Source organism: Janthinobacterium sp. 1_2014MBL_MicDiv (genome assembly GCF_001865675.1).
Taxonomy (GTDB): Bacteria; Pseudomonadota; Gammaproteobacteria; order Burkholderiales; family Burkholderiaceae_D; genus Janthinobacterium.
Window position 1 is genome coordinate 4,672,082 of the sequence record NZ_CP011319.1, and the last position, 56,408, is coordinate 4,728,489.

The 56,408-nt window shown below is 64.5% G+C and carries 53 protein-coding genes and 1 other RNA gene (2 of these 54 running past the window's edge); 25 read left to right on the forward strand and 29 right to left on the reverse strand.

Annotated elements, in window-relative coordinates; genetic code table 11:
• The 4 genes from YQ44_RS20100 to YQ44_RS20115 form a co-directional block, all read right to left on the reverse strand.
• Positions 1–231 carry the start of an SDR family oxidoreductase gene (locus YQ44_RS20100; RefSeq protein ID WP_071324891.1) on the reverse strand. The gene continues 516 nt to the left of window position 1, outside the view, so the window shows 231 of its 747 coding nt (coding positions 1–231); it begins with the start codon at positions 229–231; its stop codon lies off the left edge, out of view.
• Positions 232–313: 82 nt separating this feature from the next.
• Entirely contained in the window at positions 314–538 is a 225-nt protein-coding gene (locus tag YQ44_RS20105) for a hypothetical protein (protein WP_071324892.1), read from the reverse strand.
• A gap of 13 nt (positions 539–551) precedes the next feature.
• A complete protein-coding gene (locus YQ44_RS20110) occupies positions 552–1,223 on the reverse strand; it encodes a thiol:disulfide interchange protein DsbA/DsbL (protein ID WP_071324893.1) in 672 nt (223 codons plus the stop codon).
• 157 nt (positions 1,224–1,380) lie between these two features.
• The gene (locus YQ44_RS20115) at positions 1,381–2,937 is read right to left on the reverse strand and encodes a TonB-dependent receptor domain-containing protein (protein ID WP_198043776.1); all 1,557 of its coding nucleotides are present in this window, start codon (positions 2,935–2,937) and stop codon (positions 1,381–1,383) included.
• Between the two features lie 246 nt (positions 2,938–3,183).
• Here YQ44_RS20115 and YQ44_RS20120 point away from each other — a divergent pair, with 246 nt between their 5' ends.
• Both YQ44_RS20120 and YQ44_RS20125 read left to right on the forward strand, forming a co-directional pair.
• Entirely contained in the window at positions 3,184–5,466 is a 2,283-nt protein-coding gene (locus tag YQ44_RS20120; RefSeq protein ID WP_156894923.1) for a M1 family metallopeptidase, read from the forward strand.
• Positions 5,463–6,347, forward strand: a complete 885-nt coding sequence (locus tag YQ44_RS20125) for a hypothetical protein (RefSeq protein WP_071324895.1) — start codon at positions 5,463–5,465, stop codon at positions 6,345–6,347. The genes YQ44_RS20120 and YQ44_RS20125 overlap by 4 nt, the downstream gene beginning before the upstream one ends.
• On the opposite strand, the gene YQ44_RS20130 is transcribed toward YQ44_RS20125, so the two are convergent.
• Positions 6,348–7,238 carry a LysR family transcriptional regulator gene (locus YQ44_RS20130; RefSeq protein WP_071324896.1) on the reverse strand — a complete coding sequence of 297 codons (891 nt, stop codon included), beginning with the start codon at positions 7,236–7,238 and terminating at the stop codon, positions 6,348–6,350.
• A gap of 114 nt (positions 7,239–7,352) precedes the next feature.
• On the opposite strand from YQ44_RS20130, the gene YQ44_RS20135 reads away from it, so the two are divergent.
• Complete coding sequence (locus YQ44_RS20135) at positions 7,353–8,171, forward strand: DODA-type extradiol aromatic ring-opening family dioxygenase (protein ID WP_071324897.1); 819 nt, start codon at positions 7,353–7,355, stop codon at positions 8,169–8,171.
• Positions 8,172–8,225: 54 nt separating this feature from the next.
• On the opposite strand, the gene ylqF is transcribed toward YQ44_RS20135, so the two are convergent.
• Positions 8,226–9,146, reverse strand: coding sequence for a ribosome biogenesis GTPase YlqF (gene ylqF / locus YQ44_RS20140; RefSeq protein ID WP_071324898.1), 921 nt, complete (start codon positions 9,144–9,146; stop codon positions 8,226–8,228).
• 155 nt (positions 9,147–9,301) lie between these two features.
• Here ylqF and YQ44_RS20145 point away from each other — a divergent pair, with 155 nt between their 5' ends.
• Together YQ44_RS20145 and YQ44_RS20150 are read left to right on the forward strand one after the other, a co-directional pair.
• Entirely contained in the window at positions 9,302–10,165 is an 864-nt protein-coding gene (locus YQ44_RS20145; protein ID WP_071324899.1) for a hypothetical protein, read from the forward strand.
• Positions 10,166–10,348: 183 nt separating this feature from the next.
• Positions 10,349–10,744: a hypothetical protein gene (locus YQ44_RS20150; RefSeq protein ID WP_071324900.1), complete on the forward strand. Its 396-nt coding sequence runs from the start codon at positions 10,349–10,351 to the stop codon at positions 10,742–10,744.
• Here the strand turns inward: YQ44_RS20150 and YQ44_RS20155 are convergent, their stop codons facing one another.
• A complete protein-coding gene (locus tag YQ44_RS20155) occupies positions 10,745–11,671 on the reverse strand; it encodes a histone deacetylase family protein (protein ID WP_071324901.1) in 927 nt (308 codons plus the stop codon).
• A gap of 235 nt (positions 11,672–11,906) precedes the next feature.
• Between YQ44_RS20155 and YQ44_RS20160 the strand changes: the two genes are divergently transcribed.
• The 5 genes from YQ44_RS20160 (at position 11,907) to YQ44_RS20180 (ending at position 17,795) form a co-directional block, all read left to right on the forward strand.
• Positions 11,907–12,815, forward strand: a complete 909-nt coding sequence (locus YQ44_RS20160; protein WP_071324902.1) for an AAA family ATPase — start codon at positions 11,907–11,909, stop codon at positions 12,813–12,815.
• Positions 12,816–12,820: 5 nt separating this feature from the next.
• A complete protein-coding gene (locus tag YQ44_RS20165; RefSeq protein ID WP_071324903.1) occupies positions 12,821–13,813 on the forward strand; it encodes a DUF58 domain-containing protein in 993 nt (330 codons plus the stop codon).
• On the forward strand, positions 13,810–15,852 hold the full coding sequence (locus YQ44_RS20170) for a transglutaminase TgpA family protein (RefSeq protein ID WP_071324904.1): 2,043 nt from the start codon (positions 13,810–13,812) through the stop codon (positions 15,850–15,852). The genes YQ44_RS20165 and YQ44_RS20170 overlap by 4 nt, the downstream gene beginning before the upstream one ends.
• Positions 15,849–17,021, forward strand: a complete 1,173-nt coding sequence (gene mltB / locus YQ44_RS20175; protein WP_071324905.1) for a lytic murein transglycosylase B — start codon at positions 15,849–15,851, stop codon at positions 17,019–17,021. Before YQ44_RS20170 ends, mltB begins: the two co-directional genes overlap by 4 nt.
• A gap of 441 nt (positions 17,022–17,462) precedes the next feature.
• Complete coding sequence (locus YQ44_RS20180) at positions 17,463–17,795, forward strand: hypothetical protein (RefSeq protein WP_034751784.1); 333 nt, start codon at positions 17,463–17,465, stop codon at positions 17,793–17,795.
• Positions 17,796–18,032: 237 nt separating this feature from the next.
• On the opposite strand, the gene cysM is transcribed toward YQ44_RS20180, so the two are convergent.
• Positions 18,033–18,935: a cysteine synthase CysM gene (cysM, locus tag YQ44_RS20185; RefSeq protein ID WP_071324906.1), complete on the reverse strand. Its 903-nt coding sequence runs from the start codon at positions 18,933–18,935 to the stop codon at positions 18,033–18,035.
• Between the two features lie 248 nt (positions 18,936–19,183).
• Between cysM and YQ44_RS20190 the strand changes: the two genes are divergently transcribed.
• The 4 genes from YQ44_RS20190 to YQ44_RS20205 all read left to right on the forward strand — a co-directional run bounded on the left by YQ44_RS20190 (position 19,184) and on the right by YQ44_RS20205 (position 24,635).
• Complete coding sequence (locus tag YQ44_RS20190) at positions 19,184–20,953, forward strand: FAD-dependent oxidoreductase (RefSeq protein WP_071324907.1); 1,770 nt, start codon at positions 19,184–19,186, stop codon at positions 20,951–20,953.
• 125 nt (positions 20,954–21,078) lie between these two features.
• Entirely contained in the window at positions 21,079–22,644 is a 1,566-nt protein-coding gene (locus YQ44_RS20195; RefSeq protein ID WP_071324908.1) for a phospholipase D family protein, read from the forward strand.
• Positions 22,645–22,884: 240 nt separating this feature from the next.
• Positions 22,885–23,631 (forward strand): PEPxxWA-CTERM sorting domain-containing protein, encoded by a 747-nt coding sequence (locus YQ44_RS20200; RefSeq protein WP_071326645.1) that lies wholly within the window; start codon positions 22,885–22,887, stop codon positions 23,629–23,631.
• Between the two features lie 173 nt (positions 23,632–23,804).
• Positions 23,805–24,635 (forward strand): sterol desaturase family protein, encoded by an 831-nt coding sequence (locus tag YQ44_RS20205; protein ID WP_083411976.1) that lies wholly within the window; start codon positions 23,805–23,807, stop codon positions 24,633–24,635.
• A gap of 85 nt (positions 24,636–24,720) precedes the next feature.
• On the opposite strand, the gene YQ44_RS20210 is transcribed toward YQ44_RS20205, so the two are convergent.
• The 15 genes from YQ44_RS20210 to gyrA form a co-directional block, all read right to left on the reverse strand.
• Positions 24,721–25,425, reverse strand: coding sequence for a ComEA family DNA-binding protein (locus YQ44_RS20210; RefSeq protein WP_071324909.1), 705 nt, complete (start codon positions 25,423–25,425; stop codon positions 24,721–24,723).
• Positions 25,426–25,599: 174 nt separating this feature from the next.
• Positions 25,600–26,544 carry a D-glycero-beta-D-manno-heptose-7-phosphate kinase gene (gene rfaE1 / locus YQ44_RS20215; protein ID WP_071324910.1) on the reverse strand — a complete coding sequence of 315 codons (945 nt, stop codon included), beginning with the start codon at positions 26,542–26,544 and terminating at the stop codon, positions 25,600–25,602.
• Complete coding sequence (locus tag YQ44_RS20220) at positions 26,541–27,908, reverse strand: UDP-glucose dehydrogenase family protein (protein WP_071324911.1); 1,368 nt, start codon at positions 27,906–27,908, stop codon at positions 26,541–26,543. The genes rfaE1 and YQ44_RS20220 overlap by 4 nt, the downstream gene beginning before the upstream one ends.
• A 78-nt stretch (positions 27,909–27,986) precedes the next feature.
• Positions 27,987–29,162: a lipopolysaccharide assembly protein LapB gene (gene lapB / locus YQ44_RS20225; RefSeq protein WP_071324912.1), complete on the reverse strand. Its 1,176-nt coding sequence runs from the start codon at positions 29,160–29,162 to the stop codon at positions 27,987–27,989.
• A 43-nt stretch (positions 29,163–29,205) separates the two neighbouring features.
• Entirely contained in the window at positions 29,206–29,511 is a 306-nt protein-coding gene (locus YQ44_RS20230) for a LapA family protein (protein ID WP_071326647.1), read from the reverse strand.
• A 235-nt stretch (positions 29,512–29,746) separates the two neighbouring features.
• A complete protein-coding gene (locus YQ44_RS20235) occupies positions 29,747–30,052 on the reverse strand; it encodes an integration host factor subunit beta (RefSeq protein ID WP_008446215.1) in 306 nt (101 codons plus the stop codon).
• Between the two features lie 17 nt (positions 30,053–30,069).
• A complete protein-coding gene (gene rpsA / locus YQ44_RS20240) occupies positions 30,070–31,749 on the reverse strand; it encodes a 30S ribosomal protein S1 (RefSeq protein ID WP_034751798.1) in 1,680 nt (559 codons plus the stop codon).
• 177 nt (positions 31,750–31,926) lie between these two features.
• Positions 31,927–32,595, reverse strand: coding sequence for a (d)CMP kinase (cmk, locus tag YQ44_RS20245; RefSeq protein WP_071324913.1), 669 nt, complete (start codon positions 32,593–32,595; stop codon positions 31,927–31,929).
• Between the two features lie 91 nt (positions 32,596–32,686).
• Entirely contained in the window at positions 32,687–34,042 is a 1,356-nt protein-coding gene (aroA, locus tag YQ44_RS20250) for a 3-phosphoshikimate 1-carboxyvinyltransferase (RefSeq protein ID WP_071324914.1), read from the reverse strand.
• 18 nt (positions 34,043–34,060) lie between these two features.
• Positions 34,061–34,969: a prephenate dehydrogenase gene (locus tag YQ44_RS20255; RefSeq protein ID WP_071324915.1), complete on the reverse strand. Its 909-nt coding sequence runs from the start codon at positions 34,967–34,969 to the stop codon at positions 34,061–34,063.
• 4 nt (positions 34,970–34,973) lie between these two features.
• Positions 34,974–36,080: a histidinol-phosphate transaminase gene (gene hisC / locus YQ44_RS20260; protein ID WP_071324916.1), complete on the reverse strand. Its 1,107-nt coding sequence runs from the start codon at positions 36,078–36,080 to the stop codon at positions 34,974–34,976.
• Between the two features lie 128 nt (positions 36,081–36,208).
• Positions 36,209–37,279 (reverse strand): prephenate dehydratase, encoded by a 1,071-nt coding sequence (gene pheA / locus YQ44_RS20265; RefSeq protein ID WP_071324917.1) that lies wholly within the window; start codon positions 37,277–37,279, stop codon positions 36,209–36,211.
• A gap of 83 nt (positions 37,280–37,362) precedes the next feature.
• Positions 37,363–38,454, reverse strand: a complete 1,092-nt coding sequence (gene serC / locus YQ44_RS20270; protein ID WP_071324918.1) for a 3-phosphoserine/phosphohydroxythreonine transaminase — start codon at positions 38,452–38,454, stop codon at positions 37,363–37,365.
• 23 nt (positions 38,455–38,477) lie between these two features.
• On the reverse strand, positions 38,478–39,062 hold the full coding sequence (locus tag YQ44_RS20275) for a DUF2059 domain-containing protein (protein WP_071324919.1): 585 nt from the start codon (positions 39,060–39,062) through the stop codon (positions 38,478–38,480).
• A 105-nt stretch (positions 39,063–39,167) separates the two neighbouring features.
• The gene (gyrA, locus tag YQ44_RS20280; RefSeq protein ID WP_071324920.1) at positions 39,168–41,840 is read right to left on the reverse strand and encodes a DNA gyrase subunit A; all 2,673 of its coding nucleotides are present in this window, start codon (positions 41,838–41,840) and stop codon (positions 39,168–39,170) included.
• Positions 41,841–42,487: 647 nt separating this feature from the next.
• Here gyrA and ompA point away from each other — a divergent pair.
• The 4 genes from ompA (at position 42,488) to ssrA (ending at position 45,248) form a co-directional block, all read left to right on the forward strand.
• Entirely contained in the window at positions 42,488–43,198 is a 711-nt protein-coding gene (gene ompA, locus YQ44_RS20285) for an outer membrane protein OmpA (protein WP_034782001.1), read from the forward strand.
• Between the two features lie 134 nt (positions 43,199–43,332).
• Entirely contained in the window at positions 43,333–44,028 is a 696-nt protein-coding gene (ubiG, locus tag YQ44_RS20290) for a bifunctional 2-polyprenyl-6-hydroxyphenol methylase/3-demethylubiquinol 3-O-methyltransferase UbiG (RefSeq protein WP_071324921.1), read from the forward strand.
• Positions 44,029–44,099: 71 nt separating this feature from the next.
• Positions 44,100–44,804, forward strand: coding sequence for an HAD family hydrolase (locus YQ44_RS20295; RefSeq protein WP_071324922.1), 705 nt, complete (start codon positions 44,100–44,102; stop codon positions 44,802–44,804).
• 83 nt (positions 44,805–44,887) lie between these two features.
• Positions 44,888–45,248: a transfer-messenger RNA gene (ssrA, locus tag YQ44_RS20300) on the forward strand.
• Between the two features lie 271 nt (positions 45,249–45,519).
• Here ssrA and YQ44_RS20305 read toward each other — a convergent pair.
• Positions 45,520–45,762 carry a hypothetical protein gene (locus YQ44_RS20305; protein WP_071324923.1) on the reverse strand — a complete coding sequence of 81 codons (243 nt, stop codon included), beginning with the start codon at positions 45,760–45,762 and terminating at the stop codon, positions 45,520–45,522.
• Positions 45,763–45,971: 209 nt separating this feature from the next.
• Between YQ44_RS20305 and YQ44_RS20310 the strand changes: the two genes are divergently transcribed.
• From YQ44_RS20310 to YQ44_RS20320, 3 genes are all read left to right on the forward strand, one after another.
• Positions 45,972–46,730 carry a hypothetical protein gene (locus tag YQ44_RS20310; protein WP_071324924.1) on the forward strand — a complete coding sequence of 253 codons (759 nt, stop codon included), beginning with the start codon at positions 45,972–45,974 and terminating at the stop codon, positions 46,728–46,730.
• The gene (locus YQ44_RS20315; protein WP_071324925.1) at positions 46,727–46,969 is read left to right on the forward strand and encodes an Imm32 family immunity protein; all 243 of its coding nucleotides are present in this window, start codon (positions 46,727–46,729) and stop codon (positions 46,967–46,969) included. Before YQ44_RS20310 ends, YQ44_RS20315 begins: the two co-directional genes overlap by 4 nt.
• A gap of 76 nt (positions 46,970–47,045) precedes the next feature.
• Complete coding sequence (locus tag YQ44_RS20320) at positions 47,046–48,044, forward strand: SMP-30/gluconolactonase/LRE family protein (RefSeq protein ID WP_232251319.1); 999 nt, start codon at positions 47,046–47,048, stop codon at positions 48,042–48,044.
• On the opposite strand, the gene YQ44_RS20325 is transcribed toward YQ44_RS20320, so the two are convergent.
• A complete protein-coding gene (locus YQ44_RS20325) occupies positions 48,031–49,098 on the reverse strand; it encodes an SDR family oxidoreductase (RefSeq protein WP_071324926.1) in 1,068 nt (355 codons plus the stop codon). The two genes, YQ44_RS20320 and YQ44_RS20325, sit on opposite strands and share 14 nt — an antisense overlap.
• A 97-nt stretch (positions 49,099–49,195) precedes the next feature.
• On the opposite strand from YQ44_RS20325, the gene YQ44_RS20330 reads away from it, so the two are divergent.
• The 3 genes from YQ44_RS20330 to YQ44_RS20340 all read left to right on the forward strand — a co-directional run bounded on the left by YQ44_RS20330 (position 49,196) and on the right by YQ44_RS20340 (position 52,357).
• Positions 49,196–50,107 carry a LysR family transcriptional regulator gene (locus tag YQ44_RS20330; protein WP_071324927.1) on the forward strand — a complete coding sequence of 304 codons (912 nt, stop codon included), beginning with the start codon at positions 49,196–49,198 and terminating at the stop codon, positions 50,105–50,107.
• A 69-nt stretch (positions 50,108–50,176) separates the two neighbouring features.
• Positions 50,177–51,208, forward strand: a complete 1,032-nt coding sequence (locus YQ44_RS20335; RefSeq protein ID WP_071324928.1) for a MerR family transcriptional regulator — start codon at positions 50,177–50,179, stop codon at positions 51,206–51,208.
• 69 nt (positions 51,209–51,277) lie between these two features.
• A complete protein-coding gene (locus YQ44_RS20340; protein ID WP_071324929.1) occupies positions 51,278–52,357 on the forward strand; it encodes a hypothetical protein in 1,080 nt (359 codons plus the stop codon).
• Positions 52,358–52,365: 8 nt separating this feature from the next.
• Here YQ44_RS20340 and YQ44_RS20345 read toward each other — a convergent pair whose 3' ends face one another.
• The 4 genes from YQ44_RS20345 to YQ44_RS20360 all read right to left on the reverse strand — a co-directional run bounded on the left by YQ44_RS20345 (position 52,366) and on the right by YQ44_RS20360 (position 55,846).
• Entirely contained in the window at positions 52,366–53,067 is a 702-nt protein-coding gene (locus YQ44_RS20345) for a M24 family metallopeptidase (RefSeq protein WP_156894925.1), read from the reverse strand.
• Between the two features lie 134 nt (positions 53,068–53,201).
• Positions 53,202–54,170 (reverse strand): GlxA family transcriptional regulator, encoded by a 969-nt coding sequence (locus YQ44_RS20350; protein WP_071324930.1) that lies wholly within the window; start codon positions 54,168–54,170, stop codon positions 53,202–53,204.
• A gap of 3 nt (positions 54,171–54,173) precedes the next feature.
• Complete coding sequence (locus tag YQ44_RS20355; protein ID WP_071324931.1) at positions 54,174–55,382, reverse strand: D-amino acid dehydrogenase; 1,209 nt, start codon at positions 55,380–55,382, stop codon at positions 54,174–54,176.
• Positions 55,379–55,846, reverse strand: a complete 468-nt coding sequence (locus tag YQ44_RS20360; protein WP_071324932.1) for a winged helix-turn-helix transcriptional regulator — start codon at positions 55,844–55,846, stop codon at positions 55,379–55,381. The genes YQ44_RS20355 and YQ44_RS20360 overlap by 4 nt, the downstream gene beginning before the upstream one ends.
• A gap of 92 nt (positions 55,847–55,938) precedes the next feature.
• Between YQ44_RS20360 and YQ44_RS20365 the strand changes: the two genes are divergently transcribed.
• A protein-coding gene (locus tag YQ44_RS20365; RefSeq protein WP_071324933.1) for an MFS transporter crosses the window boundary here: on the forward strand, positions 55,939–56,408 show its beginning. The gene runs 721 nt beyond the window's last position; only the first 470 of its 1,191 coding nucleotides appear in the window; it begins with the start codon at positions 55,939–55,941; its stop codon lies off the right edge, out of view.

Sequence of the window (56,408 nt, forward strand, 5' to 3'; positions counted from 1 at the left end):
CCGCGCATCGACTTCGGCAAACAGGCGCTCCACGTCGGCCTCGTCGCTGACGTCGGCCTGCACGGCGATGGCCTCGCCCCCGTCAGCGGCGATGCGCGCGCACAGCGCCTCGGCCGCCTGCGCATCGCGCACATAGTTGACGCACACGGCGTAGCCCTGGCGCGCCGCCAGCAAGGCCGTCGCCGCGCCGATGCCGCGGCTGCTGCCCGTAATCAGTATCACTTCCTTCATCGTCCCTCCCGGATGGTTGTATCCCCATCATACGCGGACGAAAAAAAACCCGCGCGTGGCGGGTTTTTCGACGAGGCTGCGGTCAAGGGCGGAAATGCGTCATGGCGTAGGACAGGTGCTGCCACCAATGCTCGCGCGTCTGCACGCTGGCCAGGCACTTCGCATCGACCTCGTTCTTGAACGCCGGGTCCACGCACGCCTTGCTGGCCAGCGCATTGCGCTGGTTTTCCACGTTGACGACGGCCAGCGCCAGCCAGGCCACGAGGGCGACGGCCAGCACGCAAAGAGTCCATGGCAGCTGTTTCATGACGATCTCCGGTTTACTTCTTCGCTGGCGCGGGAGCGCGCTCTTTCAGGGTGCGCGCCACCAGCTCATCCATCACGCGCAGGGTCGCCGCCTGGGTCTGCGGCTCGGACTGGCCCGGACGCGACAGCAGCGATGGCGACGTCACGAAGCGGCCATCGATGACGATGGTCGGCGCGCTGTCGATCTTGCTGGCGGCGATCAGCTGCTCGTTGCGTTTCAGCTTGGTCTGCACGCCGAACGAATTGAACATTTCCAGGTACTTGGCCTTGTCGATGCCGTTCTTCACCAGCAGGTCGAGGATGGCGTCATCGCGATTCAGGCGATTGCGCTCGACGTGGATGGCGCGGAAGATCTTGTCGTGGAACTGGTCCAGCTGGCCCATCGCCTCCAGGGTGGCGTAGGCATGCGCCTGCGGATCCTTCGGGCCGGAGAAGGCCAGGTGGATGCGGCGGAAGGCGATCTTGTCGCCCTGCTTCTTGACCCAGTCGTGCATCAGCGGGTCGAGCGCGTAGCAATGCGGGCACGAGTACATGAAATACTCGACCACTTCCACCTTCTTGCCCGTGTCCGTACGCACCGGCGTGGACAGCGTGGTGAAGCCGGTATCGGCCGCCATGGCGCCGCCGGTGGCCGCCACCAGGGTGACAGCGGCGAGCAGGGGACGCAAGAAACGCAGAAAACGCATAATAATCCTTCATGATAGTGGTCGAGAACGAGGCGAGATTACCACTTTTTGCGCCATCCATTGAACATCGGGCATAAAAAAGGCGCGTTTCCCCGCCCTGTTTGCGCCCGATTAAGCCTGCCTTAAGCGCTGGCGCCGCCCCATCCCCGCATGCGCTTCAAAAATGGTAGCGCGCCGACACGCGCAGCTGGCGCGCATCGTTCTGGTAAATGCTCGAGCGGCAGCCGGGCGCATCGCCGTAATGGCGGCGGTTGGCCAGGTTGCTGCCGGCCAGCTCCAGCTCCCAGGCACCCAGCTTGCGCGCATAGCGGGCGTCCAGCGTGGCGAAGGCGGGCACGCGCGCCAGGCAGCTGTTGTCGAAGTCGTGGCCATAGCGCAGCGCGCGCAGCCACTGCACGCCCGCGTCGGCGCTGGCGCCGCCCTGCCCCGTCCAGTACAGGCGCAAGGTGGCCAGGGTCTTGGGCACGAGCGCGATATCCGGCCCCGTATAGGCGTAGTCGTCATAGCGCGCGTGCACCTGCCGCACCTGCCCGTCGAGGCGCCAGTCGCGCGCCAGGGCCACGCTGGCTTCGATGGCGATGCCGTCGCGCCGCGAAGGATCGAGGTTGCCGGCAAAGCCCAGCTGGCCCAGGCTCTGGTCGAAGACGATCTGGTTGTTCAGGCGTTCGCTGAAAACGCGCACGGAGGCACTGCGCGCCGCGTCGCCAAAGGTGGCGCCCACTTCCACCTCGCGTCGCAACTGGCCCGCCAGCGGGCGGTAGCCGGCGCTTGTGTAGCCATCGTCATCGATGCGGTAGCTGCGCGCGGCCTTGGCGTAGACGCTGATCTGGGGGCGCAGCAGGAAACTGCCCTGCAAATCCCACGCGTTCTGGTTTTCCCAGTCGCTGCCGCCGGCCGGCATATCGGCCGGGTCGAGCTGGAACTGTTCGTGCCGCAGCCCCAACAGCAGGCGCGGCGCATGCGGACCGCCAAAGGCCAGCTCCTCGCGCAGCAGCAGCGCGCGCGAATGCTGGCGCCGCCGCGCATCGCCGTCGCGGCCCAGCAGCGCGCTGCCCGAGCGCCGCTCCCACTGCATCAGGTCCAGGCCCAGTTCCGTATCCGTGCCGATGCCGCCCACCTTGCCGTAATGGCGCATGCGGGGCGACAACTGGCGCCGGCGGCTGCTGTACGACGACTCGCTGCTGCCGTCCTCGCCCGCATACACGGCCGTGGCGCGCTTTTCCCGCTGCGACAGCTCCACGCCCAGTTCGACATTGCCCACATAGCGCTGCACGAAGGCGCTGGCGCGCCGCACGTCGTAGCGGTAGCGGTCTTCGGGACGCGCCGCCAGCAGGGCCAGGTAGGGCGCATCGGGCGCCGGATAGCGCGTTTCCTGGTCCTGCCGGTCGGCGCTGAAGCCGAAGCGCCCGTGCCGCACCTTCCATTCCGCGCCGCCGCTGAAGCCGCGCTGGTGAAACACGCTGCCGTCGCGGTAATTGCCGTTGCGCTGCTCGTCGAGCGTCGCGTCGAGCGACATGCCGCCCTGGTCGCGCGACAGCGCGCCGCGCACGCTGTGCTGGCCGCCCTGCGCCAGCTCGGCGGAAAAGTCGCCATGCGTGACGCCGGCCGCGCCGCCATCCAGCGGCAGGCCTTCCTGCGCGCACGCCGGCATGGCCAGGGCGCACAGCAGCAGGCTGCGCGTGGCGATGGTCAGGGCGAAGGAGACAGGCATCATGGCGAAAGGCTTGAAGGCGTCACTGCGGCGCGGGCGCACGCTAGTAGGGCGGAAGGGACGGCAAAAGCGAATCATTATACGCACGGTATGCATCGTCGCAAGCGGCGGCCCGGCGGTGCTTTCCTCCAGTCAATATTTTATTGGTAATTTGGCATTTTTGTGGGTATATTAAGGTGCGCCCGCCATCCTGGGCGCAACCGACTGCATTTGAAAATCAACAATAAGAAGTCATTGTAGGAGTTACGCATGGAAAGTCGTAGCATCACGCGCCGGGGGCCGCCAAGTCCCCGCGGCACGCGCCGCAGCATTGGTTTTTTCCCCATCTCGGGCAAGCTCAAGGCCCTCTCCATCACCGCCCTGCTGCTGGCCGGCATGGCCCTGCAGGCGGACCTGTTCGCCCAGCCGGGCAAGGGCGGTCCGGCCGCCGTGCCGCTGGCGCCGCCGGCCGACGGCATCGCGCTCGCCTCGCCGCACGCGGCCGCTGTCGCCACGCCCAGCGCCAGCAACGCCTGGGGCGGCGCGCGCACCGGCGCGCAAGCGACCCTGTCGGACCGCGTCGTCGACTACCAGATCGAAGCGACGCTCGATCCCGTCAAGCACACGATCGACGGCCAGCAGAAACTGCGCTGGCGCAACCGCAGCGCGCAAGCCGTCAGCAGCGTCTACCTGCACCTGTACCTGAACGCCTTCGAGGGCGAGCATTCGACCTTCTTCACCGAGAAGCGCAAGCTCGACACGGGCTTCCGCTCGGGCGTCGACACGCGCGACGGCGAGTGGGGCTATATCGAACTGCGCAGCATGACGCAGAACGGCGCCAAGGCGCCCTGGCATTTCGTCCAGCCCGACAACGGCCCCGCCACCGACCGCACCGTGGTGCGCGTCGACTTGCCGCAGGCCGTCGCGCCGGGCGCCGAGACGACGCTCGACATCCGCTTCTTCGACCAGCTGCCGCGCGTCATCGCGCGCACCGGCTATTTCGACAGCTTCCACCTGGTGGGCCAGTGGTTCCCCAAGATCGCCGTGCTGGAACTGCCCGGCGAGCGGGGCGCCACCGCGCCGCGCTGGAACGCGCATGAATTCCACCTGAACTCGGAGTTCTACGCCGATTTCGGCCACTACGACGTGAAGCTGACGGTGCCCAAGGAATACACGGTGGGCGCCACGGGCGAACTGCAAGGCGCGCCGCAGGAAAAGAACGGCATGCTCACGCACCACTATGTGCAGGGCGACGTGCACGATTTCGCCTGGACGGCCGACAAGCGCAGCGCGCAGCCCCTGCTGGGCAGCTGGAGCGGCCCGGGCAGCCCGCCGGTGGCCATCAAGGTGCTGTACCCGCCCGAGTACGCGTCCAACGCGGCGCCCGCGCTGCAGGCGGCCAAGGATTCGCTCACCTACTTCTCGCGCACCCTGGGCCCGTATCCGTACAAGACCCTGACGGTGGTGATTCCGCCGTTTAACGCGGCCGAAGCGGGCGGCATGGAGTACCCGACCTTCATCACGGCCTCGAGCTACGCCAACCTGCAGCCGAAGACCATTCCCGAATTCGGCCTCGATTTCGTCACCATCCATGAATTCGGCCATGGCTATTTCTATGGCATCCTGGCCTCGAACGAATTCGAGGAACCGATTCTCGACGAAGGCTTGAACGAGTACTGGGACCAGCGCATGCTGCGCGCGCGCGGCCAGGACATCCACGCCACCACGCCCCTGCTCAAGCGCCTGGGCTTCGATCCCGTCTTCAAGGTCTTCGAATTCGAGCGCCTCGCCGCACCGCGCCAGGATGCGGCCGACCCGCTGGGCCAGAACGCCTGGGATCGCCTGCAGGGCGTCGGCCCCGTCTACAGCCGCACGGCCGTCACCATGCGCGACCTCGAAGCGCGCATCGGCAGCGAAGCCATGGAACGGGGCTTCAAAGCCTATTACGAACAGTGGAAATTCCGCCACCCCAGCGTGGCCGACCTGCGCGAGGCGCTGGCCGAAGCGACGGGCCAGCGGCGCATCGTGGAGCAGGTCTTCGCGCAGCAAGTCTATGCCAGCGCGAACATCGACGACCGCATCGGCAGCTTCACCAGCGAGGAGCAGACGCCGCTGGCCGGCCTGGCGCTGGTGAACGGCAAGCGCGTGGAACGCACGCCCGAGGCGCTGGAAAAGGAAGAGGAAAAAGTGCGCGAGGCGTGGGACAAGGCGCATCCTGACGCCAAGCCCGGCACGGGACCCTATCCCTACCTGACCAGCGTGGTCGTGCGCCGCCGTGGCGCGCCCGTGCCGCAGGTGCTGCTGGTGAAATTCGCCGACGGCACTTCCGAACGCGTGGTCTGGGATAACGACCAGCTGTGGCAGCGCTACACCTGGACCAAGCCCGTGAAGGCCGTCTCGGCCGAGCTGGACCCCGACCGCGTGCACTACCTCGACGTCAACAAGCTCGATGACAGCCGCACCTTGAAGGCCGACAAGTCCGCCGCGCGGCGCTGGAGCTTCGACATCGCTGCCGCCTTCCAATACCTCCTTTCCCTGATTGCCATCGTATGAGCGCCACTTCCACGACCCGGGCCAGCGGCCTGACCCTGACCACGCGCGCCAGCCGCGCCGCCCTGCAATGGCGCTTGCTGCTGCTGTGGGCCGGACTGCTGCTGATCCCCGCCATCGTCGCCGTCATTCCCGTCTGGCGCACCCTGAGCGCCAGCCTCGACAATGCCGTGCATGCGGCGGCGCTGGCGCACAAGCTCGACCTGATGACCCTGGCCGACCTGGTGGCCAATGCCAACCGCAACGGGGCTGCCATCGGCCAGGCCGCCATCGCCGGCATCATCCTGACCCTGCTGCTGTCGCCGCTGCTGAGCGGCCTGGTGGTGACGGCCGCGCGCGCGCCCACGCCGCCCCGCTTCGGTCCCCTGCTGACGGGCGCTTTCAGCGAATACGGCCGCATGCTGCGCATGCTGCTGTGGAGCATCGTGCCGCTGGGCGTGGCGCTGGCCATCGGCGCCGGCGCGCTGAAACTGGCCGACAAGCACGCGGCGCAAGCCATCCTGGAAGCCGACGCCGACCTGGTGCGTCACCTGGCCCTGCTGCTCACGGGCCTGCTGTTCCTGCTGGCCTGCATCACCGTCGATGCCGGCCGCGCGGCCCTGGCTGTCGACAAACGCCGCACCTCGGCCGTCAAGGCGTGGTGGCGGGGACTGGGCATGCTGCGCCAGCGTCCGCTGGCCTGCCTGGCCATCTATCTCGTCATCACCTTGCTGGGACTGGCGCTGTATGCGCTGCTGGGCGTGGCGCGCCTGAACCTGGCCGCGCCCGGCCCGCTGGTCATCGTGGCCGGCTGGCTGCTGACGCAGCTGGCGGTGCTGGTGCTGGCGTGGATGCGCAGCGCGCGCCTGTTCGCGCTGATCGACGTGAAACGCTCGCAAGCGTAGTCAGTGACCGAGGCGCCCTTCATCGGCAAGAAAGTCGATGAAGGTGCGCACTTTCGACGACAGGTAGCGGCGGCTCGTGTAGACGGCATACACGCTGCCGCCCGCCAGCCGGTAACCGTCGAAGAGGCGCTCCAGCCGCCCGGCCGCCAGGTCGGCATCCGTCTGCCACGACGGCAGCAGGGCGATACCCATGCCGTCGAGCGCGGCCGCATGCAGCAGGCTTTCGTTATTGCATTGCAGGACGGGCGAGAACTTCACCGTTTCGCGTCCCTGCGGCCCGTCGAAGGCCAGTTCATTTCCGTTCGATAACAAGGAATAGCTGATCATGGCGTGCTGCGCCAGGTCCTGCGGCGCCTGCAGCCGGCCCGCGCGCGCCAGGTAGGCCGGTGCGGCCACCAGGTGAAAGGCGATGCTGCCGATGGGCCGCGCGATCAGGGCCAGCGACGGTGCCTGGCTCACGCGCAGGGCCAGGTCGAAGCCCTCCTCCACCAGGTTCACCACGCGCCCGCTCAAGTCGATGTCGAACGTGACTTCCGGAAAGCGCTCGCGATAGGCCGCGAGGGTGCGCGTGAAGATGGCGTTGGCGAACCAGACGGGCGCGCTCAGGCGCAGCATGCCGCGCGGCACCACCGTCGTGCGGCCCACGGTCGCTTCCACCTCGTCGAGATTGTCGAGCATGTCGCGGCATTGCTCGAAATACACCTTGCCGATTTCCGTCAGGCTCAGGTGGCGGCTGCTGCGGTTCAGCAGGCGCGCGCCCAGGTGGCGTTCCAGGTGCATCACGTGCTTGCTGACCATGGCCGGCGACAGGTCCAGGCGTTCGCTGGCGCGCACAAAACTGTCCAGCTCCACGACGGCGCGAAACACGCGCATGCTGCGCAAGGTATCCATGACGGTCCAATCATCAACAAATTGGAAATGATATATCAATAATAGCGATCTTGATCAACTGACCGCGCATGACTATCATCGTTCCATCATCAGCCATTCCACTCAGGAGCCGCCATGCAAGAGCACACCTTCCCCACCTATTTCCTGTCGCACGGCGGCGGCCCCTGGCCGTTCATGAAAGAGCAGTTCGGCGGCCGCTACGACGTGCTCGAAGCGTCGCTGCAAGACATCCCGCGCCAGGTCGGCGCGCGCCCCAAGGCCGTGCTGGTCGTTACGGCGCACTGGGAAGGGCCGCAATTTCTCGTCTCGGCCAGCCCGCGCCCGGGCATGATCTACGATTATTCGGGCTTTCCGCCGCACACCTACCAGATCCAGTACCCGGCGCCCGGCGCGCCGGAACTGGCGGCGCAAGTGAAACAGTTGCTGGACGGGGCCGGCCATCCGGCGCGCCTCGACCACGAGCGGGGTTTCGACCATGGCACTTTCAGCGCCCTGTTCCCCATCTATCCGCAGGCGGACATGCCGCTGGTGCAGCTGTCGCTGAAACACGGCTACGATCCGCTCACGCACGTCGAGGTGGGCCGCGCGCTGGCCAGCCTGCGCCGCCAGGGCGTGCTGATACTCGGCAGTGGCCTCAGTTACCATAACCTGCGCCAGTTCGGCCAGGCAGGCGCCGTCGCCTCGCACCAGTTCGACGCCTGGCTGCGCCAGACCATGGCCTTGCCGCCGCAGCAGCGGCTGGCACAGTTGCTGGCCTGGGACCAGGCGCCGGGCGCGCGCCAGGCCCATCCGCAGGAAGACCATCTGCTGCCCCTGATGGTGGCGCTGGGCGCGGCCGAACAGGAAGCGGCGCACGTGGCCTACCACGAGGAGGATTTCTTTGGAGCATTAGCTGTCACCAGCTTCCGCTTCGGGGAAGGCGCCGCCGCATAAAAAAAGCGCCGCGACATTCCTGTCGCGGCGCTTTTTGCATGCTGAGGCGGTAACTTACGTGCCGCGCTTGCCCCGCGCCGCATTCCTGGCCTTCTCGGCGGCGATCTCCGCCGCCTTCGCCGCTTTTTCCGCCATCTCGGCCGCGTGCTGGGCCAGCAGGGCCGCGCGCGTGTCCGGCGTTTCCAGCGAGATACGGCCCAGGATACCGCTGCGGTAGTCGAGCAGCAGGGTGTGCGAAGCCTTCTCGAAATCGTAGTCGCCGCCCTTGATGCGGAAGCCGCGCTTGGCGGCGATGCCTTCGACCACGCCGATGGCGTCGACTTCATCGACCTTGGTGCCGTAGCGGGCCGCCAGCAAGTCCGGGTAACGCTTGAGCAATTCCTCGGCCAGGAAGACGGCCACTTCTTCTTCGATCAGCGCATTCGAGCCGATGGCGTGGCTGGCCGCCAGCATCAGGCCATCGCTGGGGATGGCGATCTTCGGCCACAGCATGCCGGGCGTATCGACGAGGATGGTGTTCTTGTCCAGATACAATTTCTGCTGCATCTTCGTCACGGCCGGCTCGTCGCCCACCTTGGCCACGCGCTTTTTCAGCAGCGCATTCATCAGCGTCGACTTGCCCACGTTGGGGATGCCCATGATCATGATGCGCAGCGGCTTCGTCGGCACGCCACGGTGCGGCGCCAGCGACTTGGCCAGCTCCGGAATGCGCGCCACGTCGCCCGGCTTCTTGGTCGTCATCGCATACGCGGTCACGCCTTCCTGGGCATTGAAATAGGCGACCCAGGCGGCCGTCGCGGCAGGATCGGCCAGGTCGGTCTTGTTGAGGATTTTCAGGCAGGGGCGCTGGCGGAACAGGCGCAGCTCGTCCACCATGGGATTGCAGCTGGCTGCCGGCAGGCGCGCGTCCACCACTTCAATCACCAGATCGGTGTTTTCCATGGTCTCGGCCGCTTTCTTGCGGGCCGCGTTCATGTGTCCTGGGTACCATTGTATCGCCATGCTCTTGCTTTCAAAATCGTTCGGTCAATCCGCTATTTTACGTGGTTGCCGCCGCAGCGTCCCGTTTTCTACCGGCAAGGGCTGGCGTGCGACACGAACGAGACAATTGGTGATAATTTGTCAGTTACATGAATGATAAGATCCGCCATTCGGCCATCGGGGCCGGCTACTTTCCATCGCACACTACACCGGGCGCGCTTTCCATGCATTTTTCCCGCTTTTCCCTGTTCGCCACCCTCGCCGCCTGCCTGCTGCCCGCCATGGCCCAGGAGCAACCAGTCCCCCCAGGCGACGCCGTGAACCGGGAAATGCAGCAGATCGTCGACGTGCAGAGCACGCGCGATCCCGACCTGCGCCCCTACCGCACCATGCTCAGGGGACTCGACGCGTATGCCGACCACCTGCGCCTGGCGCCGGCCGCGCCGCTGCGCTTCATGCTGCTGCCCGCCACGCCCGCGGCCAGGCTCGACGGCGTGACCCTGCACCTGTCGGCCGACAACCTGTCGATTCCCATCCCGCTGGCGCCGGACGGCAGCTTCATCCTGGCGCGCGACAAGACGGCCTACGATGCGAATGCCGACCTGGTCAGCAACAAGAAGCGCGCCAGCCTGCGCTGGCGGCCAGACATCCATACGCCGGGCCTGCCCGACAACGTGCGCCGCCTGGGCGACTTGCGCCTCGAATGCGAAATCCGCTGGGCCGTGGAACAGGACCAGCTGTCGTTTGTCACGCGCAACCTGTTCAAGCTGGCGGGCGGGCCCTGCCACTCGTCGCTGATCCACGTGCCGTTTCCCGTGGCGCGCGCGCTCGTCGCCGTGCAGGCCACCTCGGGCGAACGCGCGGCGCAGATCCGCGTCACGGACGACCACCTGCGCTACGTGCCGCCGCTGCATGACCAGAGCTGGAGCGACGATACCCTGCTGACCTTGACATACGCGAGCGATGCCAGGGTCGCCGGCGCCGCCCCGGCAACGGCCGCTCCACCCCAATAAGCCTGGCATGCCGTGCACACGCGTGCAGGGGGAAAGCACGTCAAATATTTCCACATAGATTTTTATATTTACTAAAAGCAACAAAAAAGTGTGCTTTAATATCGCCTCTTAAATGAAAAGCAATTATTTTCCAGGCTGGCGCCCAGCGGCGCGCGGGAAAATCAGCAATGGGGAATCGGCAATATGATGATGGAACACACTGGCGTGGCGCCAGCGGCACAGACGGAACCCGAACGTGCCGGCTTGCGCGTCCGCCCGGGCAAAGTGGCCAAGCGCGCGCCGCGCAATGGCAGCATCCTGCAGTTGAAGAAGGAGTGCCGCCAGCTGCAGCTGCATGTGGCGGCACTGGAAGAACGCCTGAAACGCCAGAGCGCCGACAGCTATGGCCTGCAAATGCTGTATGACCAGCTGGTCAATGAAATCAAGCACCACCGCGACATGCTGCAACTCGACAGTTTCGACGCGGAAAAATCGTCAGGCGTCTACACGCAAGCCTGGCGCCACTTCATGGCCGGCGACGCGCTCGACTACCAGACGCACCGCCACACCAATTCGCGCAGCCGCCCGAGCCTGCTGTAGCTACAGTTCCGCCAGCGCCTTCACGTGCGCCGCCACGCTGCGGCCCAGCGACGACAGGTTGTAGCCCCCTTCGAGGCAGCTGACGATGCGGCCCTGGCCATACTGGCTGGCCACCGCCATCATTTGCTGCGTCATCCACGTGTAGTCGGCTTCCACCAGGCCCATGCCACCGACGTCGTCTTCGCGGTGCGCATCGAAACCGGCGGAAATGAAGATCATCTGCGGCCGCTGCCGGTGCAGCGCCGGCAGCCAGTGGTCGAGCACGAGCTGGCGCACGACGTCGCCTTTCGAGCGGGCCGGCACGGGCACGTTGACGCGCGTATCCGTGTAGGACTCGACATCGCTGTACGGGTAAAACGGGTGCTGGAAGAAGCTGACCATCAGGATGCGCGGGTCGTGCGCCACGGATTCGGCCGTGCCATTGCCATGATGCACGTCAAAGTCGACGATGGCGACGCGCTCGAGCCCGCGCACGTCGAGTGCATGCTTGGCGGCGATGGCCACGTTATTGAACAGGCAGAAACCCATCGGTTCGCTGGGCCGCGCATGGTGGCCGGGCGGGCGGATCGAGCAGAAGGCGTTGCTGATCTCGCCATCGATGACGGCGTCCGTGGCAGCCACGGCCGAGCCGGCTGCGGCCAGCGCCGCGTTGTAGCTGTGCGCGTTGAGCAGGGTGTCGCCATCGAGCGGATAGTAATCGCCGGCCGGCGGCACGTTGTCGCGCACCAGGCCGATGGCTGTGGCGCTGTGATTGCGCTCGATGTCGGACAATTGCGCGCGCACGCCATCGCGGTGCTCGACCAGGTCGCTGATGTGCGCGAGGATCAGTTGATCGTTGATGGCCTGCAAGCGGGCCGGCGATTCGGGATGCCAGTCGCCCATCTCGTGGCGCTGGCAATCAGGGTGGGTATAAATGGCTGTGCTCATGCGCTGTACTGGTTACCTCTGTCTCTGCTCTCTATCCATACCGGGAACGCGCGCCGGATATACTGCCGATCATTCCTGCCTGCCCGGCGCGTTCTCGCATAAAATCACTGGCTGGTCTGTGCCGTCCTTGCATCATAGCGAATCTACCACGGGCGCGCAGGTGGCGGGCGGCGCCGTTTGATCTGGCCAAAGCGATTGTAAATTAAATAATCCCGTGTATTGTGATAGAAATAGCATGTTTTCGAAAATACATCAGGCCGCGCGCCAGATCGGCGACGTTCTCGTCGGCAAAGACTTGCAGATCCGCCAGACCCTCGCCTGCGTGCTGGCCGGCGGCCACCTGCTGATCGAAGACGTGCCCGGCGTCGGCAAGACGACCCTGGCGCATGCGCTGGCCATCTCGCTGGGCCTGCAATGGAAGCGCCAGCAATTCACCAGCGACCTGCTGCCGGCCGACGTGGCCGGCATGAGCGTGTACGACCGCGGCAGCGCCAGTTTCATCTTCCACCCCGGCCCCCTGTTTACGCAAGTGCTGCTGGCCGACGAAATCAACCGCGCCACGCCGAAGACGCAGTCCGGCCTGCTCGAAGCGATGGAAGAGCGGCAAGTGAGCCTCGATGGCGTCACGCGCGCGCTGCCGCAGCCGTTTTTCGTCATCGCCACGCAAAACTGCGCGCACCAGCTGGGCACCTTCCCCCTGCCCGAATCGCAGCTCGACCGTTTCCTCATGTGCGTCACCCTGGGCTATCCCGACGCGGCCGCCGAGCGGGCCCTGCTGCTGGGCGCCGACCGCCGCGCCATGCTGCAAACCTTGCCGGCCGTGATGAGCGCGGATGAACTGTTGCAGGCGCAGGCGGCCTTGCGCGCCATCCACGTGTCCGCCGCCGTCGTCGATTACGTGCTGGCCCTCGTGCAGGCGACGCGCGCGCCGGGCGCCTTCGCCGACGGTCTCAGCCCGCGCGCCGCGCTGGCCCTGCTTCAGGCGGCACGCGCCTGGGCCGCGCTGGCGGGGCGCGACCATGTCACGCCCGACGATGTGCAAGCGATGCTGCTGCCCGTCTGCACCCACCGGCTGCGCGCCGCGCAAGGGGCGACGGATAGCCGCGCCCTGCTGCAGCAATTAATGTTAAGCACTCCCGTCTGAACGGCATGCGCTTGCGCAAGATCACCTGGCTGCCGGCCCGCCCCTGGCTCGGCGCGCAGCGCGTGCACATCCGTCCGTCGCGCGCGGGACTGGCGTTTGCCGCGCTGCTGCTGGCGCTGTGGATCGCCGCCGTCAATTACCACCTGGGCCTGGGCTACGCGCTCACCTACTTCGCGGCCGCCTGCGCCATCGCCGACATGCTGTTTGCCAGCCGCAACCTGGCGGGACTGGCGCTGGCGGCCGCGCCGGGCCCGTCCGTGTTCGCGGGCGGCCACGCCTCGTTCAGCTTGCGCCTGATCAACCGCAGCCCCCGCGCGCGCCATGCGCTGCGCGTCGAGGTGGCAGGCTCCGCTGCCACGCCGCAGCTGGCCGCGCCACTGGCGGATATCGCCGTCCACGCGGAAACAACCGTCACCATCGGCGCCGCGGCGCCGCAACGGGGCTGGCTCGCCGCCCCGCCCGTGCGCCTGTCGTGCAACTTTCCGCTGGGCCTGTTTTACGCCTGGTGCCATTGGCAGCCTGAAGCCCGCGTGCTCGTGTATCCGCGCCCTGAGGCGGCTGCGCCGCCGCTGCCCTTGCCCGCTGGCATGGCGCAGATGGCAAGTCAGCAAGCCAGCGCGACCGGCGGAACCCTGGAACTGGCCGGCGTGCGCGCCTACCAGCCCGGCGATCCGCTGCAGCGCCTGGCCTGGCGCCAGATCGCCCGCCATGACGGCGAGCATCTATTCAGCAAGCAATTCCAGCCTGCCGCCGACGCGCGCACGGGCGCAGCCCAGGGCCGCATCGTGCTCGAGCATGCCGCACTGACGGCCTTGCCGCCGGAAGCGCGCCTGTCGCGCCTGGCCGCCTGGGTGCTGGAAGCGGAACGCCGCAACCTGCCGTATGGCTTGCGCCTGGGGGCGCTGGACCTGGCGCCGGACCTGGGCGCCAGCCACCGCGACGCCTGCCTGCGCGCGCTGGCCCTGCACGACTTGCCCGCCAGCCAGGCGGCGCCATGAGGCGCTGGCTGACAAGCTTGCCGCGCGACAAGGCCGACATCCTGCTCCTGCTGCTGGCGGCCGCCATGGTGCTGGCGCCGCACGCGCGGCACCTGCCGCCGTGGCTGTCGCTGGCCATGGCCGCCCCCCTGCTGTGGCGCGCCGCCATCACCGTGCGCGGCACGCGCCAGCCGCGGCTAGCCCTGCTCCTGCCGCTGGCCCTGCTGGGCATCGCCGGCGTCCACGCCAGCTATGGCACCTTGCTGGGGCGCGATGCGGGCGTGGCCATGCTGGCCTTGCTGCTGGCCCTGAAATCGCTGGAAATGCATGGCCGGCGCGACATCTTCGTGTTTGTCTTCCTCAGTTTCTTCCTGTTATTGGCCAATTTTTTCCATGCGCAAGGCATCCTCAGCGCCGCCTGGATGCTGGCCACCGTCATCGTGCTGCTGGCCGCCCTGCTGTCGGCCCAGTACGGCGCCGTGCAGCCACGGCTGTGGCAAAGGCTGCGCTTGCTCGGCCGCATGCTGGCGCTGGCCATTCCCCTGTCGGCCCTGCTGTTCTTCGTCGTGCCGCGTCCCGGCGGCCCCCTGTGGGGGGCGCCGCACGAGGGCGCGCAGGCGCGCACGGGCTTGTCGGACAGCATGCAGCCGGGCGCCATCGCCTCGCTGGCCCTGTCGGGCGAGCCCGTCTTCACGGCCCGCTTCAGCACGCCGATCCCGGCGCAGGAGCAGTTATATTGGCGCGGCGTCGTGCTGGGCGACTACGACGGCGCCACCTGGACGCGCAGCGGCGCCGGCCAGGCCACCCGCCGCGGCCAGGTGATCGACGGCAGGATAGACATCGCGCTCGATGGCCCGCCCAGCAACTACGACATCACCTTGCAAGCCAGTGGCCAGCGGCGCATCTTCGCGCTAGACGTGCCGCGCAGCATCGAACGCCTGCCCGGCAATCCCTATGTCGTCTCGCCCGCGCTGGAAGTGCTGACGGTGCAGCCAATTACTTCGACCGTCCGCTACCGCGCCAGTTCCATGCTCAGCTACCGCCTGCAGGCGGGCCTGTCCACGGCACAACAGCAGCCATGGCTGGCCTTGCCCGCCGGCAGCAACCCGCGCAGCGTGGCCTGGGCCCGCGCCTTGCGCGGCCAGAGCGCACAGGCGCTGGCGCCCGAGGCGGCCATCGCCGCCGTGCTCGGTCATTTCCGCCACGCACCGTTCCGCTACACCCTGCAACCGCCGCTGCTGGGCAAGGATGGCGTCGATGACTTCCTGTTTCGCACGCAGGCGGGCTTTTGCGAACATTACGCGGGCAGCTTTGTCGTGCTGATGCGCGCCATGGGCATTCCCGCGCGCGTCGTCACCGGCTACCAGGGCGGCACGCGCGATGCGGCGGAGGCCGGCGCCGGCACCAGCCTGACGGTGCGCCAGTCCGACGCCCATGCGTGGAGCGAAGTGTGGCTGGCGGGCCGGGGCTGGGTGCGCGTCGATCCCACCAGCGCCGTCGCCCCGCTGCGCACCGAGCGCAACCTGGACGCGGCCCTGCCGCCCGCCCCCGCGCCGCTGGCGGCCTGGCGCGCGCTGGTCGGCCTCGACGGGGGCGCCGGCGCCGCCATCGCCGCATGGCGCCAGCAATGGCAGCAAGCCGAGCAGGCGTGGAGCAGCTGGGTGCTCGACTACACGCCGCAACGCCAGCGCGCCATGCTCGACGGCGTGAAGAACATGCCGGCGCAGCGCATCGCACTGGCCTGCGCCGTGCTGGCCCTGCTGGCGGCGCTGGGCGGCGGACTGCTACACTGGCGGCAACAGCGGCGGGGCGACCCGCTCGACGCCCTGTACGCGCGCTTTTGCCGGCAGCAGGCGCGACGCGGCTACAGCCGTGCGCCGCACGAGGGGCCGCACGGTTATGCTGCGCGCCTGGCTGCCGGCTCCGCCACCCCCGAGACGCACGCCGCCATCGCGCGCTTTCTGGCAATCTATGCCGCGATGAAGTATGGTAATGCCAGCCCAGACGAACAACTCCGCGCGCGGCGCAGCTTGCGCAGCCTGTTAACCCAAAGCCGATGAGACGCTCCTTGTTACCGATCAAATACCCCGCCCTGTCCCTGCTCCTCTCCCTTCCCCTGTGCATGGCAAGCGCGCACGCGGGTGAAAACAGCAATATTTCAGCCGCCGACCGCGCCCGCGCCGTGCGCGCGGCCAAGGCCCAACCCGTCAAGAAGGCGACGCTCAAGCCGGCAGCGAAGAAGGCGCCGGCGAAATTCGACTTCGAAGGTGAATTTGTCGACTATGCCAACTGGAAGGAAGTACGCGCCTTCCTCGACGAGATGGCCGCCAAGCATGGCTTTGACCGCGCCGAACTCGACACCCTGATCGGCAAGGTGCGCTATGTGGAATCGACGGTGCAGCTGATGAAGCCGGCGCCCCCGGGCAAGCCGAAGAACTGGCAAGCGTACAGCGCCCGCTTCATCGAACCGGTGCGCATCAATGCGGGCGTGAAATTCTGGGAAGAAAACGCGGAAGCGCTGGGCCGCGCCGAGCGCGAATATGGCGTGCCGGCCGAGATCATCGTCGGCATCATCGGCGTGGAAACCGTGTATGGCCGCAACACGGGCCGCTTCCGCGTGCTCGATGCGCTGACCACGCTGGCGTTTTCCTATCCGGAAAGCCCAACGCGGGCCGCGCGCATGGCATTTTTCAAGGGCGAGCTGGAAAACGCGCTGCTGTTCGCGCGCAAGGATGGCATCGATCCGCTGACCCTGCTCGGCTCGTATGCGGGTGCCATCGGCCTGCCCCAGTTCATGCCTAGCAGCATCATGAAATATGCGGTGGACTTCGATGGCGATAGTCACATCGACTTGCGCAATTCGACGGCCGACGCCATCGGCAGCGTGGCGCACTTCCTCGTCGAACACGGCTGGCGCCGCGACGATCCGGCCATCAGCGTGTATCCGGTCAACGTTTCGCCCAACCGCGCCTGGGAACAGTTCATCGGCCAGGGCTTGCAGGCGAAGTACCGTCTGGACGAGCTGCAGGCGGCCGGCGTCAGCGTCGTATCGCCCGTGCCACAAAACATGCTGTTCGGCTTGATCGACTTGCAAAATGGCTCAGAAGCAACTGAGTATAGCTTGGCAACCAATAACTTCTTTGCTATAACTCAGTACAACAGAAGTTATTTTTATGCCATGTCAGTAATCGACCTGGGCAAGGCTATCAGTCAAGTGCGCGCACGCTAACCGAAAGTCAGTGTAAAGTTGTAATATTACTTGTAAGAAAGCGTAAGCGATGTTGAAGCGACCGGCAAACACGTCTATGGTGGAGTCGATAACATCGTGCCAGCCTCGCTCGCCAGCCTGTTGTGCGGCACGGGATACAGAAATGGTTTTATACTTAACTTTTGTCAAAGTACAATTTTTGTTCTATCATAGAGCAATAATAAAGAATAAATAGGTGTTGCAGCAAGACAACGCCGATTCTGTACCAAGCAAGATTGCAGTGCTTTCCAGCCTGAAATTGAATCCTGCTGTACAATTGTGTATATATTATGAAAAACTGTCTCCCGGATCGTACCGTGTGTGAATTTGTTCCTTTTAGTAAAGAATGAACATGAACGCAGCAAGAGCGAGCTCCGAGTGTTTTTTACTTTGCAGTGCAACTACAGAAGGAACAACAACATCATGACAAACCAAGTCGGCATTGATATGAACAGCGATTCGGACTCCGACGATCTGCTTCAGTACAACCCAAACAGATTGCTCGATACCCTGATCGAAAACCTGCGCCTGAAAAACGACGCAGCCCTGTCGCGCGCACTGGAAGTCGCGCCACCAGTCATCAGCAAAATCCGCCACCACCGCCTGCCGGTCGGCGCATCGCTGCTGATACGCATGCATGAAGTCAGCGACCTGAGCATCCGTGACCTGCGTTACCTGATGGGTGACCGCCGCAACAAATTCCGCATCAGCGACAAGCAATTCAAGCCAAAAGAAGGCGAAACGCCACAAGGCTGATCCTGCCAGTTATGCAGGTTTTCCCTCCCCGCCATGGGGAGGGGGTAGTTTTCAGCAGTTCTCCGGCCGTCCTGGCCACAGTATATTTCCACCTACCACCGTATTTTCCAAGCTGCATCGACGCCCGCCTACGCCGTCGCAAGGGGCAGTGATCTGCGGCCAAGAAGCGCAACCGTGCTCCAGCACGGTGAGCATCGCAGGCCGCAAAGCGCGCCGCGCAGCAGCCGGCCTCCGCTATCAGGCAGGAAAGACGCCGGTCGACAGATAGCGGTCGCCGCGGTCGCAGACGACAAACACGATCGTCGCATTTTCCACCGTCTGCGAAATGCGCAGCGCGATTTCGCATGCGCCAGCCGCGGAGATGCCGCAGAACAAGCCCTCTTCCGCCGCCAGGCTGCGCGCCATGCGCTCTGCCACGCCCTGGCTCACGTATTCGACCTGGTCGACGCGGCTCTTGTCGTAGATTTTCGGCAAATATGCTTCCGGCCATTTGCGGATGCCGGGAATCTGCGAGCCTTCCTCGGGCTGCGCGCCGATGATCTGGATGGCGGGATTCTGTTCCTTCAGGTAGCGCGACACGCCCATGATGGTGCCCGTCGTGCCCATGGCGCTGACGAAGTGCGTGACGCGCCCGTCCGTGTCGCGCCAGATTTCCGGCCCCGTCGTTTCATAGTGGGCGCGCGAATTGTCTTCATTGGCGAACTGGTCGAGGATCACGCCGCGGCCATCCTTCTGCATCTGCTCGGCCAGGTCGCGCGCATATTCCATGCCGCCCGTCTTCGGCGTCAATAAAATGTCGGCGCCGTAGGCGGCCATGCTCTGGCGGCGCTCCACGCTGAGGTTATCCGGCATCAGCAACAGCATCTTGTAACCGCGCAAGGCGGCAGCCATGGCCAGCGCAATGCCGGTATTGCCGCTGGTGGCCTCGATCAGGGTATCGCCCGGCTTGATGACGCCGCGTTCTTCAGCGCGCTTGAGCATGGACATGGCGGCGCGGTCCTTCACGGAGCCGGCCGGGTTGTTGCCTTCCAGCTTGCCCAAGATGACGTTATTGCGCGCGATCGCATCGGCGCCCGGCAAGCGCGTCAGCTGCACCAGCGGGGTATTGCCTATCGTATCTTCCAGTGTCTTGTAAGCCATCGTGTCTGTTTGAGTAATTTCAACAAAGACCCATTCTAATATGAGATGCTGGACGGCGTACGGCTAAAAACCGCTGCCCCGCCAGGCAGGCCGCGTTGCGACCGCCCTGGCGCCAGGCCGCATGGCGCCTTGCTTTGCAGCAGTTACGGGCGAGGCCATGCGGCTTCCCAGCGCCCCGGGCGCGCATGCGCTAGACTCGTGGCGGTTAGTTATTTTAGTAATTTGCTTATTCAATCAATGGATTAGTCATGGCCAGCACCACACCCGAATTCATCCCCGAAACCACGCAGGACGATCCCGTCCAGGCCAGCAGCCTCGATATCCAGGGCCGCATGCACCAGATTTCCCCCGTCTTCACCGAAGCGGAACTGCGCCGATTGCAACGCTATGGCAAGGTCTGCCACTACGCCGGCGGCGCCACCCTGTTCGAGGCGGGCAGCAGCAGCTTCGGCATGCTGGTCATCCTGTCGGGCAACGTGGCCGTCACGCGCCATGAAGGACTGGGCCGCACCTCGCTGATGCGCGAAATCGGCCCCGGCCACTTCATCGCCGAAGTGGCGCAGCTGTCGGGCCGCCCCGCCCTCGTCAACGGCCATGCCGTGGGCGACGTGGAGGTGCTCGTGATCAGCTCGGAATCCTTGCGCGCGCTGATCGTGGCGGAAGCGGAAATGGGCGAGCGCATCGTGCGCGCCCTGATCCTGCGCCGCGTGGCGCTGATCGAAGTCAATTCGGGCGGCCCCGTGCTGGTGGGACCGCGCGGCAATGGCAATCTGTTCCAGCTGCAAAGCTTCTTGTCGAGCAATGGCCATCCGCACACGGTGCTCGACCCGGCCAGCGATGCGGCCGCCGCCGCGCTGGCCGAGCGCTACCAGCCCGCGCCGCAGGAGTGGCCGCTGGTGGTGTGTCCCGACGGCAAGGTCATGAAGAATCCGGGCAATGCGGAACTGGGGCGCTGCCTGGGCATGCTGCCCGATTTATCCGGCGACAAGATTTTCGACGTGCTCGTGGTGGGCGCCGGCCCGGCCGGCCTGGCGACGGCCGTGTATGCGGCCTCGGAAGGCTTGTCCGTGCTGGCCCTGGAACAGCGCGCGTATGGCGGCCAGGCGGGCGCCAGCGCGCGCATCGAAAATTACCTGGGCTTCCCAACGGGAATCTCCGGCCGCGCGCTGGCCGGGCGCGCCTACGTGCAGGCGCAAAAGTTCGGCGTCGAGATCGCCACGCCGGCCAGCGCCGCCAACCTGCTGTGCGACAGCTGGCCGCTGCGCGTGACCCTGTGCGACGGCACCCAGGTGCGCGCCCGCACGGTGGTGCTGTCGTGCGGCGCGCGCTACCGCCGCCCGTCGCTGGCGAACCTGAAAACCTACGAGGGACGGGGCGTGTATTACTGGGCCTCGCCCATCGAGGCCAAGCTGTGCCGGCAGGAAGAGATCATTCTGGTCGGCGGCGGCAACTCGGCCGGCCAGGCGGCCGTGTTCCTCTCCGGCCACGCGGCCAGAGTCCACATGGTGATCCGCGGCGAGGGACTGGCGGCCAGCATGTCGAGCTACCTGATCGAGCGCATCGCCGCCACGCCCAACATCACCTTGCACACGCACACGGAAATCATCGCCCTCGAAGGCGACGAGGATGGCTTGACGGGCGCGCGCTGGCGCAACAATGCCAGCGGCGAAGAGTGCGATTGCGCCGTGCGCCGCGTGTTTCTCTTCGTCGGCGCCGATCCGAATACGGACTGGCTGCACGACTGCGCCGTCGCCGTCGACGAACAGGGCTTCATCCGCACGGGCTTCGACGTCACGCGCGCCGAATGCCGCGCCCACGGCCACGCCGCGCAGTTATTCAACCCGCCGCCCGACTTGCCGGAGCGGGCGGCGCTGGAAACGAGCGTGCCGGGCGTCTTTGCCATCGGCGACGTGCGCGCCGGCTCGACCAAGCGCGTGGCCGCCGCCGTGGGAGAAGGAGCGGCCGTCGTTTCCCAGATTCACGGCTTCCTGGCGCGGCTGCCGGCCGGCGCAGTCTGAAAATCATGCGTTATAGAAACTGCTACAATCGGGCGTTCCCCTCCAGATGAAAGAGCACGCATGCGTCAGTTCGCCTTCATTCCCGCCCGCCAGCGCCTGCGCGCGGTCCGCTGACGGTGCGCCGCATGCTGGTCAAACTGCTGCTGTTCGCCACGCTGTTCATTCTGCTCAGCATTGCCGCCCTGTACAGCTACGGCCGCTTCGCCGAGCGTTCGCTGGGGCCGCCAGGGCAAGCCTTGCCCGTAGCGGCGGACGCCACCCTGCTTGACCGCGTGCTGGCGCCGCAACTGGCGCAGCGCCCGCAGCAAAGCGGCACGGCCCTGATCGACGACAACCTGGAAGCGTTCGCCCTGCGCGCCCTGAGCGCGCGCGAAGCGGGCCGCAGCATCGACCTGCAATACTACATCTGGCATAACGACGTCACGGGACGGCTGCTGGTGCGCGAACTGCTGCGCGCGGCCGACCGTGGCGTGCGCGTGCGCGTGCTGCTCGACGACATCAACGCACGCGGCCAGGACGCGGCCATCCTGGCGCTGGACAGCCATCCGCTGATCGACGTGCGCATCTTCAATCCGGGCCGCAACCGCGACGGCATCTGGCGCCGCGCCGTGGAAATGGCCTTGCGCGCCGTCAGCCTGAACCGGCGCATGCACAACAAGGCCTGGATCGTCGACGGCAGGGTAGCCATCGTCGGCGGGCGCAATATCGGCGACGAATACTTCGATGCCGCCGAACAAGTCAATTTCCAGGATGCCGACCTGCTGCTGGTGGGGCCCGCCGTGCAGCAGACGAGCGACATCTTCGACCGCTTCTGGAACAGCCGCGCCGTCATTCCCATCGGCGCCCTGCATGCCGGCAAGAACGCCGGCGCACCGGAACTGCAGGCCGTGCGCGCCCGCCTCGACGCCCTGACGGGCGAAGTGGGCGCCTCGCCATACTTGCAGCAACTGACCGATGCGGGCCAGCTGCAAGCCCATCTGGACGGACGCCTGCGTTTGCACTGGAGCGAGCACGTGCATGTGGTGTCGGATCCGCCGGAAAAAGCCGCGCCCGTGGCCAGCCTGCAGCGGAGCGAGCACTGGCTCATGCATAGCTTGCTGCCCCTGTTGACGCAGGCGCGCGAGGAAGTGCTGCTGACCTCGCCGTACTTCGTGCCCGGCACGGCACTCAGCGCCACGCTGGGCGGCAAGGTCGGCGCCGGCGTCAAGGTCGGCGTCCTGACCAACTCGCTGGCCGCCACCGACGTCGCGCTGGTCCACGCGGGCTATGCGCGCTACCGCCAGCTGCTGCTCGCGGGCGGTGTCGACCTGTATGAATTGAAGACCCTGCACCGCAAGCGCATCAGCCTGATGGGCTCGAGCCGCGCCAGCCTGCACACCAAGGCCGTGGTGGTCGATGGCGAGCGCGGTTTTGTCGGCTCCTTCAACCTCGATCCCCGTTCAGCACAGCTGAACACGGAAATGGGCGTGCTGTTTGCCGACCCGGCGCTGGCAAGCGACATGCGCGCGCTGTTCCTGCGTTCGGTCTCGAGCGACACCAGCTACCGCTTGTTCCTCGACGATGGCGCGCTGCGCTGGTCCGACGCCACAGAAGAGCCACCCAGGGTGTGGACGCACGATCCGGAGTCCGGTTTCTGGCGCCGCGCGCTGGTCGCCGTCATGCGCTGGCTGCCGATCGAATCGCAACTGTAGCGGCCGCCTGCCGGCATGCATGCATGGAGTTGAATCTTGATTAAATTACCAATTAAAAATATTTGTTGTTTTCGAGACATGTTAGATGCTGTTTTGCCAAACGCTGCTATAATTTAGCCACCCAGACATAATAGTTGTCACAGAAATACATTTCTCGCCCCTTCCGCGACGAAACCCGCCGTTGGCCAAAAGCTCGCCGACAGACTGCAACACTGACCTGTCACTTTTGGAGCTATGATCATGCGTAACTTATTCCCAGTACTGGCGCTGTCCGCCGCTGCCGCGCTGTCCGCCACGACGGCCCAGGCATCCACAAACCTCGTCAAGAATGGCGATTTCGAACTGACCAGCAACGGCACGTCGAAACAGCTGAACGAAGGCAACTACGACCGCAACGACCGCACCTACCTGACCGACTGGTCCAGCAAGGGCTACAACTTCGTCTTGAATGGCAACAACATCGACGATACCAACGCACCAACGGCGCTGGCCTTGTGGGGGCCGAACTCGTACAGCGGCCGTGGCCCGCAAAACGGCCTGGGCGTCAGCCCCACGGGCGGCAATGTGCTGGCGGCCGACTGGGATTACTTCCCCGGCCCCGTCACGCAGCAAGTCAGCGGCCTGATCCCAGGCCAGGCCTACACCCTGAGTTTTTCCTACGGCGCGGGCCAGCAGGTGGGCTTCCGTGGTGATAACCTGGTCAATTACTGGGATGTGTCGCTGGGCAACAGCAAACAGCAAACCACCTCGCTGGCCAACGTCAGCCAGGGTTTCACGGGCTGGCACCAGGCCAGCATGACCTTCACGGCCACCAACAGCAGCGAATTGCTGTCGTTCATGGCCAAGGGCAGCCCATCCGGCGCGCCGCCATTCATGCTGCTCGATGGCGTATCGCTGGTCTCGGCCGTGCCGGAACCGTCGACCTGGGGCATGCTGATCGGCGGCCTGGCCTTGCTCGGCTTCATGGCGCGGCGCCGCAAAGGCTGACCAAACCTGCTGCGCGGCGCGTGCCCTGCGATGCTCGCTGTACTTTGTATAGCTGCGCTGCCCGGCCGCGCCGCGCATCCGCTCGCTAGGGTTTTGTTACGCCCTGGCGCGCCAGATGATACGAACCGGCATTTCCTGGGCCGGGGTTTTCACCGCCCAATCACATCGCTACCATGAGCCTGCTCCACACCGTGCAAATGCAACTTCCCGGCATCGCCGTCGATGTGCTGCGCCTGGGCCTGTGGCTGGTACTGCTGAGCGTGATCTTCGTGCCGCTCGAACGCTACTTTGGCGAACGGCATGCGGGGCGATCCCGCACGGAACTGTTCAGCGACCTGGGCTTTTATTTCCTCAGCAGCCTGCTGCCGGCCATACTGCTGGCCGCGCCACTGGCCCTGGTCGCCGTCGCTGGCCAGCGCCTGCTGCCGGACGCCATTCCCGCCACCCTGGCCGCCCTGCCCCTGTGGGCCAAACTGCTGCTGGGCTTGCTGATCGGCGAAGTCGGCACTTACTGGGGGCATAGACTCAGCCATGAAATACCGTGGCTGTGGCGCTACCACGCCGTGCACCACAGTACGGAGCAGTTGTATTTCCTCGCCAACACGCGCACCCACCCCGTCGACATGGTCGTCACGCGCCTGTTCGGCCTGACGCCCCTGTATCTGCTGGGCCTGGCCGGCCCCGGCGCGACGGGCAGCGCGGCGCCCGTGCTGCTGCTGTTGCTCGGCACCGTCTGGGGCTTCTTCATCCACGCCAACCTGCGCTGGCGCTTTGGCCCGCTCGAATGGCTGGTGGCCACGCCCGCCTTCCACCATTGGCACCACAGCAAGCTCGAGCACATCAACCGCAACTACGCCTCGACCCTGCCCGTGCTGGACCGCCTGTTCGGCACCCACCACTTGCCGCGCGAATGGCCCAGCGCCTGCGGCATCGAGGCGGTCATGCCCAGGACGCTGACAGGGCAGCTGAAGGCGCCTTTCATGCGCCAGAACGAGCGGGAATAAAAAAACCCCGCGCGGCCGGTACCACGCGGGGTTTCCTTGTCGTGCTGCGCGGCACCACCACACAACACGCTTTACAGCAACACGCTTACTTTTTCTCGGCTTCCGCCTTCTTCGCTTCGGCAGCAGCCAGCTTGGCTTCCTTCTTCGCAGCCGCTTCCGCAGCCTTGGCCTCTTTCTTGGCGGCCGTTGCCGCTTTCTTCGCGGCAGCCGCTTCCTTCTTCGTTTCCGCGGCCGTCTTCACGGGAGCGGCATCAGCGGCTGCGGCAACCGGAGCGGTCGCTGCTGCGGGCACTACCTTGGCGGCGGCGGCTTCTTTTTTCGCGGCGGCAGCGGCGGCCTTGGCTTCCTTGCGGGCAGCGGCGGCTTCCTTCTTCGTTTCAGCGGCCGACTTGGCTGGTGCCGCAGCGGTGTCGGTCGCAGCAGCTGGCTTCGGCGCGGCTTCTTTCGCTGCAACTTCCTTCACAGCAGTTTCCTTTTTTGCCGCGGCCGGCTTGGCGACCGGGGCCGCCGGCGCGCCGGACTTGGCCTGGCCATTCACCTGCAAGCCCGCTTCCGACAGTTTCACGGAGCTTTTCGGACCGATGCCCTTCACACGGGCTTCAAAATCGGCCCAATCCTTGAAGGCGCCGCCCTTGGCCCGCTCGTCGACGATGGCTTTCGAGGTGACGGGGCCGATGCCCTTGACGCTGTCGAGTGCCGCCTGGTCCGCCTTGTTGACGTCAACCTGGGCAAACGCGAAGCCCATGGTCGCAATCAGGGTGGCGATGGCCAGCAGTATTTTTTTAAACATAGGTATCTCTCCGTGATGTGGTTTCAAGATGACTCGAACGCAAGGGAGGAACAGCGCCTTAACGACTTTAACGGCTGGGACGTGATACGGTTGACAAGATGGGGGCACAACGGAAGGGGACAGCCTGCGCCAGATCAAACGCTCTGGCGCAGGCAAGATGCGGGATAAAGCGGATTATTCCGGGAACAGCTCGTCGCGGGTGACGGTGGCCGTGCCCAGCTTGCCGACGACGATGCCGCCGGCGCGGTTGGCCGTGCGCACGGCGTCGCCCAGGCTCATGCCGGCGCCCAGCATGGCCGCCATGGTGGCGATCACCGTGTCGCCGGCGCCCGAGACGTCGAACACTTCGCGCGCATCGGTAGGCATGTGCAGCACCTCGTCGGCCGTGTACAGGCTCATGCCCTCTTCCGAGCGCGTCAGCAGCAAGGCGTCCAGGCCCAGCTGCGCGCGCATCTGCTGCGCCCGCTCGGTGAGTTGCTCTTCCGTACTCCAGCTGCCGATCACGCGGCGCAATTCCGACTTGTTCGGAGTAAGCACTGACGCCCCCGTATAGCGGCTGAAATCATCGCCTTTCGGGTCGACCATGACGATCTTGCCAGCCTTTCTCGCCGCCTTGATCATCTCCGCCACGTTCACCAGACTGCCTTTCGCATAGTCGGACAGGATCACCACGTCATAGTTGGGCAACAGCGCGTTGAATTGCGCCAGCTTGTCGCGCAGCACCGTATCGCTGGGCGCATCCTCGAAGTCGATGCGCAGCATTTGCTGCTGGCGCCCGATCACGCGCAGCTTGATGATGGTGGAGATGGCCGCGTCGCGCTTCAGGTAGCTATGGATGCCGCTGCCCGTGAGCAAATGCTCGACCTGGCTGCCCGCCTCGTCGTCGCCCACCACGCCGAGCAAGCTCGTCTTCGCCCCCAGCGCGGCCGCATTGCGCGCCACGTTGGCCGCACCGCCCAGGCGTTCCTCGCGCTTCTCGATGCGCACGATGGGCACGGGCGCTTCCGGCGAAATACGGCTGACGTCGCCGAACCAGTAACGGTCCAGCATCACGTCGCCCACCACCAGCAGGCGCACCTGGGCCAGCGCGGCTGGCACCGTCAAGTCGCGGGCGCTCATGCGCGCGTCAGGATCGAGCGACCGATCCCGTGGTATTCGATGCCCGCCTCGGCCATGACGGCCGGTTCGAACAGGTTGCGGCCGTCAAAGATCACGGCTTCCTTCAAACGCGCCTTGATCTGCTCGAAATCGGGGCTGCGGAAGGCTTTCCACTCGGTCACGATGGCCAGCGCGTCGGCATCCGTCAGCGCGTCGATCGGGCTGGCGGCAAAGCGCACGTTTTGCAGCTGCGCCGGCGTCAGGTCCAGCTGCAATACGCGCTTGGCCTCGGCCATGGCGACAGGGTCATACACGGCCACCGTGGCGCCGCGCTGCAGCAAGTCGCGCAGCAGCACGCGGGCCGACGCTTCGCGCATGTCGTCCGTGTTCGGCTTGAAAGCCAGGCCCCACACGGCAAAATGCCGGCCGGACAGGTCTTCGCCGAAGCGCTTGACCACTTTCCCGCCCAGCACCATCTTCTGCTTGTCGTTCACCGCTTCGACGGCGCGCAGGATCAGCAATTCCTGGCCGTGGCCGCGCGCCGTGCGCTCGAGCGCCTGCACGTCTTTCGGGAAGCACGAACCGCCATAGCCGCAGCCTGCATACAGGAAGCTGTGGCCGATGCGCGGATCGGAGCCGATGCCGTGGCGCACGGCCTCGATGTCGACGCCGACCTTGTCGGCCAGGTTGGCCAGTTCATTCATGAAGGAAATGCGCGTGGCCAGCATGGCATTCGCCGCATATTTCGTGAATTCGGCCGAACGCACGTCCATCCAGTAAGTGCGCTCGTGGTTGCGGTTGAATGGCGCGTACAGGCTCTTCAGCAATTCGCGCGCGCGCTCGCCGTCCGGCGTGGCGTCGACGCCGATGACGATACGGTCCGGGCGCATGAAGTCTTCGACGGCCGCGCCTTCCTTGAGGAATTCCGGATTCGACGCCACGGAAAAAGTGGCGGCCACGCCGCGCGCGTCGAGCTCGCCCTGGATGGCGGCGCGCACTTTTTCGGCCGTGCCGACGGGCACGGTCGACTTGTCGACGATGACCTTGTAATCCGTCATGTACTTGCCGATGCCGCGCGCGGCGGCCAGCACGTATTGCAGGTCGGCCGAGCCGTCCTCGTCGGGCGGGGTGCCGACGGCGATGAATTGCATCACGCCATGCGCGGCAGCGGCCTCGACGTCGGTGGAAAAGGTCATGCGCCCGGCGGCGCGGTTGCGCGCCACGACCTCTTCCAGGCCCGGCTCATGGATGGGGATGCCGCCGCTGTTGAGCAGGGCCACTTTTTGCGCGTCCAGGTCGAGACAAAAAACGTCGTTGCCCAGCTCTGCCAGGCAAGCGCCGGTCACGAGGCCGACATAGCCCGTGCCGATAATGGTGATTTTCATGGTTGTACCGTATTTCTAAATATAGATGCTGCAAACAAGTACACGCCACGTTGCACTGGAGCAAGGTGGCGTGTAGGGTTAATTCATGACGTTCAATTCTTCGGTACGGCGCGGCGGGTAGGTTTCCCACTTGTTGCAGCCCGGGCAGTGCCAGTAGAACTGGCGCGCCTTGAAGCCGCAATGGCTGCACTGGTAGCGGGCCAGCTTTTGCGTGTAGCCGTGCACGAGGTTTTTCACCATCGACAGCTCCGACCAGATGGCGGCCGGGGCATCCATCATGCGCGCTTCGAGCAGCTTGTCCAGGCCCAGCAGGGTGGGCGTGCGGCGCAATTCGGCGCTGACCAGCTGTTTCGCCGCTTCCACGCCGTCGAGTTCGATGACGGCCTTGAAGACGACTTCGATGAGGTCGATCGACGATGCTTCTTCCAGGTAGGAACGCAGCAGGTTGACGCCTTCCTGTGCACGGCCGAGCTTGGTATAACCGTCCATCAGGCGCTGCGCCACCAGGGCCACGTGCGGCACGCTTTGCTGCTCGACACGGCGCCAGGTGGTCAGCGCGCCTTCCACGTCGCCGCGCGCCAGCAGCACGTCGCCCGTCAGGATGGTGGCGCGCACGCTCTTGCGGTCCGTCTGCAGGGCTTTTTCCAGCAGCGGCATGGCTTCGTCCGGCTTCAGGTGCACGAGCGCGTCATGCGCCAGTTCGCAATAGAATTGCGCGATTTCCTTCTGCCGTGCACCGGCGCCCGCTTCCTGCAAGCCCACGGCCGCTTCGATGGCACGCGGCCACTCCTTTTCGCGCTGGTAGATTTCCAGCAGCGCACGCCGCGCCTGGGCCGCATATTGCGTGTCGACCAGGCTGTTGAAGGTTTCCTCGGCACGGTCCAGCAAGCCCGCCTTCAGGTAATCCATGCCCAGCTCGTAGGCGGCATGGCCCTGCTGCTCCAGCGGCAGGTCGGGACGCGCCAGCAAGTTCTGGTGCACGCGGATGGCCCGTTCCGTCTCGCCACGGCGGCGGAACAGGTTGCCCAGTGCAAAGTGCATATCGGCCGATTCCGGGTCCAGCTTGACCACTTCGATGAAGGCATCGATGGCCTTGTCGTGCTGCTCGTTGAGCAGGAAATTCAAGCCCTTGAAGTAATTGCGCGGCAAGCTGCGCGATTCCGACACCAGTTGATGGATGTCAACGCGCGCGGCGATCCAGCCCAGCGCGAAAAACACCGGGATACCCAAGAGCCACCAGAGTTCAAATTCCATGCGATTGTTTTTATTCGAGTAAGAGAGAAAGGAGCGATGGCGCTTACTGCTGCGCGCTCACGCTGTCCGGTTGCGGCTGGACATTGGTGGCCACGCCGACGGTCTGCAGCGCGGCGATGGTGGTTTTTTGCTTGGTCGCTTCGCGGCGGTGACGGAACACGGTGGGCGTCAGGGCCAGTACGCCGAGGCTGGCGCCGGCGACAAAAAAGCCCAGCAGCATCAACACCAGGGGGCCGCGAATTTCATAATTGAGGAAAACATGCAGGTCGACAACCTGCGCATTCTTCAGCGCAAAACTGAAGAACAGGACGAAAAGAACACAGCCAACGATGGTGGAGATGATTTTCATCGATACGCCCAGAAAGTACAAAAAATGCCCGTATGGCACAACCTTGGAATGCCTGGCAGAAGCGTAGCGAGCGTCAGTGATTTGTGGCCAAGAAGCGCAACCGTACTGAAGTACGGTGAGCATCGCAGGCCGCAAAGCGCGACGCGCAGTAGCTTATGTCAGGTATTCTCAGCATATTAACAAAAAAAAGCGGCATCCAAGGACGCCGCTCTTTGTGTCGCCTTCCAGCAGACGATTAATCCTCGATGATCGGTTGTCCGACCATCGCGTCCACCCGCTCGCGCAACTGTTTGCCCGGCTTGAAGTGGGGCACCCGTTTTTCGGGAACCATCACCTTGTCGCCGGATTTCGGGTTGCGACCGATGCGCGGGGGCCTGCTGTTCAGGGCAAAACTGCCAAAACCGCGGATCTCGATGCGTTGACCGGTCGCCAGGGCGTTGGTCATCGCATCGAGAATGGTCTTGACGGCATACTCCGCATCTTTCGCCACCAGCTGAGAATAACGCTCAGCGAGGCGGTTGATCAGCTCGGACTTTGTCATCTGCCGTATCCGCAGTCTTAGTTCTTGTTATCGAACTTAGCTTTCAACAAGGCGCCCAGGCTGGTGGTGCCCGAAGCTGCGTTGTTGTCGGTAGCTGCCATCTTCTGCATGGCTTCCTGGGTTTCAACGTTGTCTTTCGCTTTGATCGACAGTTGGATACCACGGGCTTTGCGGTCGATGTTCAACACCATTGCTTCGACGGTATCGCCGACTTTCAGGTGCGTACCAGCATCTTCAACGCGGTCGCGCGAGATTTCGGAAGCGCGCAGGTAGCCTTCAACTTCTTCGGACAGTTGGATCACGGCGCCTTTAGGCTCAACCGATTTAACGGTACCGGTTACCAGCGAGCCTTTGTCGTTCATGGCTGCGAAGTTGTTGAATGGGTCACCTTCCAGTTGCTTGACGCCCAGGGAAACGCGCTCGCGCTCAACGTCGATGGCCAGAACGATGGCTTCCAGTTCGTCACCTTTCTTGAAGCGACGCACGGCTTCTTCGCCGGTTTCGGTCCAGGACAGGTCGGACAGGTGCACCAGACCGTCGATGTTGCCGGCCAGGCCGATGAACACGCCGAAGTCGGTGATCGATTTGATCGCGCCGCGGACTTTGTCACCTTTCTTATGGGTCACACCGAAGTCGTCCCATGGGTTGGCTTTGCACTGTTTCATACCCAGCGAGATACGACGACGCTCTTCGTCGATTTCCAGAACCATCACTTCTACTTCGTCGCCCAGTTGGACAACTTTGTTAGGAGCAACGTTTTTGTTCGTCCAGTCCATTTCGGAAACGTGTACCAGACCTTCGATACCCTGTTCCACTTCAACGAACGCGCCGTAGTCGGTCAGGTTCGTTACTTTACCGAACAGACGGGTGCTTTGTGGGTAACGACGGGACAGACCGGTCCAAGGATCGTCGCCCAGTTGTTTCACGCCCAGCGAAACACGGTTTTTCTCTTGATCGTATTTCAGGACTTTGGCGGTGATTTCCTGGCCAACCGTCAATACTTCCGACGGGTGACGTACACGGCGCCATGCCAGGTCGGTGATGTGCAGCAGGCCATCGATACCGCCCAGATCCACGAACGCGCCGTAGTCGGTGATATTTTTGACGACGCCGGTCACGACCGTGCCTTCTTTCAGCGTTTCCATCAGTTTCTGACGCTCTTCGCCCATCGAAGCTTCGATGACGGCGCGGCGGGACAGAACCACGTTGTTACGCTTGCGATCCAGCTTGATCACTTTGAATTCGAGGGTTTTGCCTTCGAATGGGGTGGTGTCTTTGACAGGACGGGTATCAACCAGCGAGCCCGGCAGGAATGCGCGGATGCCGTTGGTCAACACGGTCAGACCGCCTTTGACTTTACCATTGACGGTACCGACGACGATTTCGCCCGATTCCATCGCTTTTTCCAGAGCCAGCCACGAAGCCAGACGCTTGGCTTTATCGCGCGACAGGATGGTATCGCCGAAACCATTTTCCAGCGATTCGATCGCCACGGAAACGAAGTCGCCAACTTTGACTTCCAGTTCGCCGTGGTCGTTCTTGAATTCTTCGACAGGGATGAATGCTTCGGATTTGAGGCCAGCGTTCACGATCACGAAATTGTGGTCGAGGCGCACGACTTCAGCGGAAATAACTTCGCCGGAGCGCATATCTTGACGCGACAACGATTCCTCGAAGAGCGCAGCAAAACTTTCCATACCGGTAGATTCGTTAGTTGTAACAGTAGACATAGGGTTCACACAGGTTATCCAGCAGAGATCGCACGATGCGACTTAAACTGGGTTAGGTTTTTGACACACCCGGACAGGCCAGGAGCCGTCACGGGCACCACATAGCAGGCATTACAGATGACATAAAGCACGCTATTTTGCTGCTTATCTTGCTGCCGACGCATACCATTTCAACACGGTTTCAACAGCCTCATCGGCCGTCATTCCCGAGGTATCGAGGACATGCGCCCCTTCCGCGGGGACCAGCGGCGCAATCGCACGGTGAGTATCACGTTCGTCCCGCGCCTGCAAATCCATCAGAAGGTCTTCCATATTAGCAGAAAAACCCTTGTCTATCAATTGCTTGTAGCGCCGTTGCGCGCGCGCCTCGACGCTGGCCGTGAGGAATACCTTCAGCGCGGCATGCGGAAAGATCACCGTCCCCATGTCGCGCCCGTCGGCCACCAGGCCTGGCGTCTTGCGAAAGCCCAGCTGCAAACCCACGAGGGCGTGGCGCACAGTTGGCAATACGGCAATTTTAGACGCCGTATTGCCCACTTCTTCGGCACGGATCTGCTCGGTGACGTTTTCATGCGCGAGCAGGATTTCGCCGCCGGCGAAATGGCATGGCAGGTGTTCGGCCAGCTTGGCCAGCGCGTGTTCGTCGCGCAAGTCCGTACCCCGGCGCAGTGCCGACAGGGCCGTCAGGCGGTACAGCGCGCCGGAATCGAGGTAATGAAAGCCGAGCTTGTCGGCCACGCGGTGCGCCACCGTGCCCTTGCCTGAGGCGGTGGGGCCGTCGATGGCGATGACTGGGATGTTGGAGTTCGGCATAGTTTTGTCACATTAAAAAGACTGAACCTCAAAGCGGCGCCGGGGTCGGCCCCTCAGGGTCCGGCCCCAGGTTTCACTTGAGGTTACCTGGTTAAATCAAAGTATCCCTGGCAATCCCCGCGAATGCGGCGAAATACTCGGGGAAGGTCTTGGCCACGCATTTCGGGTCGTTGATGCGCATTTCATTGCCGCGGCGCGCGGCGCCGTCCAGCGAAGCGAGCGAAAAGCACATGGCCATGCGGTGGTCGTCATACGTGTCGATGGTGGCTGGCTGGATCTCGGCCGGCGGCGTCACGCGCAGGTAGTCGGCCCCCTCTTCCACGTCCGCGCCGAGCTTGCGCAATTCCGTCGCCATGGCGGCCAGGCGGTCCGTTTCCTTCACCCTCCAGCTGGCGATATTGCGCAGGGTACTCGTGCCGTCCGCGTACAGGGCGGCCACGGCGATCGTCATGGCGGCGTCGGGAATGTGGTTGAAATCCATGTCGACGGCTTTCAATACGCCGTTCGAACGGGCCTCGATCCAGTTCTCGCCCATGGTGATGGTCGCGCCCATCTGCTGCAAGGCTTCGACGAAACGCACGTCGCCCTGGATGCTGTCGCGCCCCACGCCCTCCACGCGCACGGGACCGCCGCCGATGGCGCCGGCCGCCAGGAAGTACGACGCCGACGAGGCATCGCCCTCGACGTGGATGGTGCCCGGGCTTTGGTACTGCTGGCCCGGCTGCACGGTGAACGACTGCCAGCCGTCATGCTCGACCGTCACGCCGAAACGGCGCATCAGGTTCAGGGTAATTTCAATGTACGGCTTCGAAATCAGCTCGCCCGTCACGTCGATGGTCACCGCGTGGTCGCGCGCCATCAGCGGCGCCACCATCAGCAGGGCCGTCAAGAACTGGCTCGACACGTTGCCGCGCACGGCGATGCGCTGCGCGTGGATATGGCCGCGGCGGATGCGCAGCGGCGGGAAACCCTGCTCGCCCGTGTATTCGATCTGCGTGCCGACGGCGTTCAGCGCATCGACCAGGTCGCCGATCGGGCGCTCGTGCATGCGCGACACGCCGTGCAGGGTGTAATCGCCGCCGATGACGGCCAGCGCCGCCGTCAGCGGGCGGATCGCCGTGCCGGCATTGCCCATGAACAGGTCCGCCGCGTGGTGCGGGAACACGCCGCCGCAGCCTTCCACGTGGTGGATCTGGTGTGCCGTGGCCGGGTCGCCCAGCAACTCGTCCTGCGTCCATTTCACGCCCAGCGACGTCAGGGCCGTCAGCATGACGAAGGTGTCGTCGGAGGCGAGCAGGTCGACGATCTTCGTCGTGCCCTTGGCCAGCGCGGCCAGCAGCAGCACGCGATTGGAAATGCTTTTCGAGCCGGGCAGGCGCACCGTGCCTGCGGCGTGCATGACCGGCTTCAGGTCGATATGGTGGGGGTATTGCTTGGTTTGCGTCATGCTGGAATCCTTGAATATTTATTGTGCGGGCGCGGCCGGTATTTCTGCCGTTTCGATCGCCTCGATCCATTGCTGCCGGGCGTGCTGGGCGTTCGCATACACGCCTTCGATGGCGGCGCCGTCGCCGGCGGCCAGGTGCGCGCGCAGCGCCGTCAACTGCGCCAGGTAGGCGTCCAGTTCATGCAGCAGCGCCGGCTGGTTGGCCAGGCTGATGTCGCGCCACATTTCCGGCGATGAGCCGGCGATGCGCGTAAAGTCGCGAAAGCCGCTGGCCGCGTACTGGAACAGCAGGCCCGCGTGCGGCTTCCTGGCGATGTCGTCGACCAGCGCAAAGGCCAGCAAATGCGGCAGATGGCTGACGGCGGCAAACACCTTGTCGTGCTCTGCGGGCGTCAAGACGTGCAGGATGGCGCCGCAGGCACGCCATGCGGCCGCCACGCGCTCCACGTCGGCCGCGGCATTTTCCGCCAGCGGCGTGAGCACCACTTTCTTGCCTTGATACAAGTCAATGATGGCGGCGTCGGGGCCATTCGTCTCGCGCCCCGCGATCGGATGGCCGGGCACGAATTGCGCCACCTTGCCCCCCAGCGCCGCGCGCGCCGCCGCCACCACGTCGCTTTTCGTGCTGCCCGCGTCGGTGACGATGGTGCCCGGCTGCAGATGCGGCGCGATGGAGGCCAGGATCGCCCCCGTCTGCGCCACGGGCGCGGCCAGCAGCACCAGGTCGGCGCCGGCGATGGCCTCCGCCATGTCGCCGCCGATCTCGTCGATGATGCCCAGCGCCAGGGCGCGCGCCATCGAGGCCGGCGAACGGCCCATGCCGACCACCGTGGCCACCGCCCCCGCATGCTTTAACGCGCGCGCGAACGAGCCGCCTATCAGGCCCACGCCGAAGATGACGACCTTTTTCAGTGCAGGCGTCGTCATGGCGTCAGGCCAGCGCTTTCGTCAGCGCGGCGATGAAGATGGCGTTTTCCTGCGGCAGGCCGATGGAAATGCGCAGCCATTGCGGCAAGCCATAGCTGCCCACGGGGCGCACGATCACGCCCTGCTTGAGCAGCGCCAGGTTGACGCGCGCGCCGGCGCCGTCGTCCTCGCCCACCTTCACCAGCACGAAATTGCCGTGCGACGGCACGTATTCCAGGCCCAGTTGCGTGAACGCTTCCGTGAACTGCCGGTAGCCGGCCGCGTTGTTGCGCGCGCTCTTGTCGAGGAATTCCTTGTCGTTCAGGGCGGCGATGGCTGCCGCCTGCGCCATCGAATTGACGTTGAATGGCTGGCGGATGCGGTTCATCAGGTCCGTCAGCGCCGGCTGGGCGATGGCGAAACCGACGCGCAGGCCGGCCAGGCCATAGGCCTTCGACAGGGTGCGCGAGACCACCAGGTTCGGATACTGGCGCACCCACGCCGTCGACTCGTACTGGTCGCCGGCCGACAGAAATTCGTTGTAGGCCTCGTCAAGCACGACGACGACATGCTGCGGCACCTTCTGCAGGAAGGCTTCGAGCTGCGCGGCCGACAGGAAGGTGCCGGTCGGGTTGTTCGGGTTGGCGATGAAGACCAGGCGCGTGTCGTCGGCGATTGCCGCCGCCATGGCGTCCAGGTCATGGCCATAGGCTTGCGCCGGCACGACGATGTGGCGCGCGCCCAGGCCTTGCGTGGCCAGCGCATACACGGCGAACGAGTACTGCGAATACACGACGGACTGGCCGTGTTCGACAAACGCGTGCGCGGCGATTTCCAGGATGTCGTTGCTGCCGTTGCCCAGCGTGATCCAGTCGGCCGGCACGTCATAGCGCTGCGACAGCACGGCTTTCAGGTCGAAGCCGTTGGCGTCCGGGTAGCGGCCCAGGTCATCGATGGCGGCGATCATCGCCTGCTTGGCCGATTCCGGCATGCCGTACGGGTTTTCATTCGACGCCAGCTTGACGATGGATGCCTCGTCGAGGCCGAATTCGCGCGCGACTTCGGCGATCGGTTTGCCGCTCTGGTAAGGGGCGATGGCGCGGACGTATTCTGGACCGATATTTTTAGACATGGTGTTCTTTAAAAGTTGGTGAATGATTAGGCTGGTGGCTGTTGCCGGGTTACGCTGCGCTAACCCAACCTACAGCTTATTGTAGGTCGGATTAGGCCGCAGGCCGTAATCCGACACCACCGTTGGCGTCACAGACTGACCGGATACGACCCCAGCACCTTGAAGAAAGCCGCATTGCCCTGCAACTCCGCCAGCGCCTGGGCCACGGCCGCGTCGTGCACGTGACCTTCCACGTCGACATAGAAATAATACTCCCAGCTGCCCATGCGCGCCGGACGCGACTCGAAGCGCGTCATCGACACGCCGTGCTTCGCCAGGGGCGCCAGCAGCTGGTATACGGCGCCGGCCTTGTTCGGCACGGCCAGCACCAGCGAGGTCTGGTCCTTGCCCGACGGCGCCGTCTGCAGCGTCCCCACGACGGCAAAGCGCGTGCGGTTGTGCGGGTCGTCCTGGATATGGCCCTTGACCACGCCCAGCTTGTACTGCGCGCCCGCCAGTTCGCTGGCGATCGCCGCCACCGTCGGATCGTCGCCGGCCATGCGCGCCGCTTCCGCGTTCGAGGCCACGGCATGGCGCGCGATGTGCGGGTAATTCTGGTTCAGCCACACCTGGCACTGGGCCAGCGCCTGCGAATGGGCGCAGATGGAAGTGATGCCATCCATGTTGCCGCTCTTCGTCATCAGGCTGTGGTGCACGGCAATCGCCACTTCGCCGCTGATGATGAGGCTGGTCTGCAGCATCATGTCCAGCGTGCGGTTGACGGCGCCTTCCGAGGAATTCTCGATCGGCACCACGCCGAAATCGGCCGTCCCCGCCTCGGCGGAGCGGAATACCTCATCGATGGACGCGCATGGCAAGCCTTCGACGGCGCTGCCGAACTGCTGGTACACGGCCTGCTCGCTGAAGGTGCCGGCCGGGCCAAGATACGCCACGGTGACGCGCTTTTCCAGCGAGCGGCAGGACGACATGATTTCGCGGAAGATGGTCTGCACTTCGCGGTCGCCCATGGGGCCGGGATTGCGCTCGGCCACGCCGCGCAGCACTTGCGCTTCGCGCTCGGGACGGAAGACAGGCGCCTGGGTCTCGGCCTTCACGTGGCCCACCTGCTGGGCGATCTGCGCGCGGCGGTTCAGCAGTTCGAGGATTTGCGCGTCGATCGCATCGATCTGTTCGCGCAGCGGTTTCAATTTATCGGTCATGGTTGGTTTGTTTCGTCAGCTGTACTTCAATCATTGCCGCGCGGCCTGCGCCGGCGGCGGGCCGGCGCGGTCGGTTATGCGACTCAGCGTCCGGCAAACTCGTTCAAATAGTTGACCAGGGCTTGCACGCCCTCGATCGGCATCGCGTTATAGATCGATGCACGCATGCCGCCGACGGACTTGTGGCCCTTCAGCTGCAGCAGGCCGCGCTGCTTTGCGCCGGCCAGGAATGCGTCGTTCATACTCTCGTCGCGCAGATAGAACGGGATGGTCATGCGCGAGCGGTATGCGGGAGCGACCCGGTTCTGGTAGAAGTCGTCCGCATCGAGCGCCGCGTACAGCAGCGCCGCTTTCTCAATATTACGCTGTTCCATGGCTGCAACGCCACCTTGCCGTTTCAGCCACTGGAAAACCAGGCCGGCGATATAGATGCCGTAGGTGGGCGGCGTGTTGTACATCGACTCATGTTCGGCCACGATGGACCAGTCGAAGGCCGACGGGCAAATCGGCAGCGCCTTGCCCAGCAAGTCTTCGCGCACGATGACCACGGTGAGGCCGGCCGGGCCGATATTTTTCTGCGCGCCGCCGAAGATCACGCCATATTGCGATACATCAATGACGCGCGACAGGATGTGCGAGGACATGTCGGCCACGATGGTGGTGCCAGCCGGCACCTGCGGCGCCTGCTGGAATTCCACGCCGTCGATGGTTTCATTGGTGCAGATGTGCAGATAGGCGGCGCCCGGCGTCAGCTTCCACTCGGCCACTGGCGGCACGCCCGTGAAACCGGCGGCCTGCGACGAGGCGGCCACGTTGACGGTGGCGTATTTCGCCGCTTCCTTGACCGACTTGCCCGACCAGGAGCCCGTGTGCACGAAGTCGACGGTGGCCGGCTGCGTGGCGCCATGGCCCACCAGGTTCATCGGGATGATGGCGTTCTCGCCCAGGCCGCCGCCCTGCAGGAACAGGATCTTGTAGTTATCGGGCACGGCCAGCAATTCGCGCAGGTCGGCGACGGCTTGCCGGTAGATGGAGATGAATTCGGGACCACGGTGGCTCATTTCCATCACCGACATGCCGCTGCCATGCCAGTCCTGCATTTCCGCGGCGGCTTGCGCCAGCACTTCCTTGGGCAGCACGGCCGGTCCGGCGGAGAAATTGTAGATATGGGTCACGATACGGTCCTTGGTAAATGGGATTATTGGGGCGATTGCGTGGCCGCCCGTATGACCTGGTCGAGCACTGCATTCACGCGCGGGATCAGCACGCGCTGGCTGATGGCCATCGATTCGGCCGACAGCTGCGGCATGGTGGCCAGCATCTTGCGGCCCAGCGGCGTCTTGTAGAACGCCGTCAGCTGCTCGACTTCCGGCACCGTGTAGTAGCGCGCGTACAGGGGCACCATCTCGGCGCTCAGTTCATCGATCAGGGTCGGATCGGCCAGCACCTGCGTCAGGGTGGCGACGGCCAGGGGGATTTCTTCCTCGGCGCTGGCCAGCGCGCGCGCCTTGCGCTTCTCGTCCAGGTTCGGGTTCGTGCCGATTTGCTGCAGCGCCGACTGGCGGATCATGGCCGGCACCGATTGCAGCATCTGGTCGAAGATGTTGCGCGTCAGTTGCGGGAACTGCATCGCGTCGAGCATGCGCCGCACGGCCACCGTCATGGCGGGGCTGGGCGCGGCCTGGCGGGCGGGCGTCGCTTGCGCATTCTGCGCCAGGACCGGCAGGGTCGCAAGGAATGCCAGCGAGAACGCGGCGAAGAAGGTGGCGACGATTTTTCTCATGGTATTCGGGACTTTACAAAAGCGGGGGCATACGTGGTTACGCTGGCTGGCGCCGAAAGTGGCACGCCAACAGCAATTGGGGCTCCCGAAAGAGCCCCAATCTTCTTACTCCGGCTGGTCCGGATCGGCTGGTTCAGCCGCCGGCGCGGCCGCGGCGTCCACGCCCGCCTCCGTCGTCAGCTCGACTTCGTCGATATCCGTCTCCACCACGCGCTGCAGGCCGGACAGCTTGGTGCCGTCCTCCACCGCGATCAGGGTCACGCCCTGCGTCGCGCGGCCCATCTCGCGGATTTCCGACACGCGGGTACGAATCAGGACGCCACCGGTGGTGATCAGCATGATTTCATCGGTGGTGTCGACCAGGGTCGCGGCAACCACCTTGCCATTGCGCTCGCTGGTTTGGATGGCGATCATGCCTTTCGTGCCACGGCCATGGCGCGTGTACTCGGTGATCGGCGTACGCTTGCCGTAACCGTTTTCGGTTGCCGTCAGCACCGACTGCTGCTCGTTCTCGGCCACCAGCAGGGCGATCACGTGCTGGCCTTCTTCCAGGTTCATGCCGCGCACGCCGCGCGCCGTGCGGCCCATCGGACGCACATCGTTTTCGTCGAAGCGCACTGCCTTGCCCGAATCGGAGAACAGCATCACGTCGTGCTGGCCGTCTGTCAGCGCCGCGCCGATCAGGAAGTCGCCGTCGTCCAGGTCGACCGCGATGATGCCGGCCTTGCGTGGATTGCTGAAGTCCTTCAGCGGCGTTTTCTTGACGGTGCCCAGGCTGGTCGACATGAACACGTAATGGTCTTCGGGGAACGTGCGGTTCTCGCCCGACAGCGGCAGGATCACGGTGATCTTTTCGTTGTCCTGCAGCGGGAACATGTTGACGATCGGCTTGCCGCGCGAATTGCGCGAGCCTTGCGGCACTTCCCACACCTTCAGCCAGTACATGCGGCCACGATCCGAGAAGCACAGGATGTAGTCGTGCGTATTGGCGATGAACAGCTGGTCGATCCAGTCTTCCTCTTTCGTCGCCATCGCCTGCTTGCCGCGGCCGCCGCGTTTTTGCGCGCGGTATTCGGTGATCGGCTGCGCCTTCATGTAGCCGGTGTGCGACAGGGTCACGACCATGTCCTGCGGCGTGATCAGGTCTTCCGTTTCCAGGTCGGTGGCATTGAGTTCGATCTGCGAGCGGCGCACGTCCTTGTTGCCGGCGCCGTATTCGTTCATGGCCAGCGTCATTTCATCGGTGATGATGATGGTGACGCGTTCCGGCTTGGCCAGGATGTCGAGCAAGTCGGCGATGTGCGCCATGATTTCCTTGTACTCATTGACGATCTTGTCCTGTTCCAGACCGGTCAGGCGCTGCAGACGCATCTGCAGGATTTCCTGCGCCTGGTCGTCCGACAGCTTGTACAGGCCATCGGCCTGCATGCCGTAATGCTTCGGCAGGTTTTCCGGACGGTAGGCATCGACGCCGCCTGGCGTCGTGCCGTCGCCCGTACGGGCCAGCATTTCGCGCACGACGGACGAATCCCACGGGCGCGCCATCAGCTCGACCTTGGCGATCGGCGGCGTCGGCGCGGCCTTGATGATGGCGATGAAGTCATCGATATTGGCCAGCGCGACAGCCAGGCCTTCGAGCACATGGCCGCGTTCGCGCGCCTTGCGCAGTTCGAACACGGTGCGGCGCGTCACCACTTCGCGGCGGTGCGACAGGAAGCATTGCAGCATCTGCTTCAGGTTCAGCAGCTTCGGCTGGCCATCGACGAGGGCCACCATGTTCATGCCGAAGGTATCTTGCAGCTGGGTTTGCTTGTACAGATTGTTCAGCACCACTTCCGGCACTTCGCCGCGTTTCAGCTCGATCACCACGCGCATGCCCGACTTGTCGGACTCGTCGCGGATGTCGGAAATGCCGTCCAGCTTCTTGTCGCGCACGTTTTCGGCGATGCGTTCCAGCAAGGACTTCTTGTTGACCTGGAATGGCAGCTCGTCGACGATGATGGCGATGCGGCCGCCGTCCTTGCCGTATTCCTCGAAGTGCGTCTTGGCGCGCATGACCACGCGGCCGCGGCCCGTGCGGTAGCCGTCGCGCACGCCCGAGACGCCATAGATGATGCCGGCGGTGGGGAAATCGGGCGCCGGGATCAGTTCGATCAGTTCATCGATCGTGCAGTCCGGGTTGCGCAGCACGTGCAGGGCGCCGTTGATGACTTCGGTAATATTGTGTGGCGGAATGTTCGTCGCCATGCCGACCGCGATGCCGGAAGAACCGTTGATCAGCAGGTTCGGGATACGCGTCGGCAAGACCGTCGGTTCCTTTTCCTTGCCGTCATAGTTGGGCTGGAAGTCGACGGTATCTTTATCGATATCGGCCAGCAATTCGCTGGCAATCTTGTCCAGGCGGCACTCGGTGTAACGCATCGCCGCGGCGCCATCGCCGTCGACGGAGCCGAAGTTACCCTGGCCGTCGATGAGCATGTAGCGCAGCGAAAAATCTTGCGCCATGCGCACCAAGGTGTCGTAGATCGAGGCGTCGCCGTGGGGATGGTACTTACCCATGGTTTCGCCGACCACGCGGGCGCACTTGACGTAAGGGCGGTTCCACACGTTGTTCATTTCATGCATCGCGAACAAGACGCGGCGGTGCACTGGCTTCAAGCCATCGCGCGCATCCGGCAAGGCGCGCCCGACGATCACGCTCATGGCGTAATCGAGGTAGCTCTTGCGCATCTCTTCTTCGAGGGAAATAGGAATTGTTTCTTTTGCGAATTGATCCATTGGCGGTTCGACTGATCTCAGGCTGTGGTTAACTTATCTGCTACGCAATGTATGACGCAATACTGCATATCCTAGGCGGCTGTCGTCGTGGACGCCGCACCGCGCTGCTGGCGCGGCCCGGCTTCCATGTCGCAGAGTGTCTGGCAAAAAGTGACGGCGGTGGCACGGTCCGGACTGTACCTCGGTACGTCCCGCCCTGCAGCGCCGCCTTGGGCCTCTGCTCAACACTCTTAACAGTCAAGCGCACGATTTTAGCATGCGCGCCCAGCTACCTGTACAAATTGGCCATACCGGCAAGATTGCCGCTTCGCACCGGCGCTGTGCATGTCCAGGTGTCGATAATGCACAATGGCAATACCAGTTCAAGTCCTCTGCCCTTAAAAGAGGCAAAAAAGCGATCAATTGTTACAGACGCGTTACAAATGGGCATTTTCGTTGCGCAAAAACAACGCGCGGTCTAAAATCGGGCAAGCTTTGATTTAACCACGGTCGTGCGCCCCTGATGCGTGTGGCAAAATGACTGGGAAGTTAATTGCTAGTTTCGCAATCTGAAACGAGCGCATGTGGTCTACATGATAAAATCTCGGCACGTAGCACCAGTAGCGCAGTGTTGTTCTGCGGATATCACCCCCCGAAAGGAAAAAAGAATGAATAAATTTGTAACGCTGTTTTTCGCTGCATCCGCAGTGATTGCTGGCTCGGCTTCGGCCCAAACCCCAACCTCCCCACCGTTCGCGCCAGTTACCACTGACATCAAAGCACCAAGCCCAAAAAGCGCTTACGTGCAAGATGCTCGCGGCGTTATCGTGCGTGACCCATTCGGTCTGTGCTGGCGTACCGGCTACTGGACACCTGCTGACGCGGTGCCAGGTTGCGACGTGCCACTGTGCGTAGAACCAGAAACCCTGCAAGACGGCAAATGCGTGGCCCCACCAGCGCCAGTAGTACCTGCTCCTGCACCAGTCGTGGTCGTACCAGTGCCAGTCGTCGTTGCTCCTACCTCGGAAAAAGTCAGCTTCGCTGCTGATGCATTCTTCGATTTCGACAAAGCTACGCTGAAGCCAGAAGGCAAAGCCAAGCTGGACGAGCTGTCCGCACAACTGGGCGGCATCAACCTGGAAGTCATCATCGCTGTGGGTCACACCGACTCCGTCGGCACCGATGCTTACAACCAAAAACTGTCGGTACGTCGTGCTGATGCTGTCAAAGCCTACCTGGTCACCAAAGGCGTTGAAAGCAACCGCGTGTACACCGAAGGCAAAGGCGAAAAACAACCTGTTGCTGACAACAAAACTGCCGAAGGCCGTGCGAAAAACCGTCGCGTGGAAATCGAAGTTGTTGGTACCCGCAACAAGTAATCGCTGAACCGCTACCCTGGGACTTGCTCCAAGTCATCGCGCAAGTCAAGGACAGCATGAAAAAACCCCGCCACGGCGGGGTTTTTTTTCGTCCGTGGCTGCCCAATTGTAAAATTGCCGCTATTATTCGACCTATGAATGCCGACCCTCTTGAAATCCAAAAATTCAGTGAGCTGGCCCACCGCTGGTGGGACCCCACTTCCGAGTTTCGTCCCCTGCACGAAATTAACCCCCTGCGCCTGGAATGGATCAACGCGAAAGTACCGCTGGCCGGCAAGCGCGTGATCGACATCGGCTGCGGCGGCGGCATCCTGGCCGAATCGATGGCCCGCAAGGGTGCCGACGTGACGGGCATCGACCTGTCCGAGAAAGCCCTGAAAGTGGCCGACCTGCACAGCCTGGAATCGGGCGCCAAGGTGCGCTACAAGCTGATCGCCGCCGAAGCCATGGCTGACGCAGAAGCGGGCCAGTACGACGTCGTCACCTGCATGGAAATGCTCGAGCACGTGCCGCATCCGGCCGCCATCGTGAAGGCCTGCGCCACCCTGGTCAAACCGGGCGGCCACGTCTTCCTGTCGACCCTGAACCGCAATCCGAAAGCCTATCTGTTTGCCATCCTCGGCGCCGAATACCTGCTGCGCCTGCTACCCAAAGGCACGCACGACTACGATAAATTCATCACGCCGGCCGAATTGTCGCAATATGTACGCAGCGCCGGCCTCGATGTCAATAGCATGCGCGGCATGGGCTACAATCCGTTGACCAAGATTTACTCGCTTAATAGTGATACCAGCGTCAATTACCTGGTGGCCTGCACCCGGCCCCTGTAATTTCCGCGTCAACCACAAGGCGGCTGCGGCCGCCATTTTTCATCCCGATCCACCTGATTACTGCGCCCGCCATGACCACCGACCACTTGCCAGCCCCGCGCGCCATCCTGTTCGACCTCGACGGCACCCTGGCCGACACCGCCCCCGACCTGGCGGCCGCCATCAACCTGCTGCGCGCGCGCGCCGGCCTGGAACCGACCCCGTACGCCATCCTGCGCCCCACCGCCTCGGCCGGCGCGCGCGGCATGATAGGCGCGTCGTATGGCATCGGCCCCGGCGAAAGCGGCTATGAAGCCCTGAAAGACGGCTTCCTGAACAACTACGAAGCGGCGCTGGCCGTGGAAAGCCGCCTGTTCGACGGCATCCCCGCCATGCTCGACGGCTTGCAGGCGCTGGGCCTGGCCTGGGGCGTCGTCACCAACAAGGCGGCCCGCTTCACCGACCCGCTGGTCGGCCAGATCGGCCTGGGCGCCGCCGGCTGCGTCATCTCGGGCGACACCATGGCGCACCCGAAACCGCACCCCGCCCCCCTGCTGGAAGCGGCGCGCCGCCTGGCACTGGCGCCGGAAGAGTGCTGGTACGTGGGCGACGACCTGCGCGACATCCAGGCTGGCCGCGCCGCCGGCATGCGCACGGTGGCCTGCGCCTGGGGCTATTGCGGCCCCGTCGAACCGCAGCACTGGAACGCCGACCACCTGCTGGACACGCCGCAAGCGCTGCTGGAACTGGTCAGCGCGGTGGTGAAGGCGGCGCAGGCGCGCCAGCTGGCGGCATAAAGCTGCCGGCGCCTGATCCGGCGCGCATCGGCGCGAATGCATCATGCAAGAATGGGCAGATTGCGCTACAATGAAGGTTCTGTGGGGACGACCTGGTTTCGACGTGGGTTGCAAAGCAGCGCAGGGCATACCGAGGGCGGGCTACCTCGTAAATACAACCTGAAAAAACTTAACTGCAAACGATAACTCGTACGCACTGGCAGCTTAATCGCTGTTAGCTCTAGAACACCTCGTCCCTGGGGTGGGCCGTCAAAAGCTCTAGAGTCATTTACAGGGACTCGTCGTATGCTGGGTTACTTAGCGTCCGACTAAATAATAGGTAACTCGCTTGCCCATAACGTGCACATCCGTGCTGGCTGAGTTAAATTAAATGATAGTGCTAAGTATGTAGAACTGTCTGTGGAGTGCTTGCGGACGCGGGTTCGATTCCCGCCGTCTCCACCACTGAATAAATAAAAGGGCTTCCCCGTTTTGGCGGGGAGGCCCTTTTTATTTATTCCATGCGTACGGAACGCGGGCACCGAATCCGCGTCCGGTACGGGCGCGGGAGTTGTGCGGGACTTCGGCGAGCGCAGCTCGGCGCCGCAACACCGGGTTGCGCTTGCCAGCGCAACCCTCTCCGATTCTATTGACCAGGGTTTTCACTGCAGGCGGTTTTTCCTAAAAGCATCATAGGATGATCGAATCGCCTATGAAGGGCAGGCATTCCGCCTCCCTACCGCCTGCTCAACGGCACGTACTCGCCCGGCTGCCCCGCCACCTCGAGTGCGTCGGCAAACGCCAATAAAAACTTCGCCGGGCCATGTTCGGACACCAGCAAGGATGCGCCCTTGTGGCGCAGCAACTTCAGCACTTCCTGCTGGTGCGCCTGGTATTCGCTGGAGTTGCCGTAGAAGGTTTGATACATCTCAAGGGTTTCCATGGCCTTGGCGGCCAGGATAAATTCAGGTTTGTCCATGATGTTTCCTCGTCGTTGGTACTGCCAAAGTGCTGCCAAAACCACGAAAAATCCTGCCAGACGCCCGTGCCGGGCGCAGCGCCTTATGCCAAGCACATCTGCATGTCCATCATACGCCTCAACCCGGCCATTGCGCCGTCCAATCGTGCAACTGGCAGCGTGGGCCCGTACATGGCATCATGCGCGTTGCCCATTCACCCTTGCGACACATGGACCAATATCACTTCCTCGTAGGCGAATTCAAGAAAAATAGCCCCTTTCATCCCGCCGCGGCCAGCGCCCAGCTGTTCGCCTGGTTCGCGCACATCGGCGAAGCCGTCGAGCGCTACGGCAACAAGCGCGGCAAGATCGTCAAGTACTCTCAGCGAAATTACGAAAAGATGCTGTTCGCGCCAGAGACCAACAGCATCGGACTGCTTTCGCCGCGTCTCGTGCCGCCCGACGAAGCTTACGAGGCCGTCAACTGCGACGCGCATGCCATGTATTCGTCGGACTCGTCACTGATTCTGTCCATCCGCGCCAGCAAGCTTGCGCTGGCGCCGTTGTTCGACGGTGCACGGGCCATACCCGGGCTGTTTGAGCATTGCGAATATGTGTACTGCTACGCTGAAACACAGGGCTATGGCACCGGCTACGCACTCGGCTACCGGCAGCTCGATGAGGCCCATCCGATGACCTTTGGCGTTCCTTGCCCCGCAAATAACTGGTCCGCCATCCAGCGGCGCGGGCTGCAAGATTCGCACCTGCGCGATGTATATCCCATCAATGGTTTCACACAAGCCAGACTCGATGCGCTGCCGCCCGAGCGCCGGCAAGCGCTGCGCGACGCGATGCAGGCGTATGGCCGCTGCGAAGAGCATGCCAGCCTCACCATCTGGTACCTGCAACCCGAGGAGCTGGAAGCGGCCCGCGCCGCGCTGAACGCACGCGCCATGCTGGGCGCCTATATCAACCACCGACACCCATGACCACACATTTATCGCTGCACTGCTATCTGCAGGACGAGGCCGCCGAGCGGCCCCTGCCCTGCTCCGACGTGACCATCCACGCCGACCCGGCCACCCTGCGCGCCATCGCCCATTTCCTGCTGGCCAGCGCGGACGAGTTTGACCAGGCGCAAGAGCGCGCCGGCATGCACGCCCACCTGCAAGATCAATGGGCAGGCTGGCAGGACGATTTTCCCGACCTGGTCGTGGTGGCGGCCTAGGATGAGACATAGACTGGCGCCCCGGCCGGCGCGCGTCGGGTAACATACGCCACCATCGCTTTACAGAGAACACTTGATGCCCCCTACCCGCTACGCCCTGCCGTCGCTGCGTGCCGCCCTGTTGGCCACAGCACTCTCCACCCTGTCCGCCTGCGCCAGCCAGCCCGCGCACGAAGCGCTGTTCCTCGCCACCACGCTGACCCCGGCGCACTCGTTCACCAAGGGCATCGAGGGGCCGGCCGTGGACGCGGACGGGAATATCTATGCCGTCAACTTTGCGAAACAGCAAACCATCGGCAAGGTGCGGCCGGACGGCAGCGGCGAGGTGTACCTGACCCTGCCCGGCACCAGCATCGCCAACGGCATCCGCTTCGGCAGCCGCGGCCAGATGTACCTGGCCGACTACATGGAACACACGATTTACCTGGTCGACCCGGCCACGCGCGCGCTGTCCATCCACGCGCGCGAGCCGCGCATGACGCAGCCGAACGACATCGCCATCACGCAGGACGACGTGCTGTATGCGAGCGACCCGAACTGGAAGGAAAACACGGGCCGCGTGTGGCGCATCGCGCAGGACGGCACGGTCACGCTGGCGCTCGACACCATGGGCACGGCCAACGGCATCGAAGTGAGCCCCGACGGCAAGATCCTGTACGTGAATGAAAGCGTGCAGCGCAATATCTGGAGGTATGACATCGCCGCGGACGGCAGCCTGACGGGCAAACGCCTGCTGATCAAGTTCGACGATTTCGGCATGGACGGCATGCGCGTCGATGTGGACGGCAACCTGTATGTGACGCGCTACGGCAAGGGCACGGTGGTCAAACTGTCGCCGCAGGGACGCATCCTGCGCGAGATCAGCGTGCCTGGCGCCAAGCCCAGCAACATCACCTTTGGCGGGCCCGACGGCCGCACGGCCTACGTGACGGAAGTGGTGCAGGGTCGCCTGCTGCAGTTCCGCGTCGACCGCCCGGGACTCGAATGGCAGCGCGCGCAGCAGCACAAGGCCAATGCGGCGGCAGCGGCAGCAACGCCGCCGCCCGCCGCCGTGGAAAGCGTCAGCGCGGAATGATGCGCTCCGCCTTCAGGCGCTCGAACAGATTGAAAAAGGCATCCTGGGTATCCTGGTAGTCGAGGAAGCCCGCCTTGCGGCTCTTGCCCATGTCCGTCATCACTTCCATCGGCCGTCCCAGGTCCGCATCCGTATGCCACCATGACGCGAGGCGGCCGATATCGGGCTCCGCCAGGCCATGCTGCTGCGCGATGGCGCGCCACTGCGCGGGCGCATCCTGCATGCGGCCGGCCAGCGGCGCCATCGTCGCGGGCAGGTCGGCCGCCGCGACGCCGAAATACGCGGCCAGGCGCGGCCACAGCCACTTCCAGCGGAACACGTCGCCATTGACGATATTGAAGTCCTCGTTGCGCGCGGCCGGGCTGTCGGCCGCCCACGCCAGCTGGCGCGCGATCTGGCCCGCGTCCGTCATGTCGGACAGGCCATGCCACTGCGCGCTGGAACCGGGAAAGACGAAGGGCTGGCCGCTGGCCTTGCACAGGTGCGCATACACGGCCAGTGTCAGGCCCATGTTCATGGCATTGCCCAGCGCGTAGCCGATGATGGTGTGCGGGCGGTGCACGCTCCACGTGAAGCCATACTGCGCGGCCGCCGCGAACAAGCGGTCTTCCTGCTCATAATAGAAATTATCGACGCTCTGGCGGCCCTGCTCTTCGCGAAACGGCGTGACGGGCACGGCGCCTTGTCCATACGCGTCGAACGGTCCCAGGTAATGCTTGAGGCCCGTCACCAGCGCCGCGTGGCGCAGCTGGCCGCCTGGCCCCAGCGCGGCCAGCACGTTGGCCACCATGGCGCCGTTGACGCGGATGTTTTCCTGCTCGCTGGCCTGGCGCGCCCAGGCCGTGAAAAAGACGTGGCTGGCATCCATGCCGGCCAGGGCGGCGCTGACCGCCGCGCCATCCGTCGCATCGAATTGCAGCGAGGCGCAGCCGTCCGGCACCGGCGTGCGGCCGCGCGAGACGCCCGTAACGCGCCAGCCTGCGCCGAGCAGATGCGCGGCCAGCTTGCTGCCGATGACGCCGCTGGCGCCGATGATGAGGGCATGTTTTTGCATGGGATAAAGCCTCCAAAAGAAAAAACCATCATATCCGGGACATGAATTCTTATCCGCGATACTATTTCACCCTATTCATGAACAAAATTCCCGAATCATGTTTTCATCGGAACACTTGAAAGGCATCACGCCCTTCCTGGCCACGGCCGACGCGGGCAGCTTTACCAGGGCGGCCGAACGCCTGCACCTGAGCAGTTCGGCCGTCAGCAAGAGCGTGGCGCGGCTGGAAGAGCGGCTGGGCGTAATGCTGTTCGAGCGCAGCACGCGCCGCTTGAAACTGAGCGACGCGGGCCGCGCCTACTACGCCACCTGCAAGCGCGTGCTGCAGGAACTGGCTGATGCGGAAGACGTGCTGGCCGAGCATGCGACGGAACTGGCCGGCAAGGTGCGCCTCGGCGTGCCCGCCTCGTACGGCCGCCTGCGCGTGATGCCGGCCCTGCTGCAGCTGTGCGCGCAGTATCCGCGGCTGCAGCCGTCGATCGCCTTCAGCGACCGCTTCGTCGACCTGTTCGAGGAGCGTATCGATATCGCCGTGCGCATCGGCGCGCCATCGCACTGGCCTGCCGCGCTGGGCCAGATGCACCTGGGCGACGAGCGCCTGATCTTTTGCGCGGCACCCGCCTACCTGGCGCGGCACGGCAGGCCCATGTCCATCGCGGACCTCGAGCGGCACGACTGCATCGCCTATGGCCGCGGCGACGGCTCGCCCATGCCGTGGCTGTATGCGGACGAGCATGGCGGCCAGCTGGAATACCGCGTGGCGGCGCCGCGCATGACGGTGGGCGACGCCGAAGCGCGCACGGCCGCCGTGCTGGCGGGCCTGGGCGTGGCGCAGTTGGCCACCTGGCTGGTGGAAGAGCACCTGGCCACGGGCGCCATCGTGGAAGTGCTGCCGGCATTTGCCACGCCAGGCTTGCCGCTGTACCTGGCCTGGCCGCTGGCGCGCCAGCTGACGCCGAAGACGGGCGCCCTGCTGCAGGAATTGCGCCAGCACCTGACGATCAGCTGATAATAGTGCTTGACCCTGACGCGACGTCAGGCCCGATCCTGTGTGTACGCACCAAGTAAGGAGGAAAAGATGCTGTTGAAAATCGGTGAACTGGCCAGGCTGACGGGCTTGACCGTGCGCACCCTGCACCATTACGACAGCATCGGCCTGCTCTCGCCTTCGGCGCGCACGCAGGCTGGCTACCGTCTGTACCAGCACGGCGACATGGACCGCTTGCACCGGATCATGGCGCTGCGCAAGTTCGGACTGCCGCTGGCCGATATCGCAACAGCACTCGCCGGCCCGGACCTGCCCTTGAGCGCCATCGTGGCGCAGCAGATCGCCATGCTGGAACGCCAGATCGCGCAGGCGTCCACCCTGCGCGAACGCCTGCGCGACCTGCAGGCGCAACTGGCGCAGGGGCAGGCACCGGAACTGGCCGAGTGGCTCACCACTATGGAGTTGATGACCATGTACGACAAATACTTTAGCCCCGAAGAATTGCAACAGATGCCGCTGCTGTCCGATGCGGCCGTGGAACAGGAATGGAAGGCACTGGTGACGCGCGTGCGCGCCGCCCGGAACGCTGGCGCCAGCCCCGCAGATGCGCGGGCGCAGGCCCTGGCCACGGAATGGATGGTCAAGCTGGTGCGCGACACGGGCGCCCATCCGGGACTGTTCGCGCGCCTGAACGACATGCATGCGCAGGAGCCGGCCATGCAGCACACGACCAGCATCGATGCGGACCTGATGCAGTTCATCATCGCCGCCTTCAATGCCTCGCGCATTGCGCTGTATCGCCCTTTCCTCGACGAGCAGGAATACGCGCACCTGGCCGCCAACTATGGCAAGCGCTCGGGCGAGTGGCCGGCGCTGATCGCCGCCGTGCGCGCCGCCATCGATGCGCGCACGCCGCCCACCGACCCGGCCGTGCTGCAGCTGGCGCGGCAGTGGCTGGACCTGTTCCGCTCGTACGCGGGCACGGATCCGGCCACGCAGCTGAAATTCCGCCAGGCGCACCAGCAGGAACCGCGCCTGATGGAAGGCAGCTTCGTCGACGGGGCCATGCTGCAATACCTGGGCGCGGCGATGGCCGTGGTGGCGCAGGAAAAGCCAGCGTAAAAGTTGGCGTGCGGTATTTCCTCGTCCGGGCCATGTAGAATCGGCCATCGCCAATCACAGGAAAACCCGATGCGCCGCTTCTTGTTTGTATGTCTGTCCCTGCCCACCCTGAATATCGCCATGGCGGCCGAGCCGCCCGTGCAAGGGGTGTGGCAGGGCACCCTGGGCAAGGCCAATATCGTGGCCTGCTTCAACCAGCCCAGTCCCACGCAAGGAGCTGACCGCAGCGGCAATTATTACTACACGCGCTACAAGACGCCGATCATGCTGGCCAAGCCCAACGGCAAGGTGCTATGGCAGGAACTCGACGCCAAGGGCGACACGACGGGTACCTGGTCATTGAATGCGCCGCAGGGCGGCAAGGTCGCTGGCACGTGGACCGATCCGAAAAGCGGCAAGACCCTGCCGCTGGACTTGACCCTGCTGGAAGCGGCGGGCGACCGCGAACATCCATCGTGCGCCAGCGATGCCTACAACCTGGCGCTGGAGACCTTTCCCGCCACCAAGGTAAGCAGGCCCATCGCCTTCGAAGGCAAGCAATACCGCAACCTGCAAGTCGGCGACACCATCACCGTGGAACTGATCGCCGCCGGCGATGGCGTGGCGAAAATCAATGCGCAGCTGCGCGCCGTGCTGGCGAAGAGCAAGCAGGACCTGGCCGACTTCTATGCCACGCGCCGCGAATACCTGGGCCGCAACGGTTTCACGACGGAAGACGAAGTGTATGCGGAGCCGACCTACTGGTCGCCGCGCTGGGTGACGATCAAATTCTACCGCTGGCCCGCCGGCTATGGCGCCCGCGGCATTTCCATCAAGTTCCGCACGTGGGACGTGAAGACGGGCCAGGAAACGGACGTGTGGAACTGGTTTGGTGCCAGCGCCAGCGATGGCGACGACAAGGCCGAACTGCCGGACCGTTTGCGCCAGGCCCTGTTCAAGGACGTCAAGATCGACGCCGAATGCAAGGGCACGGATTACGACGGCCGAGGCCGCTTCCACCTGTCATTGAAACCTGAAGGCGTGTCCTTCTGGGAAGACTCCAACGGCAGCGGCTGCGAAAACGACTTCCTGCTGCCTTACAGCAAGGTCGGCCCCTTCCTCACCGCCAAGGGCCGCGCCGCCCTCAGCGATTTATTACCGAAGAACTAGGCGCTGCTTTAAGCATAGTAGCTGTCATCGAGCAGCATGTCCTCGAAGAACGCGCCATACGGCAGGGTCGGATGGCGCAAATGGATTTCCAGGATCCAGCGCATGGGCGACGGCGAGAAATCGGCGTCGGCCAGCGCGCCCGCGTGTATCGTGGCGTGCGGGAAGTCCGACACGCGATGGCCGCCCAGGTCGAAGTTGAGTTCCCATCCCAGCTTGCGCGCCTCGATTTCCGCATACGCATACAGTGCCTGCCCCGTCAGCCCCTCGCGCCGCCACACGGCGCGCACCTGGTGGAACAGGCATTCGGCATCGCGCGCGCAGCGGGCGTACTCCGCCTGCTGCGCGCTGGCGCCCACGGTGAACGTGGCGCCGCCATCGCCTTCCCATGCCTCGACACGGGGCGCGATATCGAGGAAAAAGATATCGTGCTCCTGCAAGACCACGCCCGGCTCGGACGCGCGCTTCATCGGTTTGAGCGTGTTGCGGCCAAAGCGCACGCGCGTCGGGTGCCAGCTCAGCGCCAGGCCCATGTCCAGCAGCACTTGCTTCGCCATCGCCACGGCGTCTTCTTCCAGCATGCCGGGACGGATGCGCGCGGCGATGGCGACAATCGCCTCGCGCGTCTTGCGCCGCGCCAGCAGCATGCCGTCTTCCGTGTACGCGGGACCGACCCGCTCTGCATCCAGCCTAGTGTGTAGCATCGCTTGCATGTTTGACTTTCCTCAAGGGTGCGGCCGGAATGGCGCACCAGCAGGAAAAGTATAGGGTTGCGAACCCGGCGGCAGGGGCGTTGGCTGCCGCGCTTTTCGGACAGGGTGGCGCGCATTCCTGCCACCTGCCTGTCTCACTCCCGGGGGCGGCTGGAAAAGTTTTGCCGGTATTGTTTGGCAGAGACACCGAGGCGCCGCAGGAACACCGTGCGCAGCTGGTCGGCCGTGCCGAAACCGCAGCGCCAGGCGACGGTTTTCAGCGGCGCATCGCCCGCTTCGAGCAAGGCCCGCGCCGCATCGAGCCGGGCGCTTTCAACGAACTGGGCCGGCGTCACGCCCAGCTCGCGCACGAAGACCCTGGCGAAGTTGCGCGGGCTCATGGCCACCAGCTGGGCCAGCGTGTCCACGCCCAGTTCCTCTGCCAGGTGCGCGAGCACATATTGCTGCGCCTGCGCCACGGGCGAGGCCGCATCCACGGCGGGCGTCAGGTACGGACTGAACTGCGACTGCCCGCCCTGGCGCTGCGTGTAGACCACCAGGCGCCGCGCCACCTGCAGCGCCAGCTGCGCGCCGCCATCGCCGGCCAGCAGCGACAGCGACAGGTCGATGCCGGCCGTCACGCCGGCCGAGCTGACCAGATTGCCGTCATGTAAATAGATGCTGTCCGCATCGACGCGCGCCAGCGGGAAAGCGGTGGCCAGGGCCGCCGCATCGTTCCAGTGCGTGGCGACCTTTTTGCCGTCCAGCAAGCCCGCGTGGCCGAGCAGGAATGCGCCATTGCAGATGGAGCCATGGCGCCCCGCCCTGCCGGCCGCCTGCGCCAGCCAGGCGCTCAGGGCCGCGTCGCGCGGCTGCGCGGGCAAGCCGGGGCCGCCCGCCACCAGCAGCAAATCGTAGGCGTCCTGCGCCTGCGCGTAATGGCGGTGCGCGGCCAGACATAAACCGTTCGAGCAGCGCAGCACACCGTCCTGCGTGCCCAGCACGTCGATCGCGTAATGCCGCTGCGCCGGCAGGAAACTGTTCGCTTCGGCAAACACGTCCATGGGGCCGCTGACGTCGAGCGCCTGTACGCCGGGAAAGATCAGGATGGCGATGCTGGGCATGGCTCAGTCCCGCGCCCTGTTCACCGCTTCGGCCACCAGCTCGGCCGTGGCGGCCGCCAGGGTCCAGCCCAGGTGGCCGTGGCCCGTGTTGTAGTACACGCCCGGCGCCTTGCCTGGCCCCACTTTCGGCAGCATGTCCGGCAGCATGGGGCGCAGGCCCGCCCACGGCACCACCTTGCGGGTATTGACGCCAGGGAAGCACTGCTCCACCCATTGCAACAAAGGCCGGATGCGGTCGGCGCGGATGTCGTAATTGGCGCCGTTGAACTCGGCCGTGCCCGCCACCCTCAGCCGGTCCTCGCCCAGGCGGCTGCTGACCAGCTTGGTCGCATCGTCGAGCAGGCTGACGCACGGCGCCGCCGTGCGGCTGGCACCGTCGTCGAGCTGCACGGTGATGGAATAACCTTTCACGGGATACACATTCACATGGTCGCCCAGCATTGCCGCCAGGGCACGGCTGGCCACGCCCGCGCAGATGACGACGGCATCGAACTGCATGCTGTCCTCGCCGGCCGTGACGCGCACCTTGCCGTGCTCGCGCGCCACTGCCGTCACATCGGCGCCATAGCGGCAAGCTACGCCCAGGCGCGCGCAGGCGTCGGCCAGGCCGCTGGTGAATTTGTGGATGTCGCCCGTGGAATCGCTGTCCGTGTAGTAACCACCGTAAAAGTTGCCGGCGAGGGCCGGTTCGATGGCGCGCATCTCGTGCGGCGTGACGGCGCGCCGCTGCAAGCCGCCCTGCGCCAGCAGGCGCGACACGCCGGCCGCCCGCTCGAAGCCGGCACGCTCGCGGTAGACATGCAGGATGCCGGCGCGCCTGTGATCGAAATCAATATTCTCCTCTTGCGCCCAGGCAAACAGGTGGGCGCGCGCGGCAATCGCCATGCGCGCCGTGGCGATGGTGTTGCGCTCATAGGCAGGCATGGCGGCAAGAAACTCCGCAAACCAGCTCAGCTTGTGCCAGCTGGGCATCGGATTGAGCAGCAGGGGAGCGTCGCGTCGCGCCATCCATTTCAGGGCGTTCAGCACGGTCGCCTTGTGGTTCCACACTTCCGCATGCGAGGCGGACAATTGCCCGCCATTCGCGAACGACGTTTCCATGGCCGCGTAACGGTGCCGCTCGAACAGGGTCACGGCCACGCCGCGCCTGGCCAGCGCATAGGCCGTCGTCACGCCGGTAATCCCCCCGCCGATGACGGCCACGCGCGTCATGGCTGCGGCTCGATGGCAGGCGCCACCTTGTGCACGACGGTGTCGCCCGCCTGCAGCGCGCGGCCGTCCGGCGCCAGCACTTCCAGCTTGCGCACGGGCAAACCGGAGTCGCGCAGCAGCAGGGTGGAATGGGCTTCGCCCGCGTCGAACAGTTGCGCCTCGCTCCACTGGCGCAAACCGACCACGACGGGAAACAGGCCCAGTCCCTTGGGCGTGAGCACATATTCCTGGTACGCCGTGCCGTCCGAGGCGGGCGCGACCGTAAAGATGCCTTCTTCCACCAGCGTATGCAGGCGATCGGCCAGGATATTCTTCGCCACCCCCAGGCTTTTCTGGAATTCGCCAAACCTGCGCATGCCGTCGAAGGCGTCGCGCACGATCAGCAGCGACCAGCGCTCGCCGATCACGTCGAGCGCGCGCGCCACGGGACAGGGGTCTGTTTTCAGGCTTTTGCGCTTGGCCACAATCGTCTCCGGTAATCAGTGGTTGCATTTTAAAACTTCCTGGCCTAGACTCCAACTAGTTTTAATTTGCAACCACTTAAAATAAAGACACCATGCGCGACACGACCACCCTCCCCACCGCCACCCTTGCCCCCTCCCTCGTCTGGCTGTTTGCCTGCGCGGCCGGCCTCAGCGTGGCCAATGTGTATTACGCCCAGCCCTTGCTGGCCACCCTGGCGCGCGAGTTCGGCATGACGGATGCCGCCAGCGGCATGGTCATCACGGCCACGCAGGCCGGCTGCGCGCTGGCCCTGCTGCTGCTCGTGCCGCTGGGCGACATGCTGAACCGGCGCCGCCTGACCCTGGTCCAGCTGGGCTTGCTGGCCCTCACCCTGGCGGCGCTGGCTTGCGCCCGCTCCACGGCCGCCTTGCTGGGCGGCATGCTGCTGGTCGGCTTGCTGGGCACGGCCATGACGCAGGGCTTGATCGCCTATGCGGCCAGCGCCGCGGCCAGCCACGAGCGGGGCCGCGTCGTCGGCATGGCGCAGGGCGGCGTGGTGATCGGCTTGCTGCTGGCGCGCAC

Excerpts from the sequence above, each read along its gene's own strand:
- YQ44_RS20105 (WP_071324892.1), bottom strand. The coding sequence starts at position 538 with ATGAAACAGCTGCCATGGACTCTTTGCGTGCTGGCCGTCGCCCTCGTG.
- YQ44_RS20110 (WP_071324893.1), bottom strand. The coding sequence starts at position 1,223 with ATGCGTTTTCTGCGTTTCTTGCGTCCCCTGCTCGCCGCTGTCACCCTG.
- YQ44_RS20115 (WP_198043776.1), bottom strand. The coding sequence starts at position 2,937 with ATGATGCCTGTCTCCTTCGCCCTGACCATCGCCACGCGCAGCCTGCTG.
- YQ44_RS20120 (WP_156894923.1), top strand. The coding sequence starts at position 3,184 with ATGGAAAGTCGTAGCATCACGCGCCGGGGGCCGCCAAGTCCCCGCGGC.
- YQ44_RS20125 (WP_071324895.1), top strand. The coding sequence starts at position 5,463 with ATGAGCGCCACTTCCACGACCCGGGCCAGCGGCCTGACCCTGACCACG.
- YQ44_RS20130 (WP_071324896.1), bottom strand. The coding sequence starts at position 7,238 with ATGGATACCTTGCGCAGCATGCGCGTGTTTCGCGCCGTCGTGGAGCTG.
- YQ44_RS20135 (WP_071324897.1), top strand. The coding sequence starts at position 7,353 with ATGCAAGAGCACACCTTCCCCACCTATTTCCTGTCGCACGGCGGCGGC.
- ylqF (WP_071324898.1), bottom strand. The coding sequence starts at position 9,146 with ATGAACGCGGCCCGCAAGAAAGCGGCCGAGACCATGGAAAACACCGAT.
- YQ44_RS20145 (WP_071324899.1), top strand. The coding sequence starts at position 9,302 with ATGAATGATAAGATCCGCCATTCGGCCATCGGGGCCGGCTACTTTCCA.
- YQ44_RS20150 (WP_071324900.1), top strand. The coding sequence starts at position 10,349 with ATGATGATGGAACACACTGGCGTGGCGCCAGCGGCACAGACGGAACCC.
- YQ44_RS20155 (WP_071324901.1), bottom strand. The coding sequence starts at position 11,671 with ATGAGCACAGCCATTTATACCCACCCTGATTGCCAGCGCCACGAGATG.
- YQ44_RS20160 (WP_071324902.1), top strand. The coding sequence starts at position 11,907 with ATGTTTTCGAAAATACATCAGGCCGCGCGCCAGATCGGCGACGTTCTC.
- YQ44_RS20165 (WP_071324903.1), top strand. The coding sequence starts at position 12,821 with ATGCGCTTGCGCAAGATCACCTGGCTGCCGGCCCGCCCCTGGCTCGGC.
- YQ44_RS20170 (WP_071324904.1), top strand. The coding sequence starts at position 13,810 with ATGAGGCGCTGGCTGACAAGCTTGCCGCGCGACAAGGCCGACATCCTG.
- mltB (WP_071324905.1), top strand. The coding sequence starts at position 15,849 with ATGAGACGCTCCTTGTTACCGATCAAATACCCCGCCCTGTCCCTGCTC.
- YQ44_RS20180 (WP_034751784.1), top strand. The coding sequence starts at position 17,463 with ATGACAAACCAAGTCGGCATTGATATGAACAGCGATTCGGACTCCGAC.
- cysM (WP_071324906.1), bottom strand. The coding sequence starts at position 18,935 with ATGGCTTACAAGACACTGGAAGATACGATAGGCAATACCCCGCTGGTG.
- YQ44_RS20190 (WP_071324907.1), top strand. The coding sequence starts at position 19,184 with ATGGCCAGCACCACACCCGAATTCATCCCCGAAACCACGCAGGACGAT.
- YQ44_RS20195 (WP_071324908.1), top strand. The coding sequence starts at position 21,079 with ATGCTGGTCAAACTGCTGCTGTTCGCCACGCTGTTCATTCTGCTCAGC.
- YQ44_RS20200 (WP_071326645.1), top strand. The coding sequence starts at position 22,885 with ATGCGTAACTTATTCCCAGTACTGGCGCTGTCCGCCGCTGCCGCGCTG.
- YQ44_RS20205 (WP_083411976.1), top strand. The coding sequence starts at position 23,805 with ATGAGCCTGCTCCACACCGTGCAAATGCAACTTCCCGGCATCGCCGTC.
- YQ44_RS20210 (WP_071324909.1), bottom strand. The coding sequence starts at position 25,425 with ATGTTTAAAAAAATACTGCTGGCCATCGCCACCCTGATTGCGACCATG.
- rfaE1 (WP_071324910.1), bottom strand. The coding sequence starts at position 26,544 with ATGAGCGCCCGCGACTTGACGGTGCCAGCCGCGCTGGCCCAGGTGCGC.
- YQ44_RS20220 (WP_071324911.1), bottom strand. The coding sequence starts at position 27,908 with ATGAAAATCACCATTATCGGCACGGGCTATGTCGGCCTCGTGACCGGC.
- lapB (WP_071324912.1), bottom strand. The coding sequence starts at position 29,162 with ATGGAATTTGAACTCTGGTGGCTCTTGGGTATCCCGGTGTTTTTCGCG.
- YQ44_RS20230 (WP_071326647.1), bottom strand. The coding sequence starts at position 29,511 with ATGAAAATCATCTCCACCATCGTTGGCTGTGTTCTTTTCGTCCTGTTC.
- YQ44_RS20235 (WP_008446215.1), bottom strand. The coding sequence starts at position 30,052 with ATGACAAAGTCCGAGCTGATCAACCGCCTCGCTGAGCGTTATTCTCAG.
- rpsA (WP_034751798.1), bottom strand. The coding sequence starts at position 31,749 with ATGGAAAGTTTTGCTGCGCTCTTCGAGGAATCGTTGTCGCGTCAAGAT.
- cmk (WP_071324913.1), bottom strand. The coding sequence starts at position 32,595 with ATGCCGAACTCCAACATCCCAGTCATCGCCATCGACGGCCCCACCGCC.
- aroA (WP_071324914.1), bottom strand. The coding sequence starts at position 34,042 with ATGACGCAAACCAAGCAATACCCCCACCATATCGACCTGAAGCCGGTC.
- YQ44_RS20255 (WP_071324915.1), bottom strand. The coding sequence starts at position 34,969 with ATGACGACGCCTGCACTGAAAAAGGTCGTCATCTTCGGCGTGGGCCTG.
- hisC (WP_071324916.1), bottom strand. The coding sequence starts at position 36,080 with ATGTCTAAAAATATCGGTCCAGAATACGTCCGCGCCATCGCCCCTTAC.
- pheA (WP_071324917.1), bottom strand. The coding sequence starts at position 37,279 with ATGACCGATAAATTGAAACCGCTGCGCGAACAGATCGATGCGATCGAC.
- YQ44_RS20275 (WP_071324919.1), bottom strand. The coding sequence starts at position 39,062 with ATGAGAAAAATCGTCGCCACCTTCTTCGCCGCGTTCTCGCTGGCATTC.
- gyrA (WP_071324920.1), bottom strand. The coding sequence starts at position 41,840 with ATGGATCAATTCGCAAAAGAAACAATTCCTATTTCCCTCGAAGAAGAG.
- ompA (WP_034782001.1), top strand. The coding sequence starts at position 42,488 with ATGAATAAATTTGTAACGCTGTTTTTCGCTGCATCCGCAGTGATTGCT.
- ubiG (WP_071324921.1), top strand. The coding sequence starts at position 43,333 with ATGAATGCCGACCCTCTTGAAATCCAAAAATTCAGTGAGCTGGCCCAC.
- YQ44_RS20295 (WP_071324922.1), top strand. The coding sequence starts at position 44,100 with ATGACCACCGACCACTTGCCAGCCCCGCGCGCCATCCTGTTCGACCTC.
- YQ44_RS20305 (WP_071324923.1), bottom strand. The coding sequence starts at position 45,762 with ATGGACAAACCTGAATTTATCCTGGCCGCCAAGGCCATGGAAACCCTT.
- YQ44_RS20310 (WP_071324924.1), top strand. The coding sequence starts at position 45,972 with ATGGACCAATATCACTTCCTCGTAGGCGAATTCAAGAAAAATAGCCCC.
- YQ44_RS20315 (WP_071324925.1), top strand. The coding sequence starts at position 46,727 with ATGACCACACATTTATCGCTGCACTGCTATCTGCAGGACGAGGCCGCC.
- YQ44_RS20320 (WP_232251319.1), top strand. The coding sequence starts at position 47,046 with ATGCCCCCTACCCGCTACGCCCTGCCGTCGCTGCGTGCCGCCCTGTTG.
- YQ44_RS20325 (WP_071324926.1), bottom strand. The coding sequence starts at position 49,098 with ATGCAAAAACATGCCCTCATCATCGGCGCCAGCGGCGTCATCGGCAGC.
- YQ44_RS20330 (WP_071324927.1), top strand. The coding sequence starts at position 49,196 with ATGTTTTCATCGGAACACTTGAAAGGCATCACGCCCTTCCTGGCCACG.
- YQ44_RS20335 (WP_071324928.1), top strand. The coding sequence starts at position 50,177 with ATGCTGTTGAAAATCGGTGAACTGGCCAGGCTGACGGGCTTGACCGTG.
- YQ44_RS20340 (WP_071324929.1), top strand. The coding sequence starts at position 51,278 with ATGCGCCGCTTCTTGTTTGTATGTCTGTCCCTGCCCACCCTGAATATC.
- YQ44_RS20345 (WP_156894925.1), bottom strand. The coding sequence starts at position 53,067 with ATGCAAGCGATGCTACACACTAGGCTGGATGCAGAGCGGGTCGGTCCC.
- YQ44_RS20350 (WP_071324930.1), bottom strand. The coding sequence starts at position 54,170 with ATGCCCAGCATCGCCATCCTGATCTTTCCCGGCGTACAGGCGCTCGAC.
- YQ44_RS20355 (WP_071324931.1), bottom strand. The coding sequence starts at position 55,382 with ATGACGCGCGTGGCCGTCATCGGCGGGGGGATTACCGGCGTGACGACG.